The organism is Qipengyuania sp. JB2-7 (genome assembly GCF_055693485.1).
In genome coordinates, this window is the sequence record NZ_CM146335.1 from 1,009,368 (window position 1) to 1,067,038 (window position 57,671).

At 55.9% G+C, this 57,671-nt stretch carries 49 protein-coding genes, 1 tRNA gene and 2 pseudogenes (2 of these 52 cut by a window edge); 36 read left to right on the top strand and 16 right to left on the bottom strand.

Features of this window, described 5'->3' with window-relative positions; translation table 11 throughout:
• Window positions 1-350: the beginning of a hypothetical protein gene (locus ACZ1GM_RS04955; protein ID WP_472678032.1), read on the bottom strand. 1,606 nt of this gene lie to the left of the window's left edge; the window shows 350 of its 1,956 coding nt (coding positions 1-350); the start codon lies at window positions 348-350; its stop codon lies off the left edge, out of view.
• Window positions 351-506: 156 nt separating this feature from the next.
• On the opposite strand from ACZ1GM_RS04955, the gene ACZ1GM_RS04960 reads away from it, so the two are divergent.
• Window positions 507-2,783, top strand: coding sequence for a trypsin-like serine protease (locus ACZ1GM_RS04960; protein ID WP_472678033.1), 2,277 nt, complete (start codon window positions 507-509; stop codon window positions 2,781-2,783).
• Between the two features lie 65 nt (window positions 2,784-2,848).
• On the opposite strand, the gene ACZ1GM_RS04965 is transcribed toward ACZ1GM_RS04960, so the two are convergent.
• Together ACZ1GM_RS04965 and ACZ1GM_RS04970 are read right to left on the bottom strand one after the other, a co-directional pair.
• Window positions 2,849-3,097, bottom strand: coding sequence for a hypothetical protein (locus ACZ1GM_RS04965; RefSeq protein WP_472678034.1), 249 nt, complete (start codon window positions 3,095-3,097; stop codon window positions 2,849-2,851).
• A gap of 57 nt (window positions 3,098-3,154) precedes the next feature.
• The gene (locus tag ACZ1GM_RS04970) at window positions 3,155-5,116 is read right to left on the bottom strand and encodes a TIR domain-containing protein (protein ID WP_472678035.1); all 1,962 of its coding nucleotides are present in this window, start codon (window positions 5,114-5,116) and stop codon (window positions 3,155-3,157) included.
• A gap of 296 nt (window positions 5,117-5,412) precedes the next feature.
• Here ACZ1GM_RS04970 and ACZ1GM_RS04975 point away from each other — a divergent pair, with 296 nt between their 5' ends.
• From ACZ1GM_RS04975 to ACZ1GM_RS05015, 9 genes are all read left to right on the top strand, one after another.
• Window positions 5,413-8,451 carry a TonB-dependent receptor gene (locus ACZ1GM_RS04975; RefSeq protein WP_472678036.1) on the top strand — a complete coding sequence of 1,013 codons (3,039 nt, stop codon included), beginning with the start codon at window positions 5,413-5,415 and terminating at the stop codon, window positions 8,449-8,451.
• Window positions 8,452-8,649: 198 nt separating this feature from the next.
• Entirely contained in the window at window positions 8,650-11,778 is a 3,129-nt protein-coding gene (locus ACZ1GM_RS04980) for a TonB-dependent receptor (RefSeq protein ID WP_472678037.1), read from the top strand.
• Between the two features lie 134 nt (window positions 11,779-11,912).
• Window positions 11,913-12,653: a FadR/GntR family transcriptional regulator gene (locus ACZ1GM_RS04985; protein ID WP_472678038.1), complete on the top strand. Its 741-nt coding sequence runs from the start codon at window positions 11,913-11,915 to the stop codon at window positions 12,651-12,653.
• A gap of 106 nt (window positions 12,654-12,759) precedes the next feature.
• Window positions 12,760-15,030 carry a polysaccharide lyase 6 family protein gene (locus ACZ1GM_RS04990; RefSeq protein WP_472678039.1) on the top strand — a complete coding sequence of 757 codons (2,271 nt, stop codon included), beginning with the start codon at window positions 12,760-12,762 and terminating at the stop codon, window positions 15,028-15,030.
• Complete coding sequence (locus ACZ1GM_RS04995; protein ID WP_472678040.1) at window positions 15,027-17,225, top strand: alginate lyase family protein; 2,199 nt, start codon at window positions 15,027-15,029, stop codon at window positions 17,223-17,225. The genes ACZ1GM_RS04990 and ACZ1GM_RS04995 overlap by 4 nt, the downstream gene beginning before the upstream one ends.
• 2 nt (window positions 17,226-17,227) lie before the next feature.
• Complete coding sequence (locus ACZ1GM_RS05000; RefSeq protein WP_472678041.1) at window positions 17,228-17,590, top strand: cupin domain-containing protein; 363 nt, start codon at window positions 17,228-17,230, stop codon at window positions 17,588-17,590.
• 2 nt (window positions 17,591-17,592) lie between these two features.
• Complete coding sequence (locus ACZ1GM_RS05005; protein WP_472678042.1) at window positions 17,593-18,867, top strand: MFS transporter; 1,275 nt, start codon at window positions 17,593-17,595, stop codon at window positions 18,865-18,867.
• 34 nt (window positions 18,868-18,901) lie between these two features.
• Window positions 18,902-19,654, top strand: a complete 753-nt coding sequence (locus ACZ1GM_RS05010) for an SDR family NAD(P)-dependent oxidoreductase (RefSeq protein ID WP_472678043.1) — start codon at window positions 18,902-18,904, stop codon at window positions 19,652-19,654.
• A gap of 40 nt (window positions 19,655-19,694) precedes the next feature.
• The gene (locus ACZ1GM_RS05015) at window positions 19,695-20,726 is read left to right on the top strand and encodes a PfkB family carbohydrate kinase (protein ID WP_472678044.1); all 1,032 of its coding nucleotides are present in this window, start codon (window positions 19,695-19,697) and stop codon (window positions 20,724-20,726) included.
• 8 nt (window positions 20,727-20,734) lie between these two features.
• Here the strand turns inward: ACZ1GM_RS05015 and ACZ1GM_RS05020 are convergent, their stop codons facing one another.
• The 6 genes and pseudogenes from ACZ1GM_RS05020 to metX all read right to left on the bottom strand — a co-directional run bounded on the left by ACZ1GM_RS05020 (window position 20,735) and on the right by metX (window position 28,305).
• Window positions 20,735-22,768 (bottom strand): oxidoreductase, encoded by a 2,034-nt coding sequence (locus ACZ1GM_RS05020; RefSeq protein ID WP_472678045.1) that lies wholly within the window; start codon window positions 22,766-22,768, stop codon window positions 20,735-20,737.
• Window positions 22,769-22,794: 26 nt separating this feature from the next.
• Window positions 22,795-24,943, bottom strand: a pseudogene (locus ACZ1GM_RS05025) (S46 family peptidase).
• A gap of 175 nt (window positions 24,944-25,118) precedes the next feature.
• Window positions 25,119-25,505, bottom strand: a complete 387-nt coding sequence (locus tag ACZ1GM_RS05030) for an alkaline phosphatase PhoX (protein ID WP_472678046.1) — start codon at window positions 25,503-25,505, stop codon at window positions 25,119-25,121.
• Between the two features lie 131 nt (window positions 25,506-25,636).
• Window positions 25,637-26,386 (bottom strand): annotated as a pseudogene (locus ACZ1GM_RS05035) (alkaline phosphatase PhoX); the annotation flags it as partial.
• A gap of 226 nt (window positions 26,387-26,612) precedes the next feature.
• Window positions 26,613-27,212, bottom strand: a complete 600-nt coding sequence (gene metW / locus ACZ1GM_RS05040) for a methionine biosynthesis protein MetW (RefSeq protein ID WP_472678047.1) — start codon at window positions 27,210-27,212, stop codon at window positions 26,613-26,615.
• Entirely contained in the window at window positions 27,205-28,305 is a 1,101-nt protein-coding gene (metX, locus tag ACZ1GM_RS05045; RefSeq protein WP_472678503.1) for a homoserine O-acetyltransferase MetX, read from the bottom strand. Before metX ends, metW begins: the two co-directional genes overlap by 8 nt.
• A gap of 106 nt (window positions 28,306-28,411) precedes the next feature.
• Here metX and ACZ1GM_RS05050 point away from each other — a divergent pair, with 106 nt between their 5' ends.
• Both ACZ1GM_RS05050 and ACZ1GM_RS05055 read left to right on the top strand, forming a co-directional pair.
• The gene (locus tag ACZ1GM_RS05050; RefSeq protein WP_472678048.1) at window positions 28,412-29,512 is read left to right on the top strand and encodes a pyridoxal phosphate-dependent aminotransferase; all 1,101 of its coding nucleotides are present in this window, start codon (window positions 28,412-28,414) and stop codon (window positions 29,510-29,512) included.
• Window positions 29,509-30,408, top strand: coding sequence for a prephenate/arogenate dehydrogenase family protein (locus ACZ1GM_RS05055; protein WP_472678049.1), 900 nt, complete (start codon window positions 29,509-29,511; stop codon window positions 30,406-30,408). Before ACZ1GM_RS05050 ends, ACZ1GM_RS05055 begins: the two co-directional genes overlap by 4 nt.
• 117 nt (window positions 30,409-30,525) lie before the next feature.
• Here ACZ1GM_RS05055 and ACZ1GM_RS05060 read toward each other — a convergent pair whose 3' ends face one another.
• The 4 genes from ACZ1GM_RS05060 to ftsE form a co-directional block, all read right to left on the bottom strand.
• Window positions 30,526-31,206, bottom strand: coding sequence for a lysophospholipid acyltransferase family protein (locus ACZ1GM_RS05060; protein WP_472678050.1), 681 nt, complete (start codon window positions 31,204-31,206; stop codon window positions 30,526-30,528).
• An 8-nt stretch (window positions 31,207-31,214) separates the two neighbouring features.
• Entirely contained in the window at window positions 31,215-31,745 is a 531-nt protein-coding gene (locus ACZ1GM_RS05065; RefSeq protein WP_472678051.1) for a YdcF family protein, read from the bottom strand.
• Window positions 31,742-32,512 (bottom strand): cell division protein FtsX, encoded by a 771-nt coding sequence (locus ACZ1GM_RS05070; RefSeq protein WP_472678052.1) that lies wholly within the window; start codon window positions 32,510-32,512, stop codon window positions 31,742-31,744. The genes ACZ1GM_RS05065 and ACZ1GM_RS05070 overlap by 4 nt, the downstream gene beginning before the upstream one ends.
• Before the next feature lie 159 nt (window positions 32,513-32,671).
• On the bottom strand, window positions 32,672-33,406 hold the full coding sequence (gene ftsE / locus ACZ1GM_RS05075) for a cell division ATP-binding protein FtsE (protein WP_472678053.1): 735 nt from the start codon (window positions 33,404-33,406) through the stop codon (window positions 32,672-32,674).
• Between the two features lie 165 nt (window positions 33,407-33,571).
• On the opposite strand from ftsE, the gene ACZ1GM_RS05080 reads away from it, so the two are divergent.
• From ACZ1GM_RS05080 to ACZ1GM_RS05150, 15 genes are all read left to right on the top strand, one after another.
• Window positions 33,572-34,486, top strand: coding sequence for an MJ0042-type zinc finger domain-containing protein (locus ACZ1GM_RS05080; RefSeq protein WP_472678054.1), 915 nt, complete (start codon window positions 33,572-33,574; stop codon window positions 34,484-34,486).
• 117 nt (window positions 34,487-34,603) lie between these two features.
• Window positions 34,604-34,690: transfer RNA gene (locus ACZ1GM_RS05085), tRNA-Leu, on the top strand.
• Between the two features lie 217 nt (window positions 34,691-34,907).
• Window positions 34,908-35,108, top strand: coding sequence for a helix-turn-helix transcriptional regulator (locus tag ACZ1GM_RS05090; protein WP_472678055.1), 201 nt, complete (start codon window positions 34,908-34,910; stop codon window positions 35,106-35,108).
• A 106-nt stretch (window positions 35,109-35,214) separates the two neighbouring features.
• A complete protein-coding gene (locus ACZ1GM_RS05095) occupies window positions 35,215-35,901 on the top strand; it encodes a hypothetical protein (RefSeq protein WP_472678056.1) in 687 nt (228 codons plus the stop codon).
• 49 nt (window positions 35,902-35,950) lie between these two features.
• A complete protein-coding gene (locus ACZ1GM_RS05100) occupies window positions 35,951-36,076 on the top strand; it encodes a hypothetical protein (protein WP_472678057.1) in 126 nt (41 codons plus the stop codon).
• Window positions 36,045-36,428, top strand: a complete 384-nt coding sequence (locus tag ACZ1GM_RS05105; RefSeq protein ID WP_472678058.1) for a TIR domain-containing protein — start codon at window positions 36,045-36,047, stop codon at window positions 36,426-36,428. The genes ACZ1GM_RS05100 and ACZ1GM_RS05105 overlap by 32 nt, the downstream gene beginning before the upstream one ends.
• Before the next feature lie 8 nt (window positions 36,429-36,436).
• Complete coding sequence (locus ACZ1GM_RS05110) at window positions 36,437-37,063, top strand: Nmad2 family putative nucleotide modification protein (RefSeq protein WP_472678059.1); 627 nt, start codon at window positions 36,437-36,439, stop codon at window positions 37,061-37,063.
• A complete protein-coding gene (locus tag ACZ1GM_RS05115) occupies window positions 37,056-38,189 on the top strand; it encodes a hypothetical protein (protein WP_472678060.1) in 1,134 nt (377 codons plus the stop codon). The genes ACZ1GM_RS05110 and ACZ1GM_RS05115 overlap by 8 nt, the downstream gene beginning before the upstream one ends.
• A 142-nt stretch (window positions 38,190-38,331) precedes the next feature.
• Window positions 38,332-38,850: a uracil-DNA glycosylase gene (locus ACZ1GM_RS05120; RefSeq protein WP_472678061.1), complete on the top strand. Its 519-nt coding sequence runs from the start codon at window positions 38,332-38,334 to the stop codon at window positions 38,848-38,850.
• Between the two features lie 245 nt (window positions 38,851-39,095).
• Window positions 39,096-39,614: a hypothetical protein gene (locus ACZ1GM_RS05125; protein ID WP_472678062.1), complete on the top strand. Its 519-nt coding sequence runs from the start codon at window positions 39,096-39,098 to the stop codon at window positions 39,612-39,614.
• A 1-nt stretch (window position 39,615) separates the two neighbouring features.
• Complete coding sequence (locus ACZ1GM_RS05130) at window positions 39,616-41,772, top strand: type IV secretory system conjugative DNA transfer family protein (protein WP_472678063.1); 2,157 nt, start codon at window positions 39,616-39,618, stop codon at window positions 41,770-41,772.
• Between the two features lie 17 nt (window positions 41,773-41,789).
• Window positions 41,790-42,830, top strand: a complete 1,041-nt coding sequence (locus ACZ1GM_RS05135; protein WP_472678064.1) for a hypothetical protein — start codon at window positions 41,790-41,792, stop codon at window positions 42,828-42,830.
• An 82-nt stretch (window positions 42,831-42,912) separates the two neighbouring features.
• A complete protein-coding gene (locus tag ACZ1GM_RS05140) occupies window positions 42,913-43,902 on the top strand; it encodes a replication-relaxation family protein (protein WP_472678065.1) in 990 nt (329 codons plus the stop codon).
• Between the two features lie 89 nt (window positions 43,903-43,991).
• The gene (locus ACZ1GM_RS05145) at window positions 43,992-45,131 is read left to right on the top strand and encodes a DNA cytosine methyltransferase (RefSeq protein ID WP_472678066.1); all 1,140 of its coding nucleotides are present in this window, start codon (window positions 43,992-43,994) and stop codon (window positions 45,129-45,131) included.
• Between the two features lie 6 nt (window positions 45,132-45,137).
• Window positions 45,138-45,953, top strand: a complete 816-nt coding sequence (locus tag ACZ1GM_RS05150) for a NotI family restriction endonuclease (protein WP_472678067.1) — start codon at window positions 45,138-45,140, stop codon at window positions 45,951-45,953.
• 49 nt (window positions 45,954-46,002) lie between these two features.
• Here the strand turns inward: ACZ1GM_RS05150 and ACZ1GM_RS05155 are convergent, their stop codons facing one another.
• The 3 genes from ACZ1GM_RS05155 to ACZ1GM_RS05165 all read right to left on the bottom strand — a co-directional run bounded on the left by ACZ1GM_RS05155 (window position 46,003) and on the right by ACZ1GM_RS05165 (window position 48,307).
• Entirely contained in the window at window positions 46,003-46,443 is a 441-nt protein-coding gene (locus tag ACZ1GM_RS05155; protein ID WP_472678068.1) for a hypothetical protein, read from the bottom strand.
• Between the two features lies 1 nt (window position 46,444).
• Complete coding sequence (locus ACZ1GM_RS05160; protein ID WP_472678069.1) at window positions 46,445-46,795, bottom strand: helix-turn-helix transcriptional regulator; 351 nt, start codon at window positions 46,793-46,795, stop codon at window positions 46,445-46,447.
• Between the two features lie 160 nt (window positions 46,796-46,955).
• A protein-coding gene (locus ACZ1GM_RS05165) for an IS3 family transposase (RefSeq protein WP_472676197.1) occupies window positions 46,956-48,307 on the bottom strand; the annotation gives its coding sequence in 2 pieces (ribosomal slippage) (window positions 46,956-47,971 and window positions 47,971-48,307; 1,353 coding nt in all).
• Window positions 48,308-48,645: 338 nt separating this feature from the next.
• Between ACZ1GM_RS05165 and ACZ1GM_RS05170 the strand changes: the two genes are divergently transcribed.
• The 9 genes from ACZ1GM_RS05170 to ACZ1GM_RS05210 all read left to right on the top strand — a co-directional run.
• On the top strand, window positions 48,646-51,183 hold the full coding sequence (locus ACZ1GM_RS05170) for a cellulose binding domain-containing protein (RefSeq protein WP_472678070.1): 2,538 nt from the start codon (window positions 48,646-48,648) through the stop codon (window positions 51,181-51,183).
• A gap of 484 nt (window positions 51,184-51,667) precedes the next feature.
• Window positions 51,668-52,882 carry a class I SAM-dependent methyltransferase gene (locus ACZ1GM_RS05175; protein WP_472678071.1) on the top strand — a complete coding sequence of 405 codons (1,215 nt, stop codon included), beginning with the start codon at window positions 51,668-51,670 and terminating at the stop codon, window positions 52,880-52,882.
• A complete protein-coding gene (locus ACZ1GM_RS05180; protein WP_472678072.1) occupies window positions 52,882-53,250 on the top strand; it encodes a hypothetical protein in 369 nt (122 codons plus the stop codon). Before ACZ1GM_RS05175 ends, ACZ1GM_RS05180 begins: the two co-directional genes overlap by 1 nt.
• 35 nt (window positions 53,251-53,285) lie before the next feature.
• Window positions 53,286-53,978 (top strand): hypothetical protein, encoded by a 693-nt coding sequence (locus ACZ1GM_RS05185; RefSeq protein ID WP_472678073.1) that lies wholly within the window; start codon window positions 53,286-53,288, stop codon window positions 53,976-53,978.
• A gap of 41 nt (window positions 53,979-54,019) precedes the next feature.
• Entirely contained in the window at window positions 54,020-54,337 is a 318-nt protein-coding gene (locus ACZ1GM_RS05190) for a DUF1330 domain-containing protein (protein ID WP_472678074.1), read from the top strand.
• Window positions 54,330-54,821, top strand: a complete 492-nt coding sequence (locus ACZ1GM_RS05195; RefSeq protein WP_472678075.1) for a VOC family protein — start codon at window positions 54,330-54,332, stop codon at window positions 54,819-54,821. Before ACZ1GM_RS05190 ends, ACZ1GM_RS05195 begins: the two co-directional genes overlap by 8 nt.
• Window positions 54,821-55,909, top strand: a complete 1,089-nt coding sequence (locus ACZ1GM_RS05200; RefSeq protein WP_472678076.1) for an NADP-dependent oxidoreductase — start codon at window positions 54,821-54,823, stop codon at window positions 55,907-55,909. The genes ACZ1GM_RS05195 and ACZ1GM_RS05200 overlap by 1 nt, the downstream gene beginning before the upstream one ends.
• A complete protein-coding gene (locus ACZ1GM_RS05205; RefSeq protein WP_472678077.1) occupies window positions 55,906-56,361 on the top strand; it encodes a VOC family protein in 456 nt (151 codons plus the stop codon). The genes ACZ1GM_RS05200 and ACZ1GM_RS05205 overlap by 4 nt, the downstream gene beginning before the upstream one ends.
• Window positions 56,358-57,671, top strand: the 5' portion of a protein-coding gene (locus tag ACZ1GM_RS05210; RefSeq protein WP_472678078.1) for an MFS transporter. The gene runs 51 nt beyond the window's last position; 1,314 of the gene's 1,365 nt are visible here — the first part of the coding sequence; it begins with the start codon at window positions 56,358-56,360; its stop codon lies beyond the right edge, outside the window. The genes ACZ1GM_RS05205 and ACZ1GM_RS05210 overlap by 4 nt, the downstream gene beginning before the upstream one ends.

The window sequence follows — 57,671 nt, forward strand, 5'->3', positions numbered from 1 at the left end:
TCTGTCGGCGGCTGGCCTTCGCTAATCCGCTTCGCCTTGGCCCAATCAACGCGTAGCATATTTATCGCACAATTGAGATTGGCGCCGAAAGGTAGGGGTGCGAGGACGTCGACCTCCAGACCTTGAGCGATCTGCGCGGCCAGCAGGTCAGATCCATTGGCGAGATTCGTTACCACTCTGACCGAAGGTTGCGACTGCGCAGTTGCCATCCGCTCAATAATTGACGCAAGCAGTTTCTTGATCGCTTGCTCAATTGCGCTGCGATTGGTGTCAAATGCCGTATTGCCCTCGCGGTGCCCGGTTACACCAATTGAGAGCGTGCGTGCCGGCGCTGCAAACGCATGATCCACTGAAGGCTCCCCATCCATGACGCTAGCTCTAGCACGGTCTGGCTGGCGAGCAATCTGCGGCTTACCTGCTCTTGACCAGCGCTTGGAACTCTGCTGCACCCGCCAAAACTACAACACATGGTCGCTGCGTTTTAATAACCGTTGGGGGGATGAGCGATGGTGGCCGTGAAGTTGATCGCGAACTGGACGCTGAACTGCGCCGTTAGATTGCTCGCCTTGCTGATGTTGTTAAGCGCGCCCCAGATCGTGCATGCGAATGAATCGGAAGCGCAGACGCAGCAGCGAACCAGCGCCCTCATCAGGAATAACTTCAGCGACGAAGAGTTGCGATTTGCCAAGCGAGCCGCACGCAAGAACCGCAAGGCTTGCGATCGCGGCGATGCTGAGGCCTGCGTTGCTGCAGGCTATGCTTACCTTCGCGGAGAGGGCGTTGGCCAGATTGGTGACATTGCCGCGATCCTGTTTGGTGATGCCTGCGATGCCGGTTTGGCAAAGGGTTGCGGGGCGCTGGGCAGGTTTCACCTTGGTGAGGGCGGCAGCCCGACCAATGCCCCGCTAGCCAGTGTGGCTTTTGAGCGGGGCTGCGATCTGGGTGATCTCGCCGCATGCAAGGATTTGGCTGAGCTTTTGCGGACTGATCGTCTGGGAGAGCCTGATCCGGCGCGTTCAGATGCCGTCGCACAAGCGGCGTGCGATGCAGGTGGCAGCGATGCCTGCCTGTACGTGGCGGATACCATTTTTCTCCAAGAGCAGTGGAGTGACAACCACATACGAGCGATGGCCATCCTTGATGCGCAGTGCCGCCTGAACGTTCTTGGCGCGTGCACACGCGCGGTGACTGAGCTTAGCAAGCAACCTTACCGTGATGAGTGGCAGATCGGCGAGTACCAGCATCTGGCCTGCTATTTGGGGGATGTTTGGTCATGCCGCGAGGCAAGTCGGCGAGTGTTACAGGGGATCGGCGTGTCACCAGATCGTGATCGCGCGGTTGCGTATTATGATTATGTGTGCACCACCAAGGGCTCCTATTGCGAAGTCGCGGAAGCTCTCCGTGTTTCACCTGCGCTGCGGGTATCATGTGGGCCTGATGAGGTTCAGGCCTGTGCAGATTTGGGGCGGGCACTCGCAGTTTATTCCTCACCAGAGACCGATATGGATGCCGCCATTCAATACTTGGAATGGAGCTGTCTCAATGGCGCTGTGAATGCTTGCGGTGATGCGGCGAATGCAATGCGAGAGCGATTGAGCAGAGACGATGTCAATGACGCAGCGCGAGTGGTCAATATGCTGGAAAAGGCTTGCAGCACAGAGGATTTGGCCAGTTGCTTTACGCTCGCCGAGATATACGAAAAAGGCAGTTGGGCGGTCGTGGACACAAAGCGTGCTGGGCGTCTGTTCAACCAGCTTTGCACCGCCGGCATGGAGGCGGCATGTGTTCGCGAAGTGGGTTTTAGCGGCATCGTCCCAGAGGCGCGGATCGCGATTGCAGATGAGCAATTTATTCCGCCTGAGAATGCAGACGAGCCAACGCAAGTGCCACAGGAGCGCTTTGTTGTCGATGACATACCAGAGGAGCTGGGCAAGTGCGTGGAATCGCGTGAACGCTTTCGCGGCAAGGTCTACGCTCAAGAAAATTGCCCCACTGAGGCCGCTAGCGTCGGCAGCTATCGCCTGCGTCCGGGGCAGGCACCTTGGCAAGCTTTGCTGTGGCGCCCCAAGCGCCTCAATGGGCAAACTCTGAGTGAGGCAGACCGCGTGCTATGCGGGGGCTCGCTCATCGCCAAGGGATGGGTGCTGACCGCTGCGCACTGTCTGACGGACAATGGTACCAGAGTGCGAACCGGTGGCCATCGGATCAGGTTGGGGGTTTATAATCCGCGCAATGCAGAAGGGATCAGCTATCCTATCATAAGGGCAATCCCGCACCCGCGATATAATCGGAACAATCGGTACGTCTACGATATCGCTTTGGTGCAGTATGATCACCGCGCAGGCACTGCGCCGGGTAAGACCAATAAGATTTCCGCAATCAAACTCGACCCCCTTAAGGTTGGCAAGCGGCGCATCGCCAACGGGATGCCCGCATATTCCTATGGCTGGGGATGGACCGAGGCCCAAAACAGCCAATCGACTGATTATCTGCAAGGTGTGAAAATGCAGCTGCGCAGCGAAGGTGCCTGCACGCGCCGGACGAAGTTTCGTGGAAACCTACTCCACGCAGCCTTGTGCGCGGGCGGGCGAAACTATCAGCAGACTTGTTTTGGAGATAGCGGTGGTCCGCTGGTCTATTACGGAGATCAGAGCCGCAGGCCCACGCTGATCGGCGTAGTCAGTGCCGGGAAGAAATGTGGTTCAACCGGCATCCCAAGCCAATATACCCGTGTCGCAAAGGTTAAAAACTGGATTACGTCTTATGTTCCAGGTGTGAGATAGGCTGCCAGCTGCGAAAGCAAACGCCCGCCCAGCCTAAGCCGAGCGGGCGCGTAATGTACGTAAAATCAACCTTCTGAGCGGCTGGGGCCAATCGGGTTGCCGGTTGGATCCAAGTCGTCTTCGCTGGATGTCTCCACGGCACCGTCTTCCGAAGCCTCTACAGAAGCGTCAGCGTCCATGCTTTCCATCGCCTCTTCCGCTTCGTCGGTTGCGGCCTCTTCCACTGTTTCGGTCTCAGCCTCGGCTTCGCCGCCCGCGCAAGCAGTGAGCGCCATAGCCGCCGCAACGCCAATAATTCCCATAGTATTTTTCATATTCTTCCCCGTGTTTCGCATTTGAAGGTTTTCAACCTGCGCCCGTATCTGAGGCTATCATGCAGTGAGCGTTTTTTGCAAACGTGAAAACGCTGGGATCTTGCGAAGCGGATCGAGCATTGGGTCGTTAGGCAAAAAGAGCAGGCCGGAATCCTCAGCTGCAACGGCACTTTCCAACAAGGTGAGGGCTTCGTCCAAATTTCCCCACTGCGCCTGAATCTGAGCCTGCTGATAGAGGCTCGCATCGCCATACGTCTCAATCAGTTTGGCATTGGCGGCGAGTGCTGCCTGCTCATTCCCTAACTTATGATGCGCGAGTGCTGCGCCGGTCTGAGCGAATATTTGCACCGGTTCCTGACCATAACTCTTCAATGCAGCGTCAAATGATCCCTGAAGATATTGAGCGCTGCCAATGGCGTAGTACGCACTGGCAAGCTCGTGATTGAGCTTCAATGCCCGCTCTATCTGGGCTATTGTACCGGGGTAATCGCGCGAAAGCAGCGCGATGTATCCCGCCGTTCTAAAGGCCCGCGCATTCAGCGGATCAAGCGCCAGAACATTTGAAATGATTTCCTGCGCTTCTGCCTGCTGGTCGCCATAAGCCATAAATGTCGCGACTGACCGCTGGACATCTGCATCGCCGGGAGCAAGCTCTCTCGCGCGTTCATAGTGGGGGCTCGCCGCAGCCCGATCAAGGCGGCCATTGTTCAGAACAAACGCCTTGGCCAGATGGGCTGTAGCCAGATCGGGTGCTAGGTCAATCGCTCGCTGAGCGGAGGCAATCGCATCATCATAAAGCCGCCTAACCTCGTCCGCCTGCGGCGTCGCATTGGCAACTGCCGCGAGCATTGTGGAGCGCATTGCATGTGCCTTTGCGAAATCTGGATCAGCCGCGATTGCAGCATCAAACTGAGCCAATGCAGTACGGTCATTTTCCTCTCCTGACGACAAATCATAGAATGCCTTGCCCCGCAGATACGCCTCATAGGCGGTGACACTTTCAGTACCGCCGACGCCAGCTTGCTCTGCGAGGGTTTCCTCTAACTCGGCTTCGCCGACCATCTCTGCGACCAGAGCAACCGTAACTGTCGAGGCAATTTCTGACTGGAGCGTCAGGACATCCTCAAACTTTCTGTCAAAGCTCTCTGCCCAGCGTACCAGGCCGTCTTTGACTTGTACTAGTTCAGCAGAAATGCGGATCACACCATCCGCCATTTGCACGCTACCGCGCAGCAGGTTTGCCACGCCCAGCCTGCGGCCCAGCGTGAATTCATCATCGGATTGTTCTTCAGCCGCAGCTGATGACGCTGGGGCGGACACACGCAGTCGCGGGTTTCGTACTAACGCTGCGCGCAGTTCGTTCGACAAGCCCCCTGAGAACCACACCTGCTCCGGATTACCAGAGAGATTCGCAAAGGGTATCACCGCTAAGGAGATCAACCCGCCGCCGCCACCTTCGCGCAGATTCAAGCCGATTGCCGCCAGTGCCGAGACCCCGACCAAGGCAGCGCCGCCAGTGGCTAGCTGACGCCTGCTGAGTAAAGGTTTCGCTGTGGTGTCTGGCTTACGCGCGCCATGTTCGTTCGGTCTTCCGCATTGCGCCATGACCGCAGCCAATATCTGCTCAGCCTCAGCAGTGCCCGCCTTGCCTGACCATCGTCCGGCATCAAGGGTTTGAAATTGGCGAAATCCCAAAGGTGGTTGAGTGCCGTCAATCGATATGGGGACCAGGCAATTGCGCTCGCGCCCTCTTTGTGCCTCATCGCGAACCCAGTGGGATTCTGTCGAGATTTTCGACCACAAGACAACCACGCAATCCGCGCCCTCAAGCGCGGCCTCTGTTGTGGGAAGGAAGTTTTCTCCACCCTCCAATAGGCCATCCCACCAAACGTCCAGGCCTACACTCTCTAACAGAGCGATGACCTTTAGCGCCTCATTGCGGTCGTCTCGGGAATAACTCAGGAAAACACGTCCAGCGGCATCACGCTCGACAATTCTCTCGTTCGAGTCAGCTCCCATTTGCAATTACCCCCATGGACCGATGAGAGATTAACGCGAAATGTGGCAGCATGCCAGCAATGAGATTGCCACACTTACTCAGAACGCGCGCGTTCGCACCTGATGATCTAGCGTGAATGGCCGCCGAGCCATCTGGTACCACGTTGCCTGCCTTCTTGCAGAGGCGTCATGCTTTGGAGTTTATGCTGGATAAATTGGTATGACAGAAATTTCCACAGAGGTATGTAATTTCGGTTGACAAATGTGGACTGCGATTTATCCCATGCGAAACAAACAATACTCCGTGGGAGGGAGCAATGTCGAATACCAATGGAAGCAGCCGCACGGCTGCTCGCACTTCTCTTGTAGCTATGAGGCTTCTTGCCAGCACCGCTCTTGCGGCTGTTGCGCTGCCCAATGTTGCGCATGCGCAGGATCAAGCTCCTGCTGCTGAAGGCGCTGAAGACAACACGATCATCGTGACCGGCATTCGCAGCTCACTGCAGAGCGCTCTCAATGAGAAGCGCAACGCAGACAGTATTGTCGAGGTCATTCAGGCGGAGGATATTGGTAAGTTGCCTGATCAAAACCTTGCTGAGGTTTTGGAGAATGTTACCGGCGTTCAAATCACGCGTACTGCAGGTGTTGGTACCGGGGTTCAGATCCGCGGCACGAATGACAACCAGGTTCTTATCAACGGCGTGAAAACAGTTTCTGCTGGAACGGGCCGTGGCGGCATCAGCTTTGAAGATATCAATCCGGCCATCATTGGCTCTGTTGAGGTTATCAAGGCGCCGACAGCAGCAACGATTGAGGGTTCCGTGGGTGGTACCGTCAATTTGCGGACCATCCGTCCGCTCGACATTAGCGACCGGATCCTTTCGGTCCGTGCCCAGGGCGAATATAGCGAATTGTCCGACAGCGTTACGCCGCGCATTTCAGGTAGCTTCGGCAATGTCTGGTCGACTGGTGGTGGCGAGATTGGCTTAGTGCTAAGCGCAAGCTATTCTGAGCAAGAGGCAACTTCGTTCCGCCCACGGGTTGACCGCGATAACTTGATCAACGCTGGCCAGGCAGTAACTGCGGCTGGCGCGCCGGGCCCAGACTTCCCATTTTTGAACATCCAGTTCCTTAACCAGGAGCGTGAGAATTTCGAATATGAGACGATCAACTTCGCGGGTTCGCTCGAATGGGCGCCCAGCGACGATCTGATGTTCTTCTTCGACATGATTTATAACGATCAGGAGCGTCGCCAGGACAGTTCGCGTATTCAAGGCTCTGGCGTGAGCGCGGTTGACACCGTGAACGTTCCGGATGGATTTGAAACGATCAACTTTGGTTCGCTCGACGGCGTTGCTCTAGGCGGCATCGAGGCGGCATTGTTCGGCACTATTCAGCCAAATCTTGCCCAGGACGACGATGATCCGAACCTGCGCTTTTCCAGCGATACGGGCGCACGGGTAACCACTAGCGAAGTCTATAGACTGGGCACGGAATTCGAGACTGGGCGTCTGACGACGCGGGTTGAACTTTCACGCTCAACATCAGATTCGTCCAACCCGAACCTCAGCACGACGCTTAACTTCATCAACCCGAACCCGCTGACGCCGCTTGACGGCTCCAGCAACGATAACAGTGTCCCGTTCATTTATGATTTGCGTGGCGGCGCGCTGACATTTGGGATTGATTTCGCATCGCCGTTCGCGCCGACGGTTGAGCAATTGCTCGATCCTAACAACACGGTGCTGGATGCGGTTACGAACAGCAATAACTCAACCGAGAACAAGGAAGACGCGTTCCGGATCGATACGACACTCGACCTGGATGGTGTTCTTGGGTTCTTCACATCATTCGATGCTGGCTATCGATTCAACGATAGCTCAACAGAGTTTAACCAGCTTCGCTCGACCTTCGGCACCGGCGCTATTGCAAATAGCCCCGGCGGTTCAGCGCTTGGCGATTTGATTGTTCCAGGCCCTGACAATTTCGGGGCATTTGATGGTCGCGAACTGGCCTTCCGCAACTTTGTGGTGATCGATCCAAACCGGGCATTCTCTGATCGTGATGCGGTGTTCGCTGCCTTGCAGGCTGCGTTGGATGCAACACCAGGTGGACAGGCGCGCATCGCTGATGGTGGTCGGTTGCTCGCTGATCTTGATCCAAATGCCTCTGGCAATCTGGGCGCTTCGTTCCGGGTCGAAGAGCAAACTCACGCGCTTTACGGTCAGCTGAATTTCGAAACTGGACCGGTGCGCGGCAATATCGGCCTTCGCTGGGTTAGCACAGATATTGACTCGTTTGGTAATGCGATTGCCAATGGCGTGGCCTCACCAGTCACCTCAAGTGGTAGCTACAGCGAATTCATGCCGCGCGTGAACTTCATCGCCGATCTTACCGAAGATCTTGTGTTCCGTGCGAGCTACACCGAGGACATCAATCGGCCTGACTTTAATGACTTGTCGCTCTCAGTGTCGTTCCCAACCGGACCGAACAACGCGGTTGCGCTGGGTAATCCCAATCTAGCGCCAGAAACGGTGCAGTCATATGATGCGTCACTATCATGGTACTTCGCACCATCATCAGTGCTTAGTGTTGGGTTCTTCCACAAGGATCGGACCAATCTGTTCGTGACTCAGGTTGAGGATGCGGTTGAAGACGCGAATGGCTTCCGTGATATCACTGCGCCTTGCGAGGGCGGTGGTATCTTCAACCCGGTCCCTGACCGTAACGTTCTGTCGCCCACGCCGGGTAATGGTCTATGCGTACCGCTTCAGACAATCATCAACGATACCGCGAACACAACGCAGACCGGTATTGAGATCGCGTTCCAGTATGACCTCTCTCAATTTGAGGATACTCTGGGCTTTGCCTCTGGTTTCGGTATCCTTGCAAACTACACTTACCAAGACTTCGGTGGTGGCGAGGCGACCAACGAAAATTCGGGTCGTGGCGAGGACATATTCCAGGCTATCAATCCGGGCATTGCCGTGCCGGTTGAGGCGGTTCAAGGTCTGCTCGATTTCTCAGAAAACGCGTACAACGTGACGCTCTATTACGAGAAGTACGGGTTATCTGCGCGTGCTCGTTACACATGGCGTGATGAGTTCCGTACACTCGATACGGCGGCTGGCGCATCGCTTAACTCGACACTGGGCTTCCCGGTCGTAACGGATGCGCGCGGCCAATTGAATGGCAGCATTGTGTACGATGTGACTGACTATCTGAGCATTGGCGTGGAAGGGGTAAACCTGACCAAATCAAAGATCAGTCAGTACTGTGTGAACAACGATGCGCTGCTCTGCTTCCAGGGTTTGCCTGATCGTCGGATCACGTTCGGTGCGACGCTGAGCTTCTAAAACAAGGAATATTTCCGCCGATAATATCGGTTAGAAATATCGCAGGCGTCACCGATCTCCCCGGTGGCGCCTGTTCCTTTTTTACAATCTAATTCAATTGGTATGACATATATGGTAAATAGGTATGCCAATCGGCTTGACACAATTGGTCAGGCCTGCGAAGTCCAGCCTAACAGATAATCTCTGGGGAGGGATATAATGGCGTTTAAGCGTACCCGTGCCGGTAAGGCCTCGCGCACTTCACTTTTAATGATCGGTTTGATGAGCGGTACCGCGATAGTGGCTGTTCCAGCCGCGGCGCAGGATGCCGAAGTCGCACAGGATAGTGCCGACCAGGCAGAGGGTGACATTGTGGTCACTGGAATACGCGCGACCATTCAGAGCTCCATTGATGAGAAGCGCAATGCGGTCGAAGTCTTCGATGCACTGTCATCGGACGAAATTGGCGACCTGCCGGCTCTATCAATCGGTGAGGCGCTGGAAACGCTGACCGGTGCGGGTTCGCACCGTGAGCAAGGCGGCGCGACGGAGATTTCCATTCGCGGGCTTGGCCCATTCCTCAGCTCCACCGTGATCAATGGCCGCATCGCGTCCAATGGTAGCGGCGACAGGTCGGTCAATTTCAGCCAGTTCCCATCTGAGCTGTTTAACAAGATCGGTATCTACAAGACGCAGGCTGCAAGCTACATCGAAGGCGGTGTTGCTGGTCAAATTGCCTTGGAAACCGTCAAGCCGCTCGATTTTGGCAAGCAACGGATTCAAGGCGATTTCAAGCTCAACATCAATCCGGATAACCTCGATATTGACGCTGATCAGCGGTTCCAAAAGTTCGGTTATCGCGGAACTCTGAGCTATGTCGATCAGTTCAACGTTGGCGATGGCGAGCTGGGCATTTCGCTTGGGTATCAGCGCAACGAGACGACTAATCCAGAGCAGGAAGCTAATGTTTCCAACACCATCCGCGCGTGTGTGCTTGATCCCGGCACGACCAGCGATGGCGTGTTTGACGATGGCAATTGTGACACCAGCAGTGGGACGATCAATGGCTTACGTGACGGCAGCGTAGATCTGCCTTTCGTCATTGCGCGCAACAGTTACTCGTTCCGTACGAACATTACCGACGACACGCGCCAGTCATTCTTTGGTGCCGTGCAATACAAGCCTAGCCCAGATGTAGATATCAATCTGGATCTGCAATACTCAGATCGACTGTTTCGTGAACAACGCAGCGATTTGAACTTTGCAGAAGGTCGCCGGATTGATGGTCCGGGTGATCCCAACCGCATCGACCTGCCGCTGATTTTCACCGAGAGTGGGGCTCTGCGCCAATTCACCAACGAGCAGCGTGTTGAGGCAGTGAGTGAGTATCTTGAGCGTGATGAGCAGTATTTCGGCGGTGGCCTGTCGTTGGATTTCCGCCCTGTAGATCGGCTGACCGTTTCGCTCGACGCTTCTTACTCCCGCACAGAGAGGATCGAGGAGGCGGTTCAAATTCGCTTCCGCACCGAAGATGGTGAGAGTATTTTTGGCAACACCGATGCCGATGGCAATCCTTTCTTCCCCGAAGCATTTGAGAGTGATCAGACCCCGAATGCTGGCCGGACGAACGGTACCGATGACCGCATCGAGACAGCGGTTTTGATCCGCCAGAATGGTTCTGAAGGTCTGAATTTCTTCACACAGAACTTCGACGTGACTGACTACACTCTGTTTGCGAATGACCCGCGTTTGCGAGCCGACCTGGAGCAGGATCGCTTCAATGAAATCTGGGCGTTTCGCGGTGATTTCAATTACGAACTGGATGGCTTCATTTCATCGATCCAGGCGGGCGCTCGCTTCCAGGAGCTCGTCTATCGCGATGTACCCGGTGCAAACGGGCCGAACCGCAATCAGATCAATTACAACGATACAGATGGTTCCGGCGCGCTCTTTGTCGCTAACCAGGAATGTCGGACAACTTTCCCGGAAACCGATTTTCTTTCCTCAGTTTCTGGTGGCAACCCACTCGTCACCAATGTTGATCTTGACGGTAATGTGATCGGAACGTCGAATACGTTCGCGACGTTCGACGCACTTTGCATCGCGCGCGTACTTGAGCGTGAAGATCCATCGGGACTTGAATTCGATGCCGATGGAATCCCGATTTATCCCGACGGCAGCATTCGAACGACGCAGGACAGCGATGTGAATGAGGCCTCCTTCGCTGCGTATGTACAGGCCAACTTCGACGGCGATCTTGGCTCAACGCCGATCCGTGGCAATGCCGGTGTACGTCTGGTCAAAACCGACGTGAGATCGCTAGGCTATCGCTCGCAGTTCACCACGGCGCCTGGTGAGGATCCGGGCACTGTGTTTCTAATCGAAGACACCGACAATCTGTCGACTATCACCGTGAACAACTCCTACACCGAAGTGCTCCCGAGCCTTAACCTCGTGGCTGAATTCACACCGACTCTGCTCGGTCGGCTCGGCCTCTATCGCTCTATGTCACGGGCTGATCCTTCAGAACTTGGCCTTGGTCGTTCGTTCAATACCGCGAATGAGGAAGATGAAGGCGAAGGTACTGTTCAGGAGGCGCTCAACGTCGTCACTTCGGTCGGCAATCCATTCACTGATCCGTTGATGTCGTGGAATATCGATGCGGGCCTGGAATGGTATCCCAATGACGACACGATCCTCGCCTTCAATGCTTACTATAAAAGCTTCAACGGTGGCTTTGAGGCCTTCGCAACGGAAGAGGAGTTCCTGGTCGACGGTGTTCCAGTTGTCGCGGCGGTAAGTAATACCCGCACGACCGATGAAACCAGCACCATTTACGGGATTGAGATCACAGCCGCACATCGTCTCAGCTATCTGCCAGCGCCACTTGATGGCTTAGGCTTCAAACTGAGCTACAATTATGCAGACTCAAACTTCGAGTTTGATGATGACACGTTGGGTGCGCTAACGCTCATCAACCTTGATGGCTCGATCACCACCCGGGAAGGGCTCATTCCGCCCTCCAACCTGTTCGGCTTCTCGAAACACGTGCTGTCTGCACAGGCATACTATGAAATCGGCCCGTTCGATTTCCAAGGCGTGTACAAGTATCGCAGTAACTACTTCCAGCAGTTTGTGTCGACGCCAGGCCGGGTGCGCTATGTTGATGATGTAGGTGTGTTTGAAGCGCGTGTTTCGTTCAAACTGAACGACAATGTTCGCTTCACATTGGAAGGCATCAATCTGTTCAACGAGCCACGGACAAACTTCCGCGGCGCGCCGGACGATTTTGGGGCGATCCAAGTGTATGGACCGCGCTACTTCGCTGGGGTTCGGTTCAAATTCTAGGGGGAGGGGTATTGCACGTACAATATGATTGGATTGCGCAAGCACTTATCCCCACTCTGGCCATGCGCGCATGAATCAATTAGGAAAATTGGTATAGAACTCAACGAAACAACTCTCACGGAGCGTTTTGGACAATGGCAACGAAGAGACTTTTCCAATCTGTAGCTGAACAGATTGCCAATCTCATCGATGAAGGTGCGTATGCACCAGGCACTCGTTTGCCAGGAGAGCGCGAGCTCGCTGAGAAGCTTGGGGTAAGTCGTGTCACAATTCGCGAGGCAGAGATCGCCTTGCAGGCAGTTGGGCGTTTGGAGATCAAGACCGGCTCTGGTGTTTATGTGAGTGAGAATCGTCCGATGTCTGGCGGTGCGCTGCCAAAGGCGAGTGCGTTTGAGGTTACCGAGGCCCGCTTGTTGGTCGAATCAGAGGCGGCAGCATTGGCGGCTCACAATATCTCCGACGAAGGTATCGCAAAACTTGCGGCACTTATCGACCAGATGGCGTCTGGCGACGAAGCTTTGGCAAATGAAGCGGACCAGCAATTTCACCTGACGATCGCAGAGGCGTCAAACAATACGGCCATGGTGCATACCGTGAAGTCACTGTGGCGTATGCGTGAGGAGATCCCGCAGGTTAAGGCGACTTACGAGGCTGTCTGCGTGCACGATGCGGAATCGCGCACTGAGGAGCATCGCGCAGTTTTCCTTGCGTTGAAGGATCGTGACCCGAGCGGCGCACGCAATGCGATGCGAGAGCACTTCCACCGGCTCCTCGAAGCAATGCTGGAAGCAACCGAGAGACTGGCTTTGGCTGAAGTGCAGGAGAAGGCCTCGCAAAGCCGCGAACGCTTTCTTGCAGCGGCCAAAATCGGTTAACCTAACTGGTATTACAAAAAAAGTTCATTCTATCAGTCCAGATTGATTGACAATGGGGCCGTGCTCCGTATTGTCTTTGCTCAAGAGGATGAGAAGGGGTGAGGTTATGTGGACAAGGCTGAGCCTTGTGATGCTGATGGCGTGGTTTGCGTCCGCGCCCGCCTTTGCGGAACAGTTCTTTGTTCGCGATCAAAACGAATATGCGCATGCTCTAAAGCAAGTCGAAGCGGGTGATATCATCATTCTCGCTAACGGCGAGTGGCGCGATTTCGATTTGGTCATCACTGGCAAAGGTACGGCTGCCGCCCCAATCACGGTGATTTCGGAAGAGGCTGGCAAGGTCTTTCTGACCGGCCAGTCGAGCCTTCGTATTGGCGGTGAGCACATTCTTGTCACTGGGCTGGTGTTCAAGGATGGATATAGCCCGCGCGGAGAGGTGGTATCGTTTCGCCGTTCAAAGCAGGATGTTGCTCGCAACAGCCGAGTAACCGAAGTCGTCATCGACAATTTCAGCAAGCCGGATCGATATGAGTCCGACTATTGGGTTGGCATTTACGGCAAAAACAATCGCTTTGATCGTAATCATATGGTCGGCAAGACTAATAAGGGTGTGACGCTGGCAGTCAGGCTGGACACCACCGAGAGCCAGGAAAACAATCATCGGATCGAGTATAATTACTTTGGTCCGCGCCCCGTGCTCGGGTCAAACGGTGGCGAAACTCTCCGCATAGGCACCAGCAAATATTCGATGTTCAACTCGAACACGATGGTCGCCTACAACATCTTTGATCGCACGGACGGCGAAGTGGAGATCATCTCGTCGAAGTCGGGCGGCAATACATTTTACGGCAATGTTTTCCTGAGATCTCGTGGCACGCTGACGCTGCGTCATGGCGATAATGCGGTGGTCGAGCGCAACATATTCATGGGTCATGGCAAGGATTACACAGGCGGCATTCGCGTCATCAATCGCGGCCAGACAGTGCGGGGCAACTATATGGAGGGGCTGCGTGGTTCAGCGTTTTCGAGCGCGCTGGCGGTTATGAATGGTGTGCCAAATTCGCCGGTCAATCGCTATGTCGAGGTGGATGGCGCGCAGATAGAAAACAACACAATTGTCGATAGCCGCCGTGTCGCATTCAATGTTGGTGCTGATGAGGAGCGCTCTGCTCCGCCAATTAACAGCACCTTTGCGAACAACCTCCTGAGCGGCCTTGCAGACGAGTCTTTTCTTGAGGTCTATGATGATATTTCAGGGATCAGTTTTGCCAATAACCGCGCTGCGCAGGGTGGTGTCGCGGCTGAGCTAAGCACTATTGTTCAGGCTCCGGTCGAGATGGAGCGGGCCGCGAATGGGCTGCTTTATCCGGTTGATCCGGCGCTGGTGGGCCTTGGTGCGCCGCGGGATCTCGTTGTGGTGTCGCTCGATCAAGTCGGTGTTGCTTGGTATCCCAAGCCCGGCGATGACTTAGCGTTCGGCGCATCGGGGCGCGTTATCGATGTTGCGCCAGGAGAGGGCACGTTGGTCGATGCCGCGATGGCCGCAGGTGATGGCGATGTCCTTCAACTCAGTTCTGGCGAGTACATCGTCAATCGATCTATCCCGCTTAGCAAGACGCTCTCTTTTCGAGGCGCTTTCGATGAGGGTTCTGATCCGCCGACAATTCTGTTCACACGGCCTTCGCTGATCGAGTTACGCGAGGGCGGAAGCCTTCAACTGACCAATCTCAAAATTGATGGTGCGCTCGCGCCAGATTCAGTCGGCAATTCGGTCATTCGCACCACGACCTTTCCCATCCAATCGAACATGCGGATTGAGCTGGATGGCGTTTCGGTGACCGGTCTCGTAGTGAACAAGTCGTTCAACGTGCTGACCTTGGGGAAGAGCGCGCTGGCGGATAATGTGACCATTCGGAACAGCAGCTTTGCCGATATTACCGGCACGGTCATTTCGGCGGCAGCGGAGACCGAAGATTTTGGTCAATACAATGTCGAGTATCTCGATATTGTAGACAGCAGCTTCGCAAATATCGGCGGGCCAATCGCCGACATCTATCGGGGTGGCCGCGATGAGAGCACGTTCGGTCCATTCGTGAAAGTTAGTGGCAATACGCTTGCCAATGTTGGCCTCGCAGCAACGAATGGTTCTGGCGCATCGGTCAATCTGCACGGGGTGCAGATAGCGGAAGTGTCGAACAATCAGGTCGCTGGTTCTGCGCCCTTACGCGTGGTCCACACCGTTGGGACTCCCAAGACTAAAATTACTGATAATCAGTTCGCGAACACGCCAAACTTTGTTCTCGAAGAATTGAACTTTGACGGCGAACACAGGGCGCAGCTTTCTGACAACCTTTTCGTGGGGGATGAGGTCGAATGAAATATGCAGCGCTCTTCGCAGCGGCGGTGGCACTCTCTGGATTGTCACAATCCGCCACCGCTGCTGCCTCTCACCATGCAGGCTCAGAGCAAGCTGATGTCGCTCGTGATGCGCTGCCGCCGCTCTATTCTGCCGAGCTGGAGCGAGCGAAGACATTCGTCGATGGGATGATGGAGCAGGGCCTCATCCTGCCTCAGCCCAGGGATCCCGGTGGCGGATATACGCACGAGCAGCATAAGCGAAACTACAAAGCGATTTACCTAGCGGGCCAATTGTTCCGCATTACGGGCGAGCAGTCGTATGCCGACTACGCCCGCGATATGCTGCTTGGCTATGCGGATATGTATCCTACCCTTACAGACCATCCTGCGCGCAAGAACCAGAATCCGGGGCGGATTTTCTGGCAGGTTCTCAACGACGCGGTCTGGTTGGTCCATGCCGTCCAGGGCTATGGCGACATTCGTGACACTTTGAGCGCGGCTGACCGACAGCGGATCGATGATCAGGTGTTTCGCCGCGCGGCCTATTTTCTCTCTGTGGAATCGCAGGCAACATTCGACCGCATTCACAACCATGCGACCTGGGCGACTGCCGGTGTTGGCATGACCGGATATCTGCTTGGCGATCAGGATATGGTCGACCGCGCGCTTAAGGGCTCCGACAAGAGCGGCAAAGTCGGCTTCCTGCGTCAGACCGAACTGCTGTTTTCACCGCAGGGTTATTACAATGAAGGGCCATACTATCAGCGTTATGCGCTGATGCCGTTCATGGTGTTTGCCGATGCGATTGAGCGAAACGACCCGGAGCAGAAAATCTGGGAGCATCGCGACGGCATTCTGCTCAAAGCGCTGCGCACGACAGTGCAGCTGAGCTACCGTGGGTTCTTCTTCCCGTTCAACGACGCGATCCGCGACAAAAGCCTGAAGACTGATGAGTTGTATCACGGAATCGCGATTGCTTATGCGCAGACCGGTGATCCCTCACTGCTGTCGATTGCGGAGTTTCAGGACCGCACGATTCTGAGCAAAAACGGGCTATTGGTCGCGCGCGATCTTGCGGCGGGCAAGGCTGAGCCGTTCCCCTTCCGGTCGATGCTGTTCGGCGATGGCCCGGACGGCGATGAAGGCGCGCTCGCAATTCTGCGCCAAGGCCCGATGAATAGCAATGGCGAGCCGGCTACCGTGCTGATCGCGAAGAATACCTCGCAAGGCCTCGGGCATGGTCACTTCGACAAGCTTGGCTGGCAGCTTTACGATAATGGCAACGAGATTATCCGCGATTACGGTGCTGCGCGCTTCCTCAATATAGAGGCAAAGGAGGGTGGCCGGTACCTGCCTGAAAACACGACCTGGGCAAAATCAACCGTTGCGCACAACACGTTGGTTGTTGATCAGACCAGCCATTTTGGTGGCGAAGTAAAGATCGCGAACCAGCATGCACCAACGCAGCTCTATTTCGCGGACACACCCGGCCTACAAGTCAGCAGCGCCAGTATCGATACCGCCTATCCGGGCGTAAAGCTTAGCCGCACTATCGTGATGCCGGATATTCCCGGTCTTGAGGCGCCGATCGTACTTGATCTGACACGTGGGGAAAGCGCCCAGAAGCACGTCTATGATCTACCGCTGCATTTCAGCGGTCACGTTATGGAGTTCGACTTCGATCTAGAAGGCTTCACGACGGCGCGACCCGTTCTTGGCGAAGCCAATGGCTATCAGCATATCTGGGTCGATGGGGCGGCCACTCTGGAAGAGGGCAAGGGCGCTCTGACCTGGCTGCTTGATGGCCGGTTCTATACCTATCGCTTCGCTGGCAACGGCGCGGTTGAGGCGATTATGGGCGAAAGCGGGGCTAATGATCCCGGCTTCAATCTTCGCCGCGAGCCGCTCATCATGTTGCGGGCTAAGCGTCCAGACGGCACGGCGAGTTTTGCGGCTCTGTTGGAAAGCCACGGCAGATATGACGGCGCGGCTGAGCAGACAGTCGCTAGCCGGAGCCGCATTGCAGATATGCACCACGCTCATATCGATGGCAAAGATGTGGTCAGCCTAACACTCAAAAACGGGAAGCGTTTCGCGATCGCTGTCTCGCACAACAAAAGCGCGGAGCAGACCCATTCGGTCGTGCTGGATGGAGAGACGATCGAATGGAGCGGGTTCGCCGCCGTGATTGCTCTTGCAGGAGAGGGAAACTAGACATGGCAACTTTGGTAGGTGCGGCAAGCCAGCCCTTTGTCGTCGCAAAGGAAACGCCAAAAGAAGATCTTGGTAACGGGATTTCCCGCCAGATCCTTGGCTATGGCCCGGAAATCATGATCGTGAAGGTCTGGTTTGACGAAGGCGCTGTGGGCGAGGTGCACGCGCACCGCCACAGCCAATCGAGCTATATCGAAAGCGGCAAATTTGAAGTGTTTGTCGATGGTGAGAAACGCGTCTTGGATGCGGGCGATTGCTTCTACATCGCGCCGCATCTTGATCATGGCGCGGTATGCCTCGAGCCGGGTGTTTTGATCGACACATTCAGCCCAGCCCGCGAAGACTTTTTGAGCGAGGGGGCTTGATCATGTTCAAGGGTAACCTGCGTTACGTTATCGTCGTGCTGGTCGCGATTGCCACGATCATCAACTATATTGATCGCGGTGCGCTCGGCTTTCTCTGGCCAGAAATTTCAGAAGATCTCGGCCTGACGAAAGCCGATTATGCGATCATCCTTAACGTCTTCACCTTTGCCTATGCCTTTGGCCAGACGCTATTCGGCAAGATATTTGACTGGATCGGCGTTCGGCTCGGCTTTGTTTTGTCGATCGTCGTGTGGTCGACCGCCACAATGTTGCATGCGGTCGCAACTGGCCTTGCTTCATTCGCGGTATTCCGGGCGATTTTGGGTGTATCGGAAGCGGGCAACTGGCCCGGTGCAACAAAGGCCAATGCGGAATGGTTCCCCATTGATGAGCGAGCACTGGCACAGGGCATCTTCAATTCGGGCGCAGCGATTGGCGGCATCGTATCTGCCCCCATCATCGGTGCGCTCTTTGTGTTCCTCGGCAGCTGGCAGGCGACCTTCATCGCGATTGGTGCGCTGGGCTTCCTTTGGCTAATCCCTTGGCTCATCGTATACAAATCCGGTCCGGAGGCGCACCCCTGGATCAGCGAAGAAGAGCGGCAGTTTATCCTGACCGGACAGCGCAATGCAGATGTCGGCGATGTCGCTGACTACGCACCGGGCTCGGGCGAGATCCTCTCCCGCAAAGAAAGCTGGGGTGTTATTGCTGCATCGTTCTTCCTTGATCCAATCTGGTGGCTGTTCGTTGGCTGGCTGCCACTCTACCTCAATGAGACATACGGTTTCGGAGTTGAAGAAATCGCGATCTATGCGTGGATTCCCTATGTCGGTGCCATGCTGGGCGCCTGGTTTGGCGGATTGTTGGCAGGCAACCGGATCAAGTCAGGTTGGAGTGTAAATCGCACCCGCAAAAGCGTGATCGCCCTTGGCGGCGTCATCATGCTCATCTCGCTACTGGCGACGACGCAAGCGGCGACACCCCTTATTGCGGTATTGCTGATGGCGGCGATCCTGTTTGGGTTCCAGACTGCAGTTGGAAACATCCAGACCCTGCCGAGTGACTTCTATAGCGGAAAATCAGTGGGAACGCTCGCTGGCTATGCTGGTACGGCTGCGAAACTGGCCGTGGTCGGGCTTAACTTCCTGATCCCGATCATCACGGTGAATAGCTACGCGCCAGCGTTTATTGTCGGCGCAGGGCTAGCGATCATGACGGTGTTGTCTGTGTTCATTTTCTGCCCAGACATCAAACCACTCAAACCAAAATCAAACTAAATCCTCCCCATTATAGCAAACAGGACTTCGACACATGAAATTTTCAGGCAAGACGGCAATTGTCACCGGGGGTAGCCGAGATATTGGCCGCGCTATCTGCGTGAAGCTCGCCAGCGAAGGCGCGAATGTTGTCATCAATTATAACAGCAATGAGAAAGATGCCGCCGCAACGCTTGCAGAAGTCGAAACAGCGGGTGGCAAGGGCATCACCGTTAAAGCTGATGTCACAAAGGCGGCGGATGTAGACGCCCTCATCGCAGCCGCACGTGAAGCTTTCGGCGATACGATCCATATCCTTGTCAACAACGCGGGCGGTATGGTTGCACGCAAGACGCTGGAAGAGATGGACGAGGAGTTTTTCAACTTCGTTATGCAATTGAACGCGACTTCCACCTTGCTGGCTTGCAAGGCTGCAGTGCCTCTTATGTCGGAAGGCGCGGCTATCGTGAACCTCGCCTCTCTCGCGGGCAGAGATGGCGGCGGCGGCGGCGCGATTGCCTATGCGACTTCCAAAGGCGCAGTGATGACCATGACGCGCGGTCTCGCCAAAGAGCTTGGCCCCAAGGGGATCCGGGTGAACGCGCTGTGCCCGGGTATGATCGCGACAACGTTCCATGACACTTTCACGCCTGATGCCGCGCGCGAGAATGTCGCCAATTCGACCCCGCTGAAGCGCCAAGGCCGCGCGGAAGAAATAGCTGATGCGGTGGCTTATCTCGTATCTGAAGAGGCGTCTTTTATCACCGGCGCAAACATTGATATCAATGGCGGTTTGGCTTTTTCATAGTTAGATGATTGGTCACCTGTAACTCTGGATTCCCTCCCCAATGACTCAATTTCTTTCTTTCGGTGAAATCATGCTGCGTCTCAAAACGCCGGGGCATGAGCGGTTCTTTCAGTCGCCTGGATTCGAGGCCACATTTGGTGGTGGCGAGGCGAATGTCGCGGTCGCCCTGTCTAATTATGGGCTTGATGCGGGCTTCGTGAGCGCACTGCCAGATAACGATATTGGCGAAAATGCGATTATGGAGCTGCGCAAGTTTGGCGTGGATACGGCCCACATCAGTCGCTCGGGCGATCGAGTGGGAATCTACTTTCTCGAGACCGGCTCGAACCAGCGTCCGTCCAAGGTGGTTTATGATCGGGCAAACTCATCGATCTGCAATGCTGGGATGGATGAGTTTGACTGGCCGACCATATTCAAGGGCGCAAAGTGGCTGCACATCACCGGGATAACGCCTGCGCTGAGCCAATCGGCTGCGGATCTGTCGATGGCTTGCGTCAAAGCAGCCAAGGTAGCAGGTGTCACAGTGTCGTGTGACTTCAACTTCCGCGGCAAGCTGTGGAAGTATGGCAAGAGCGCGCCTGAGGTGATGCGCGAGCTCGTAAAGTATGTCGATGTTGGCATTGCTAATGAAGAAGACTGCCAGAAGTCGCTCGATATCAGCGTCGATGTCGATGTCGAAAGCGGTGAGCTCGATACCAAGAAGTACGAAGCACTGGGCCAGAAGGTGCTCGACATCTATCCCGGCATGCACACGATTGCGATTACCCTGCGCGAGAGCCTCTCTGCAGATCGCAACAACTGGTCGGCGTGTCTACGCACTCGCGAGGATGGCTTTATGCTGTCGAAGAAGTACGAACTAACCGACATTGTTGATCGTGTCGGCGGGGGCGACAGCTTCGCTTCAGCGCTGATTTATGGTCTCAACGCCTACGAAGACCGTCAGCAGAGTCTGGAGTTTGCCGTGGCCGCATCAGCGCTCAAGCATACCATCTCTGGCGACTTCAACCGCGTCACCGTGCCCGAAGTGGAAAAACTCATGTCAGGCGATGGATCAGGAAGAGTGCAGCGGTAAAGATAGTCTCACACCGCCAGCGCAATTTCGGTCGCTTGCTTGATTGCGGCCTTGGCGTCTAACTCCGCAGCTTCATACGCGCCCCCGATCAAATGCGTGACTACATCGCTTTTTTGCAGTTCGTCATAAAGCGTTCGCAGTGGCTCTTGTCCCGCACAGACGATCACGGTGTCCACATCAAGTGTCTGCGGTTCGCCATTGATGAACATGTGTAGTCCATCATCGTCGATCCGGACATATTCGACGCCGGGGATCATGTTCACACCGCGCCGCTGCAATGTGATGCGGTGAGTCCAGCCGGTCGTTTTCCCTAGGCCTTTCCCGACCGAGCTTGTCTTGCGTTGGAGCAATGTGACTTCTCGATCATTGCGCGCAACCTTTGGCGCAACCCCGGTCACGCCACCGCGAGGGTGATTTTTGAAGTCGATGCCCCATTCCTTGGCAAAGACGTCAATGTTGAGGGCGCCGCTTTCGCCTTCGTGCGTGATGAGTTCGGCCACATCAAACCCGATGCCGCCTGCCCCCATGATTGCGACACTTTTGCCAACTTCGCAATTGCCGCGAATAACATCGATATAGGAGACGACCTTCTGATGATTGATGCCTGGCAATTGCGGCACACGCGGTGTGATGCCCGTTGCGATGACGACTTCGTCGAAGCGATCGCTGTTCAATTTAGCGGCCTCTACGCGCTCACCCAGCCGCAACGTTACACCATGTAGCTCAATCATCTTGGCATAGTAGCGCAGCGTTTCGTGAAACTCTTCTTTGCCCGGAACCCGTTTCGCCAGATTGAACTGACCGCCAATCTCCGACGCTGCGTCGTACAGTGTCACGTCGTGACCGCGTTCTGCTGCGGTGCAGGCAAAGGCCAATCCAGCGGGGCCAGCGCCCACCACGGCAATGCGTTTCGCGCTTTGCGCCGGCTCGACCGCCAGCTCAGTCTCCCGGCAAGCCCGTGGATTGACCAGACAGCTGGTAAGCTTGCCTTGAAATGTGTGATCGAGACACGCCTGATTACAGGCGATGCAGGTGTTTATCTCGTCTTCCCTGCCGTTGCGTGCCTTGATCGCGAATTGTGCGTCGGAGAGCATCGGGCGAGCAAGCGAAACAATATCGGCATCGCCAGCGCTCAGGACATCCTCCGCCACATCAGGCATGTTGATACGATTGCTTGTGATCAGCGGAATAGAGAGTTCTTTGCGCAAACGCCCTGTAACTTGGGTGAAGGCCGCGCGTGGGACCATGGTGGCGATGGTCGGCACGAGGCTTTCATGCCAGCAGAAATGCGTTGAAATCACATCGACCTTCTCGGCCGCAAGCGCCTTGGCGAGGCTAACGACTTCCTCCCAAGCGAGCCCTTCCTGCAGCATATCCATGGCTGAGATGCGGAAGATGAGCAGGAAGTCTGGCGAAACCTTGGCGCGCACCCGCCGGACGACCTCGATGGGAAAGCGCACGCGGTTTTCCCAGCTGCCGCCCCAGTTATCCTCGCGCAGATTTGTCTTCTGAACAAGGAAGGTGGAGATCAAGTAGCCTGCCGAACCGATGATCTCGGCGCCATGGTATCCAGCGTCCTCTGCCAGTTTGGCGCAATGTGCAAATGCCTCAATCTGTTCCTCAATCCCTGCCTCGTCGAGCTCGTTCGGGACATGCTGAGCAATCCGCGATTTGACCGGAGAGGGGGCGACGCAATCGGGCGTGCGCGCAAGCGGGCCGCTATGCAGTATCTGCATGCAAATCTTTACGTCAGGGTCGGCATCGTGCACCGCTTGAGTTACGGTTTTGTGCATGGCGACATCGTCTGCGTTCAGCATCTTGGCGCCCATACCCGCAGACGGATGAGGGCCAATTCCGCCCGTTATGATCATTCCCACGCCGCCAGCTGCGCGTTCTGCGAAGAAGGCGGCCATACGCTCACCGTCATCGCCCAGATCCTCAAGGCCGGTATGCATTGAACCCATCAAGATGCGGTTCTTGATCGTTATCCTGCCTATCTCAAGCGGTGAGAAGAGCTTTGGGAATTTCGGATGCAGATCCATTCAGATCAGGGCTGGCGTGCGGTTTCTCATTCAACAATGTCCATTTCGTCGATTAGCCCCTGAGCGCCGTCAACCTTGTCCATCACCCATAGCATGTAGCGCGTGTCGACATGGATCGTGCGGGTGGTACGCGGATCAAAATCCCAGTCGGAATTGACGCTTTCGAATGTACCGTCAAACAACAGCCCAACGAGTTCAGCCCGGGCATTCAGCGTCGCCGACCCACTATTTCCGCCGGTTGAGTCAAGATCGGACAGGAAGTTTACTGGAACCGACCCAATGCTATCGAGCGCATAGGGCCCGTAATCCTTGGCCTCGATCCGCTGGAGCAGCTTCTCGGGCGAGTTGAAGGGCTCCTCACCCGTATCCTTGTCAGTGATGCCTTCGAGTGTAGTGAAGGGCAGATAGGTCATGCCATCGCGCGGGCTGCCGCCCAGAACATTGCCGAATGTCACGCGCAGTGTGCTGTTGGCATCTGGATAGGTCAGTTTGCCTTGTTCACGCTGCCATCCAGTGATCGCTTTCATATATGCCGGGCGTAGGGCCAGCGCGCGCCCTGATCGGGTTTTGCGTTCGGTTTCAAGTTTGAAGCCGTATTCATACATCGCAACGGCGAGCTGCATGAAGGGGTCGTCGCTCGCCTCAAGCTGTGCCGGTGATGCCTCCATCAAAGCGAGCCGGGTTTCGGATCTCGTCAAGCGCGGTATTGGCGTAGAAACGCTCAACAAGTGCTGGCAGTTCGTCCGCAGTTGTTTCCGAAGTCAGGCCCACCGCTTGGTCAAACTCAGCTACCCGCTCGCCCATGGGCTGTGCGATATAGCCCGTGAGGAACAGCACCCACTCCTCCTTGTCGACCGCAGAGTCATAGCGTCGATCGAGCGCTTGTAGACCCTGCTGGAAGAAGGTCATATCACGTTCCTGAAATCCCGGTTCCCGCTCGGCATTGGGCTTTTGCCGTTCTTTGGCGAGACGATAGAGCCGCCGGGCGGTCGAGAACAGCTGAGCCCGGCTCACATTGCCATACCAGAAGTTGGTTCGGGCCGCAGCTGCGCTGTCCTCTGAAAGCTGCGAGAGTTCGGCAATAGCTTCACCATAGGCAGCGCGGCTTTCATCGGCATTGATCCACTCGGCAAGTGCTGCCTCACGCTCACTGCGTCGCTCAACTAGTCCGACGCGTTTGGCGCCATCAATCTGTCCGCGCAAATTCTTCTCAAAATTGTTCAGGCCCGCGAGATCAGATTCGTATTTGACGCGCGCGTCAGACCCTTCGGGTGCGGCCCCTTCAATCGTGCTAATCCAATCGGTCAGCAGCGTCTGGAATGTGGGATAAGTCCAGTTAAATGTGTTCTCCACCTCAGCCATCAAGGTGTAACGGCTGGTCGATCCTGGATAGCCTGCAGCCATAACGAAATCGCCATCGTCAAGGCCAGACGCACTGACTTTTAAGTGATGCTCTGGTTCGTAAGGAACGTTGGCTTCATCGAAGTCCGCTGCTGAGCCATCTGGCCCGACGTAAGCACGATAGAAGGCGAAATCGCCGGTGTGGCGCGGCCACTGCCAATTATCGATGTCGCCGCCATATTTGCCGATCGAGTCTGCGGGCGCATAGACGAGGCGCACGTCACGCACTTCGAGGCGCTTCACCAGCTTATATTGCGAACCCCCATAAAAGCTTGCGACCTGACAGCGAAAGCCGGCGTCTTCTTCGCACCCAGCGATGATGTCTTTGCGCCGTTGCTGTACCAGCTCATACCGCTTTAGCGGGGCAAGCCCCTCTGTCCCTGCGCGAACTTGGTCAGTGACATCGGTCACGTCTGTCGTGACATAAATACGGGATCCTGGTGTTGCTGGCAGTTCGTCAGTTTTAGCTGCGGCAAGAAATCCGTTTTCCAGATAATTGTTCTCTGCGGTCGAATTGAACTGCACTGATCCGCGCGCGCAGTGGTGGTTGGTGACAACGAGACCCTCTGGGGAAACAAAGCTGGCGGAACACCCGCCGAGCGAAACAACCGCACCCATGGGAAAGCCAGTGAGGTCGGCGAGCTGCTCGGCATCAATCTCAAGACCAGCCTCTTCCAACTGTCCGCTAATCTCTTGCAACTGATCCGGTGTAAACATGCCTTCCTTCGCGGAAAGTGGCCCGGCGGCAGACATTGCTAGCGAGGATGCCAGCATGAGATTGAGGGCGAACAGTCGGTTATGCTTCATAAGTGAGTTCCAGAGATTGTCAGTCAGTGTGATATAATATTACGCGCCTATACGCTTTTGCAGGTGAACTGCAAACGTCGCTCGCGCGCGTAACTGGTCCCCATTTTGCCGGTGATCGGTCGGGGTGTAACCGTCGTCCTGATTAGGCTGCCCAAGGTCCAGTGATCGCGACGGTGCGGGTCGGTGCATAGGCATTCACAAAGAACCATTTGCCGTCGGGAGAGAAGCACCCGCCAGCCAGCTCTGTCTGCATGCCTAGCCGCGCAAATGCATACGCCTCGCCTTCTGGAGTGATGCCGCGCAGGTGATTGTCCACCACGTCCGTATATTGGTCTTCGCACACAATCAGATGGCCGTTGGGGGACACACATAAATTGTCGCCATAGTCGAACTGTTCTTTGCTCTCACTTTCAAAAAACAGCTCGACGCGATCGGGGCTATTTCCGCGACCGGGAACCAGTCTGAAAATCTGACCCAATTTCTTGGCGCCGCCACTTGTTGAGCAGAAATAAAGTTCGCCATCCCCCATGTGAATGCCTTCTCCACGTGCGATGAGGGAAGCCCCTGAGCAGCGGCACGCAGACGTAAATCGTCCTTAGGTGCCTCTACATCGTCGAGATCAATCCAGCGTATGGTATAGCTTTGGCCGACAGGCATCGCCGCCGCATCCCAATTGCGCGTGTCGGACAGACCCTCAATCACCGCGGCTTGCAATTTGCCGCCATCGGCGAGCTTGCCGGGCGTGCTGGGGAGGAAACGATAGAGGACGCCGTCATTGCGATCCTCCGTCTCGTAGACATAGCCGGTTTCAGGATCGACGCAGGCAGCTTCGTGATTGAACCTGCCCATTGCGCGCAATGGCACGGCGTCAACAAGACCAGTTGCATCGCCGGGAATCTCAAATACCCAGCCATGATTGACGGCAAGTCCGTCTCCATAACGCTGACCGGGGCCGGTTGGGGCTTCCTCACAGGTCAGCCAGCTACCCCAAGGAGTGACCCCGCCAGAACAATTGCGGATTGTCCCGCCAAGCGTGCGGAACTCTCGTTTCACTTCCAGAGTTTCTGCATCCAGAACGATATTCGTCGTGCCGCCCGGTACAATCTCGCCATTGCGCGTGCCAAATCCATGCGCGATTGGCCCACCAGCATCATCGCTGGGGATCAGCTCGTGATTGCGCACGAGAACGATTTCACCGTTGCCCAAATCAAGGCAGCCCATGCCATCAGCCTTGTCTGGAACAGTGCCCCCATCGCTCATCGCGTCGCCAAGGCTTGATAACACGCGATATGAAAAGCCCTCTGGCAGATCGAGCATGCCCTGCGGATCGGGCGTAAGGGGACCGTAGCCTGCCAGCGATGGCCTATCAGACAACCCCGGCGCAGCGCGCGTCATACATCCACTCGCCATCAGCGCGGCAAATGCGCTTCCGGTGGCGGCGAGGAACTGGCGGCGGTTCGGCTTGGGCAGGGGCACGTTCTAAAACTCCGAATTAAGATACGTCAGATGTAACGTTGTTTAACGACTGTCTTGTGACTTCGTCCACGAAATCTCGTCTGCCTGATATACTAGCTCGCAATTTTTCGCAGCTCCGTTTGCGGCGACGGGATCGCCATGCTCTTCCTGACTAGATGACCTATTTCTGTACCTCGAAAAGTGCATATTCCGCACGCCAATTTGCGCCACTCGCCCCAACTTTTCGCTCGCGCGTAAAAAACCAGCTACGCGCAATTTCCAGGCCCAATTCTTCTATAAGCAGCTCAAAATCTTTGACCGTCACGTGGTGAATGTTCTCGGTCGCATACCAACTAACCGGTAAGTGGCGCGTAACCGGCATCTGTCCGCGACTCAGCAAGGCCCAGCGCATCCGCCAATAGGCAAAGTTAGGAAAGCTGACATAGGCGCGCTCGCTAATCCTCAATAGTTCCTTCAAAATTTGATCGGGGCGTGCCGCAGTCTGCAAGGTTTGGCTAAGGATAGCGATGTCAAATGCACCATCTGGGTAAAAGCCCAAGTCGCTATCGGCATCGCCCTGAACCACACTGAGACCCTGCGCGACACAACGTTCCACACATTCTCCGTCAATTTCTATACCACGCGCATCGACGTCGCGTTGATCGCGCAAGACTGCCATCAAGGTGCCGTCTCCGCATCCGACGTCAAGCACGCGTGAACCGCGAGGAACCTGATCGGCGATCACGGCGAGGTCTGGGCGAAGGGTTGACGCGTCAACCATCGAGAAAGCCTTTGATCACGCGGTCTAGCGCGGGCACATCCAACAGAAAGCTGTCATGGCCGTAAGGTGCGGACAGCTCGACAAAGCTGACCGGTGCGCCCGCCGCATTCAGGGCGTGCACGATATGGCGACTCTCCGCGGTGGGATAGAGCCAGTCGGTATCAAAGCTGACCAGACAGAAACGGGCCGGTGTACCCGCGAACGCCTCAGCCAGCGTTCCGCCATGCTCCTCCGCCAAATCGAAATAGTCCATGGCGCGCGTGATATAGAGGTAGGAATTGGCATCGAAGCGTTTGGTGAAGCCACTGCCTTGATAGCGCAGATAGCTTTCGACCTGAAAATCGGCATCAAAGCCAAACCCTTTTGCGTCTCTGTTTTGCAGTCTCCGGCCAAACTTTTCGGTTAGTCCGTCTTCAGACAAATAGGTGATATGCGCTGCCATCCGTGCCACGGCGAGACCGGCATCGGGCGCTTTGTCAGCCGCATAGTAGTCGCCATTGCGCCAAGCCGGATCTGCCATGATCGCCTGACGCCCGACCTCATGAAACGCGATGTTTTGCGCTGAATGCCGCGCAGTTGTAGCGATAGCCAGCACCCTGTCCGCGCGCTCAGGCCAGTTCGCGGCGAGGCTCAGCGCCTGCATGCCCCCCATTGATCCGCCGACGACGGTGTGCAGCTTCTCAATCCCAACTTCGTCCAGCAAACCGATAAGCCCGCGCACCATGTCGCGAATGGTAATGACCGGGAAGCGCATCGCATATGGCTGCCCATCTTTAGCTACACTGGCTGGGCCGGTGGAACCAATGCAACTGCCGATCACATTCGCGCAGATGACATGGAATCTGTCGGTGTCGATAGGTTTGCCGGGGCCGACCATTCGTTCCCACCAACCTGGTTTTCCCGTGATCGGGTGTTTGCTTGCCACGAACTGATCGCCAGTCAGGGCATGGCAAATCAGGATCGCATTGCTCCTGTCGGCAGCCAGCTCGCCATAGCTTTCATAAGCTATTTGCGCACCCGATAGGCTTTCCCCGCCATCCAGCGGCAGAGGGGGCGTGAGCGTAACGCTCTGATATTCCGGGCGCGTCGTCATGGCTGGGCGACGCTTGAGCGAGTGGGCTTGAGGTGTCAATCGCGCTCTTGTTCGACTTGTTATTGATGCTGTTATTATTCGGTGAATGCGGTATCGCCGCGCCGTTATGGCGATACAACCTCAACTCAAACCATGGATCGATCAGATCAAGGCGTATGTGCCCGGCAAGTCAAAGAGCGATGATGGGCGCGCATTGATCAAACTGTCGGCAAATGAGAACCCGCTTGGATGCAGCCCAGCGGCGCTCGCCGTGTTGAACGAAACTGGCAATCCCGCGTATTATCCCGATCCGGGGGCTTTGCCGCTGGCTGAGGAAATCGCGGCACTACATCGGATTGATCCTGCACGGATTGTGTGCGGTACAGGTTCGGGAGAGCTTCTGCATTGTGCAGTTCAGGCGTTCGCCGGGCCAGGCGACGAAGTGCTGTTCACCCGTTACTCCTTTGCGCTGTATCCCTTGCTGGCTCGCAAGGTTGGTGCAACTCCGGTAACCGTGGCAGATGATGATTACGCGTCATCGGTTGACAATCTGCTGGCAGGAGTGACCGCGAAGACCAAGGTTGTCTTGCTGGATAATCCCAACAATCCCTGCGGCACCATGCTATCGGCTGACGAGGTCCGCCGCCTGCATGGTGGGCTGCCACCCGATGTGCTGCTGGTGCTTGATCAGGCCTATGCTGAATATGTTGACGCCGATCATGATGATGGCGGGTTGCAGCTCGCCGGAGAGGCTGAAAACGTGCTGGTCACTCGCACGCTGTCCAAAGCCTATGGGCTAGCGGGCTTGAGAGTCGGCTGGGCGATGGGCGCCTCCAATTTGATTGATGCGCTCAACCGGCTACGTGGGGCCTTCAATGTTTCAAGCCATGCACAGGCGGCAGGTGTTGCGGCCATCAAGGATCAGGGTTTTGTCGCGCGCTCGCGAGAAAGTAATGCGGTCGCTCGCAAGCAGTTTGTCGAAGCTATCGAGGCGCTCGGCAATCACGGACTGCGGGCAATTCCAAGCAAAGCAAATTTTCTTTTGGTTCTGTTCGAGGGGGCGGTGACCGCAGAGATGGCTTTGCAAGAATTGGCAGAGACGGGATATGCGGTCCGCCATCTGCCGGGGCAGGGACTGCCGCAGGCGTTGCGCATAACTATTGGAAAGCGAGCTGATATGGACGCGATTGCGGCCACCTTGCGAAATCTGGTCGAGACTGCGCAATGATTGAACGGGTTGCGATAATCGGCCTTGGGTTGCTCGGCGGTTCTCTGGGACTGGCGCTGGCAAAGCGTGCGCCGGGAATTGCCACCACTGGTTACGATGGCGATGCGCAAGTGCGGGATCGCGCCCGCGAACGAGCCTTGGTCGGTCAAGTTTTCGATACAGCCGAAGATGCAGTTGCCGACGCTGACCTTGTGATCCTGTGCGTGCCAGTGGGTGCGATGGAGGCCGCGGCGCAAAGCATCGCACCGGCATTGAAGTCCGATGCGATTATCAGCGATGTTGGCTCATCCAAGCAAAGCGTTGTGGAGGCGCTCAAAGCCGTACTGCCCGATCATCCGATCATTCCCGCGCACCCGGTGGCCGGTACCGAGCAAAGCGGCCCCGATGCCGGTTTTGCCGAGCTATTCAACAATCGATGGTGTATTTTGACGCCCACCGAAGGTGCGCCGGACGCTGCGATTGCCGCAGTGCGATCCTTGTGGGAGCAACTGGGCTCGAAAGTTGAACTGATGGATCCTGAGCATCACGATGTGGTGCTCGCTGTAACCAGTCACATCCCGCATCTGATCGCCTATACCATTGTAGGGACAGCGTCTGATCTTGAGGAGGTTACACGCGGCGAAGTCATCAAATATTCGGCTGGCGGTTTTCGAGACTTCACGCGGATTGCGGCGTCTAACCCTGTGATGTGGCGCGATGTATTCCTCAACAATAAGTCTGCTGTGCTGGAGGTTCTAGGGCGTTTCAGCGAGGATTTGTCCGTGATGCAGCGCGCCATCCGATCAGGTGATGGTGAGGCGCTGCATGAGCTGTTTAGCCGAACACGTGATATTCGCCGCCGCATTATCGAGCAGGGTCAGGACGATGATCGGCCTGACTTTGGCCGGGATCACTGAGGTATTTGCAGATTAGCCTAGCCGCCTGCGCCCTCCACCCAGAGGATATTCAGAAAAGCCCCGGGTGGAAGGGTGGAGGGCGCAGGCGGCTAGGGCAGAAGCTACAAAACTATGCACTCACCCATTCAGCGCATTGATTGCGTCCAAAACGCGTTCCTCAACTTCCTCGCGCGGCAGGCCGGGCGGGATTGCCTCGCCAAAACGGTAAGTGATCGTCCCTTTGCGCTTTAACGTGGGTTGGTACAGCGGGCCTGCATTCACGGCCACCGGGACGACTTGCAGCCCCAGCATTTTGTACAGCCCAGCAAACCCAGCCTGCAACTTGCGACGTTCGCCATGCGGTACGCGCGTCCCTTCTGGAAAGATAACCAGCGGGCGGCCATCCTTTGCCATGGCGCGCGCTTCGCGGATCATGGTCATCAGCGCTCTCGCCCCAGCATCGCGAGCGACAGGTACAAGACCATAGGCTTTGCCAGCATGGCCCCAACCCCAGATCTTGAACAATTCCTGTTTGGCAAAGACAGCCGGAATATTAAGCAGTTGCGTTGTGTCAATCGCCTCAAAAAAACTCTCATGCTTGATCGCGTAGAGCGCCGGTTCGTCAAGCGGTTCGCCCTCGATCACTATCTTGCAGCCAAGCAGATTTTCGACGCCCCAACGGTGCATCCCGCTCCACATGTGAACGCAGCGGCGGAAGGCGTTGTGACTGAAAGGCAAGGCAATCAGCGCAGCACCCGTTGTCACGATTGAACCCGCGTAAAACCAGATGAAAAATGCCAGATTTCGAAGAATGAGCATGATCGAGACTAGCTGGGCCATCCATGTAGAATAACGGCGGCGATCAGCTTGTTATATTCGAGGAAATAGGTGCTGATATTGGGCTGAGATGCAACCGCATCCTGCACCAGTCTGAAATTTTCCGGCAGGACATCACGAAATTCCGATGCCGTTCGTCGCATGTGCCAATCGGTGGTGACGAGCCTCACCGATTTGAACTCGTTTTCGGATACCCATTGCGCCGCCTCATCCGCATTGCTTCGCGTATCGACCGCGAGATAGCCCAGTGTAACGCAGCAGCGCATTTCGCTGCGTTTTACATCAAACTGCACGGCGAATTCGTTGTTGGTGACTTCTGGATCCACGCCTGACACGAACATTTGCGACGCATCGCCTGAACGAAGAACCTCCAGTCCGCGCTGAATTCTGCCCGCGCCGCCGGTCGGTATGATGACAGCGTCCGTTTGCACACCCGCCAGCTTGCCTGGCAAAGTGATGGCAAATGCCAGAAATCCCAGCGCGTAAATGAGCACAATCGAGGCAAGAAAACGGAGAATCACAGCATTTTTCCCAGCGATCGCATTACCGTCAATCGCGCCGTGAGCAAGGCAATCGCGATCGCCGCCAGTGGGACGAGGAAAAGCAGAATCCAGTCGAACCCATTCAAACCACCGCCGGAAATCATGCCAGACTCCAAAGCCGCAAATTGTGTGCCCAAAACCGACAGCATGATCGCGCCCAGCACCAGGCCTGAAAATCCACCAAGCGCAGCATCAATCAGGATGGAGCGTTGGAATATGCTGGCGATTTGGGAATCGGTTCCGCCCAAGAGGTGCACAATCTCGATCGTGTCGCGGTTGGCATTCAGGGCATTGCGCGATGCGAGATACACTGCTGCTGCGCTGGTCGCCGCGAGCAAAATGATTAGCCCCCATGACAGCCAGCGTAACGTGGAAATCGCACTGAAAACCGGACCAAGCCAGCCTGCCTGAGCATCAACCCGGGCATCTGGCGCCGCGCTCTCCAAAGCGTTGCGTAATGCGTCAAGGCGCGCTTCGCTCGCGTTTTCATCAAGCCGTAAATCAATGAGAGCCGGTACTGGCACAACCTCGTTGCCTGCACCTTCGCCCAGCCACGGTTCGACAAGCGCTGCGATCTCTTCGTCCGGAACAAGGCGCATTTCCAGAATGCCATCGAAATCGTTGAGCGCTTCTAAGGCGCGCTGCGCCTGTGCGTCGCGCTCTTCCACGTCCGCCTCGATGATCTGGATGGTAACGCCTCCCTCCAAGTCGTTGCGAGCCGCTTCGCCCAAATTCGCTACTGCCAATCCAGCGCCGTACCGCAAGTACAGTGAGCGCGACCATAATCGCGATGACCCACAACATCGGCCCGCCCATACGTGCTTTGGGCAGCAATTGCGCTGCCTGCCGTCCAGCGAGCGGTGCAAGACCGCGTTCCACCGCGCGAGCAAGAACCGGAGGGCGGCTCAATTCTCGTCCTCGAGAATTTCTCGTTTCGGGGGATATCGCAACGCGCCGGTCGGGTCGGCGAGGCGGCCTTTGTCGAGACGCATGATCAGCGAATCAGGCACTTTCTTGATCAACTGAAAATCGTGCGTTGCGACAACAACGGTAGTCCCGAGGCGATTGAGAGCTTCGAACAATCCGATGAGCTTTTGGGCCAATTCCGGGTCGACATTGCCGGTGGGTTCGTCGGCCACCAGCAATTCGGGGCGCGCAATGACGGCTCTGGCAATCGCAACGCGTTGCTGCTCACCGCCAGAAAGCGTTGCAGGGCGAGCGTCAGCACGATGACCCAGGCCAACCCATTCAAGCATTTCTGCCACGGGTTGCTGCAAATCGACTTCGCGGACGCCCGAAACGCGCAGAGGCAGGGCAACATTATCGAAAGCGCTCAAGTGATCGACAAGGCGGAAATCCTGAAACACCGTTCCCAATCGGCGCCGGAATGCGGGCAGTTCTTCGCGCGGCATGGTGATGACATCGCGCCCAAACATGTTCACCGCCCCGCGTGATGGGCGCTGCGCCAGATAAAGCAGTTTGAGCAGCGAAGTCTTGCCCGCGCCGCTCGCGCCAGTCAGAAAATAGAATCGACCCGGATAGAGCGTGAAAGAGACGTTGCTCAACACCTCGCTATCGGTGCCATAACGCAAACCGACATTGTCGAACCGGACGATCTCGTTTTCGCCGCTGCTCACCATGTGCCACCTCTTGGTGAGCTCTGTTCGTTGGAATTTTGGTTGAGACAGGTCATCTGTCACTGCCCATACATAAGCTTCGATGTGGAAAAAAGCCGTTCCTTTGGCTTGCCGACAGCGGCGTGCACTTGTTGCAACTGATCTGGTAACCTAAGGCCTTCATCCAAGATGATTATCTCCTGCCCCGCCTGCAATACCCGGTATGTCGTGCCCGACAGCGCAGTCGGCGTGGATGGCCGCACGGTTCGCTGCGCCAAATGCAAGCATAGCTGGTTTCAGGATGGTCCGGAAATTGAGGTACCTGAAGGTAGGGCAGAACCTGCAGTTTCTCCGCCTCCACCTCCTCCTCCTCCTCCGCCACCACCTCCTCCTCCGCCGCCTTTAGAGGAGAAGGTTGAGTCAGATAAGTCAGATAGAGAGGAGCATGCTCAGGAAGATCTGCCCGAAGATCGCACCGATGCGGAACCAGATGCCGTGCCAGAGCCGGGTTGGTCGCGCGATACAGAGCAATCATTTAATGCTCAGCGAGAGCCAGAACCTGAACCCGATTTCAGCTATGCGGAACCCGACGAGTCAGCGAGTACCATTGCTGAAGAGCCTGTTTTTGACGAGCAGGAAGTTTCGCAATTTGATTACGAGCCACCATTCCGCCCGCGTCGCAATATCCTCAAATACTGGACATGGGCCGCAGGGATCTTTGCCGCTGTCGCTTTGGGTATAGTGGTCGCTTTCCAGTTTTTCGGAGTTCCCAGTTGGGTGCCGTTCGAGCGGCCCTTGTTCGGCGCTGTGCAGCCGGACCTGGAAATACAGTTCCCGGTTGATCAGCAGGAATTGCGGACCCTTGAGGATGGAACCACGTATTTTAGCGCTCGGATCATTGTCACAAATACAGCGCGCGAAACCCGGCCGCTGCCTAATATGCTGATTGTTTTGCGCGATGGGCGCGAGCGTAAGGTTTTCGACTGGGTCGTCGTTCCGCCGCAGAGCGAATTGGCCCCTGGTGAAGTGCTCACCATCAATGAGGCAATCACTGAGATTCCCCGCGCAGCGGTGTTCGCTGATATCGGCTGGGCGATGAACTAGAGTAACTGCTCAAGACTCCTCAAAATTTGGTGCGTAAACGGCTTGCGGGGTGGCAAAGGCCCTGCTAGTGGCGCGCTCCTACCAGCGAGGAGATGCAGCGCATCTCGCTTGCGATGTGCGGTCGTGGCGGAACTGGTAGACGCGCAACGTTGAGGTCGTTGTGGGCTAACGCCCGTGGAAGTTCGAGTCTTCTCGACCGCACCATTTTCTTGAAAATACTCAATAAATTCAAAAGCTTGTGGCAGATTGCGAAATTTGGCCCACCCTCTAGCCCACCTGAATTCATGCGTCACAGCGGCTAAATATGTGCCGTCATGTTCAGCTCGTTTGGCGACTCCGCCTGATCCTGATAGCGTCAATCCTGCCTGGGTATTGTCGTAAACCGGGGCATCGCGATGCTCTCTTCACAGGGAATATCGTGATGAGGATACTATCAAAGCGTCAGCTTAAGGAGCTTGTTCTGTACTCACCGCAGCACATCGCACGACTGGAGAAAGCCGGGCAATTCCCCAAGCGGGTAAACCTAGGCCCATGCAGAGTGGGGTGGGTTGAGGACGAAGTGCTCGACTGGCTCCAACAACGACTGGACCGCCGAGAAGCGCCTAGCCGACACTCCTATTGAAGGAGCGGGTGATCGGGTTTGCAAACCCGGTCACCCATTTTTTGATAACATCCAACCGTGACCCTCATCACGTGACTTTACGCCGAACCGCCCTTAAACGGTTCGCATGAGCACGTCAGTCCCAGAACCAACTAGTGAAACGGTTAAGTCGCTGGTCAATATTGGTTGGGATAACAAAGACTGGGCTTTCACTCTTTCGATCAGCGTTTGGGCATTAGTAACGATTGCTGTAGTCGCCATCGCCTTGCTCGTATGGCGCTATCTCGCCGGAGGATTTACTTTCAAGTCTTTTGAAATCGATCAAGCCGATATCGGTATTGGCAATCAGAAATTCAGCTTTAAGCCAAACTTGATGGACAAGCAGGTTGCCTACGCAATCTGGGTCGAATTAAGTACGCGGAAAATCGGACTTCCGATAGACTTTGAAAATGATGTTCTGAGCGAAGTCTATGATTCATGGCATGGCTTTTTCAGCGTCACTAGGGAACTTGTGAAAGGCGTTCCGGCGCAAAAGGTAAGCCGAGATAGCACCCAGAAGATCATCCGTCTTTCCATTGAAGTGCTGAACGAAGGCTTGCGTCCACATTTGACAAAATGGCAGGCTCGGTTCCGTCATTGGTATGATCGCGAACTAAGAAAATATGATGAGAGCGATGGTACTGAAGTGCTAGACCCTCAAATGATCCAAGCTAAATTCCCTCAATATGACGACCTCAAAGCAGACATGCAGCGGGTTAATGTGTCGCTTATGAAATACCGGGCAAAAATGCATGCGCTTGTCTTGAAAGATTAAAGCCTGCCACCATATCACCGGAACATATCATGAAAATGAGGGGTTTGAGATGGCCGAGCGGACAAAAAACGTATTCATCAGCCATATTCATGAAGATGATGATGGACTGGCCAAGGTGAAAGGGCTTTTTGGCGAGCAATGGTATGAATATACGCGATTCTTCGATCAATTCTAGCAATCCAAATAATGCGAAATCGGAGGATTACATAAAATCCAACATCCTTGCCCCTCAGATTAAATGGGCGGGAACCTTGGTAGTTTATGTCTCGCCTGACACGAAAGATAGCAAATGGGTCAATTGGGAAATTGAATACGCGCATAAGCTCGGCAAGCGTATTGTCGGTGTTTGGGAACAAGGGGCCAACGAATGTGAGCTTCCCGAAGCACTCAACAACTACGCAGATGCAGTAGTCGGATGGAACGGTAGTTCTATTGTTGATGCAATCAATGGCGATTGCGATGTGTGGGAAAAACCGGATGGTTCGCCCTGTGATGTACAGTCGATCACTCGGCACCGCTGCGGCTGAGCAAACCAGTGGGTCGCTTGTTCTCTTACGTGGTGAGATACGACAGCGGGTTCGCTCCCAACCCCTTCTATGGCCGTTGCACTCTAGCGACCTGCAAACCTGATATTCGTAAGAGTGCTCAAGCCGGAGATTGGGTTGTTGGGACCGGCAGTGCGGACAAGAGGGTCAACAGGGGGACTCTTCTCGTCCATGTCATGAAGGTCGAAGAGACCATCGATTTTCGATCCTATTGGAATGACCCGCGCTTTGCGGCGAAAAAACCGCAACGGCGTGGAAGCCGAAAGCAGAGTTGCGGCGACAACATCTACCACCGTTCTCCTGACGATGCTGAATGGCTTCAATTGGACTCATTCCATTCAGACGAGAACGGCCAGCGCCGAGATGACCATGTCAGGCGCGATACGGGCGTTGACCGCGTGTTAATCGCCTCAGACTACTACTATTTTGGTGGTGAAGGGCCGGAAATCCCGGCCATGTTTCGTGATCCAGAACGATACGATGTCTGTCGTAAGATTAGGCGACGATCCATTCTGCAGGACGATCAGTGGATAGCAGAGTTTGCTGCTTGGCTACGGACCTTCGGTGAACCAGGTTTTCATGGGCGACCGCTCGATTGGGTGCTTGAAGATGGCTGACCAGAATACTCACGCAACAATTCTGCTTGCGGACTACGTTCGTGAAGTCGCGACCACTGACAAGATGAAACCGGACATTCCACCGGTCCTGTTCGGCCTTTTTGGTGAGGTCGGTGGCATCATGACCGCTGCCAAGAAGCATCATCGCGAAGGTGCAGTTTTCGTTGGCTATCGTCGTGCGGTAGAAGAGGAATTTGGTGATACCCTTTGGTACTTGGCGGCCCTTTGCCGCCGTCTGGAAATTTCCCTCGAAGATTTGTTCAGTCGTGCCATCGATAGCGACGACTACCATTCAGTGCTTGCCGCTAGCGACGTTGAGAACGGCGCGCTGGCACGAATCACTTTGCCACGCCACAGCACCAAGCTGGATGACGCACTTTTGGTCCTCGGTGAAGCAGCCTCCAGCCTTCTAGGTGTTAGCCATAACTCAGAGAATGTCGAAGAGTTGCTCGTCTCTTTCATAGATAGCTATCTGAAAGCAGTCCAAGTTTCGGAGGTCTCATTCGGCGAAGTTGCTAGAAGCAATCTTGCTAAAACGACAGGGCGTTTTGTTCCCCCAGTTCTCGCGACGCTGCCTACATTTAACGGTGACTTCAAGGCGGAAGAGCGCCTGCCGGACAAGTTCGAAATAGAGATCACACAGCGTGCTAGTGGGCAAAGCTATCTACGCTGGCATGACGTTTTCATCGGTGACCCGCTAACCGATAACATTCATGACCCTGATGGTTACCGCTTCCACGACGTTTTCCATTTCACACATGCTGCAATTTTGCATTGGTCGCCAGTTATGCGTGCACTCATCAAGCAGAAGCGGAAAAGCAACAAGGCAGTTGACGAAGCACAAGACGGAGGTCGCGCGATTGTGGTTGAGGAAGGGCTCACAGCATGGATCTTTTCCCGAGCCAAAGAACTCGATTTCTTCGCAACCAAAACATCCGTTTCCTTTGATATGCTCAAGACAATCCGTGATTTTGTGAAGGGGTATGAAGTCGAAGCTTGTCCTCTCTATCTCTGGGAGCGGGCCATTCTCGATGGTTACGCCGTCTTCCGACAAGTTCGAGACAATCAGGGTGGTGTCGTAATTGGGGATCGCACTGAGCGAACAATTGGATATAGACCCCTCTAATGAGGGACAGATGACACCAAACCAATTTGTATCACAGCTCGGAACTCTACGATTTCCAGCCACGTTCAATCCTTACGCAGATAGCTGCCCCGTCCATGACTTGAAGGGCGCTCCGGCCATCCGAGCGGAGCTTCTTGAACACATGCTCGATTCTGCAATCTCGGTTCAAGTTGATGCAATTTGGGTTGGGCGCGATCTCGGTTTTCGAGGAGGGCGCCGAACTGGCATGGCCCTCACCGACGATGTGCATTTTCACGATCACCTTGGGCGTTGGGGAATTGAACGGGCAAAGCCCACTATTGGGCAAGCAGTTTCCGAACGGACGGCTACAGTTGTGTGGGACATTCTGGAACGCATACAGGCTTCAGTTTTTCTCTGGAATGTGTTTCCGCTCCATCCACACGATCCGTCAGACCCTTTCACTAACCGAGCGCACAACGCGAAGGAGCGACGGGCGGGGATTGAGGTCTTGGAACAGCTGATCGGCCTCTTGCATCCAAAACGTCTTATTGCTGTTGGTAACGATGCCGAGGCGGTTCTTCACAAAATTGCGCGCGAACAATCGGTCGTGAAGGTCCGGCACCCAAGCTATGGTGGGCAGACGGAGTTCGCCGAGCAAATGCAGGAGCTGTATGAACTAAATGGCGGCACCTTGCTTTGACACTTAGATCATAGGGATACCACGTCGGTTTCCTGTATCCCCATCCTGTACAATTCCCAATCCCCATACATAGCTGAACACAACCCCGCATAGCTCCGCACGACTCACACTAACCTGCCTGTGACTTCATAATCATTTCTTCCAATCATCATGAATTCACTATCGACGGCAAGAACAAGATTGAATATCCTTGACCATCTGAACTTCCGTTGCATGATCACTTCCGAACAACTCAGGGGGCTGAAATGGAACTGCTTTTCAAACGTGAACAGACTACCGGAAAGATGAGTCGAGTTAACTTCAGGCTGTGGGGAAAGCTTGAGGTAACTGAAGACGAACAAGCCCTCATTGATCGCTACCGTTTCGATGAGTCCATTCTAATCGGCTCCGATGATTCCGAGCTACTGCGCAAGGCCGTCAAGCTAGGTGCCATCGTGTTCGTTGTTGCAGCTTTGCTGCTCGCATACCTTTCTTCGAGCGGCATGATGGGCTTTCTAGGTGGTGCGGCAGCAGGTGTTGGCGCTGGCTATTGGCTTATGAATGAGAAGCGCGAAACTATCTTCGTCAAAGACCTGCTGCATGGCCGCAACTTCACCTGCGACAGCGTGGTCGAGCTTGCCCAAAAGGAAGCGTGGCTTGAGGGAGCATGCGGCGTGTTCCGGCAGGTAATGGAAAGCGCCAAGCACTGGGACGGCGTGGAGCGACACGCTATCGAACCGTTGCCGAAAGACGAGGCCAAGGAACTGATCCTCAGGGCCGCCTGACATGGTCTGGCGCGTTGGTGCCCGCGTCCATGCCCTTGTGCATGGCATGTTCAAGCCTAGTGAAGCAGAGCTGGTGCGCCAGCAATGGGGCGAGGTTGAGAACCTGTTCCAGCAAAAGGGCGTTGCCGATCTAGCGGGACGCTCCCAGCTCATTGAAGTGATAGCCTGCGCGGTGACCGACCGTCTCGGTATCCCGGCCACTCACGATCAGGCCAGTCTGATCGTGGCACTGGTTGGCGAGGTGTTTTCATACGAAGGTCTGTTCGTCCTGCCCCATGTGGATTGGACAGCAGACCGCACGATTGCCGAGTTGTGGGACATCAGGGAGGAGCTGACCCGCCAGTGCAGCTTTGTGACTGACTTCGAGGTGAACTGCGAGCTGCTGGAGTTGGCTTTCGCCTCGATGCTTGGTCCGCTCTATGAAGCCTGCCCGGCTTTGCTGGAGCAATCCGAAGATAGTGACGGCATTACCGTCCCCACCCATTTGCTCCGCAATATCGGCGATCTTGGCGGCGTAACCCAGTCGATGCTTGGCGTAGCTTTTGCCGAAGATCTGTCTGAGCAGGGATTGCTGGCTCGGCTATCGAACCGCCTTGAGCGCAATCTTATCGTGGCCTCCGGTGGCAATCCCGACGATCCGCGAGGCTTCAATCGCGCTCCCAAGCTCCCGGAGCAATTCGATGCGAAGTCGCCAGAGCAACTTGTCTCCACCTATCTGGGTGGCACACCGCTGTTGTCGCTGTTCGATCAGACGCTCGACTTCACGATCCCGACCAAGACCCGCTTCGAGCATCACCACATCGTCGCGGGGTCAGGGCACGGTAAAACTCAGACCCTGCAATACCTGATTGCCAGTGATTTTGAGGCTGTGGCCAATGGGGACCGCACCGTCATTGTGCTCGATAGCCAGGGCGACCTGATCCGCACCATTGCCAGTCTGAAAGAACTTGCACCCGGTGAGCCACTGCATGAGCGCGTAGTTATCATCGACCCCAGCGATGTGGAATGGCCGGTTTCGCTCAATCTGTTCGATGTAGGCATGGAGCGTCTGTCTGGCTATGCGCCACTGGAGCGCGAGCGCCTTACAAATTCCATTCTGGAGCTATATGATTTTGTGCTCGGCACGCTGCTCGATGCGCAGATGACGCAGAAGCAAAATGTGATATTTCGCTACGTCACGCGGTTGATGCTCCACATCCCTAACGCGACCATCCACACTTTGCGCGAGCTGATGGAACCGGGCAGCGAAAAGAAGTTTGCACCGCACATCCGCAAGCTCTCTGGCACGGCCCGCCATTTCTTCGATACAGAATTTACCTCACGGGAGTTCGACCAAACCAAGAAGCAGGTGTTGCGTCGCCTCTGGGGTATTCTCGAAAACCAGACATTTGAGCGCATGTTCTCGCACCCTCGTTCCCGGCTCGATCTCTTCAAGGAGATGAATGCGGGCAAGGTCATCCTCATCAATACCGCGAAGGATTTGCTGAAAGAGCAGGGCACCGAAATTTTCGGACGATTCTTCATCGCTATGATCGCGCAGGCTGCGCAGGAACGCGCTACTTTGGAAGAGCACAAACGCACACCGACCATCGTCTACGTCGATGAGGCGCAGGACTACTTCGACCGCAACATCGGCCTGATCCTAGCGCAGGCCCGCAAATACAACGTGGGGATGGTGCTCGCACACCAGTATCTCGGCCAGCTCGAACCGAAGTTGCAGGAAGCCTTTTCTGCCAACACGGCCATCAAGTTTGCGGGCGGCGTGTCCGCCAAGGATGCCCGCGCTCTTGCGCCGATGATGTATTGCAGCCCTGAACTGATCGAGGCGCAACCCAAGGGCAGTTTTGCCGCCCATGTGCGTGGGCAGACCAAGGGAGCGGTGCCGCTATCCTTTCCGTTCGGGTATATGGAAGCTTTGCCGAAGATGGAGAAGGCTGAGCGCCATGGGCTGCGCCAGCGAATGCGCGAACTGTATGCCAATCACTACTCTGCCTTGAATGACACCGAAGAGCAGGACGGTGATAAAACAGAGGCAGAAGATGCCGCCACGTCGCCGGAAGCTTCGCCTGAAAGCAGTCACAGCAAGAAGACCGACGACAGCACTCAGCCCAAAGAACCTCCCGGCCACATCGACACTGATGCCGGGGACAAATGGTAGGCGAAGGAGGCGCAATTATGGCCACCCTGTTTTGCAACATAGCTTGGATGGAGAAATATGCCGGTCGCGACAAACGCGACCCACCTCTTGGAGGCGGCGGATTTCCGCGCAAAGAAGGCTACTGCGGAGAGGAGTGCAACTTCGTCGCAGCCGACGATGGCTATGTCTACGGCCATTTTGAGACCATCAAAGGCCAGATTGATCGAAAGGTTCAGATCGAACGGCTTGGGGCTGGCAAGTCAGACGGCTTCGTCGATGGCGTAACAGTCGTATGGACCGCACCGAAACATGGTCATGACCCAAGGACCGTTGTCGGTTGGTTCAAGAATGCTCGTGTCTATCGCCACCGGCAGCACTTCAATGACGAATACCCTTCAGCTCAGCATGAGACTGATGAGATCGATTCTTACCGTGTTCGTGCTCGTGTCGAAGACACAGTTCTCCTCAAACCCAAGCAGCGCACGATGGATTTGCAACGGGGGCTTGGGTGGAGTGGGCAAGCGAGTTGGTGGTATGCTGACGACACGACAAATACAGATGCTCGCCAGTTCGTCCGAGAGGTTCAAAATGCTATCGGCTGCAGGAAATTCAACGCGATTCAAGGGAAGCTCAAGCAGAAGTCGCGCAAGGGAAGACGTGCAGGCGCAGCAACAGCCGATGCGTATGTCCGATACATCAAACAACACGAGATTGCCGTTAGCCCGCTCCATGATCGGCTCCAAAGTCGGTTCAAAGCATATATTCGAAGCCGATTTCCGACAGCGACATTCCCTGATTGTTATCGGGATGACCTTCGCTACATAGTGCCAGATGGCACTGCCGTTATGGTCGAAGTGAAGCCAACCGAACAAGCAACTGTCCGCTTTGCGATCAGGACGGCGATTGGTCAGCTCATCGACTACCAGCAGCAGCAACAGTGGTCAGGAAAGCAGCTCATTGTTGTGTCCAACGAGGTCGAGAGTGCCGAAGATCGCGCTCTTGCGCTGGAGAATGGATTTGGACTGGCATGGCCTGCTGGACAAAGCAGTTTCAAAATTATCTGGTCCACTTCCCGCTAGCCATAATTGCACATGACTTGCCGCGCCGGAACACTCCTGAAAATGCTGCACGGAGACAAGCAGCCTTTCTCTGCATAGGTGAATGACCCTCACAACTGGAGGGTCATTCATGCCAGAGAATATCGACACGCTTGGGCGCAGGACACGACTATCGCCCAGTCCAACGGGCAAGCGGGTTTCACCGACCAAACGCGACTTGCGTTGGTTCGCGGCACTGGCCGAGCATGGGCCGCTACCCAGTTCGTTTCTCCTCGCGTTCAGCGGAAACAGCCATCGCAGCGAGAAGCGCGCCCGCGAGCGTCTGACCGACCTCTTCCATGAAGACAATACGTCGCACGGCGGAGCATACGTGACGCGGCCACCGCAGCAGTTCCGCACTATCGACAGCCGATACAATCAGCTTGTCTATGATCTCACCCCAGCCTCAATTGCCGCACTAAAGAAAGCTGGCATGACCAACCATCGGCAGCGGTCAGGGCCGTGGCTCCACAATCATATGGTGGCCTGCATCACTGCCAGCATTGAATTGGCCTGCCTTGCGCATCCTGACATCAGCTACATTCCGAAAAGTGCAATTCTTGTGCGGGCCAATACCGAGCTGCGCTGGACAACGAACATCGCCGATCCGGCGACCGGGAAGACCTATCCCAAAGACCTACTGCCTGACGCCGTGTTCGGCCTGGAGTATCAAACGCCCTGCGGCAGCCGCTTTCGGTTTTTCGCCGTCGAAGCTGACAGAGCCACCGAGCCGCTCACATCCCGCAATTTCAATCGCAAGAGCTTCGAGCGGCATCTGCTGCAATATGCTGAATACGTGGAGCATGGCGGATACCGCGAACACCTTGGCCTTTCTGCACCGTTTTTGGTACTCAATGTGACCAGCGATCCAAACCGCATGGATCGAATGCGCGTCGTATGCAGCGAGCATTTTCCACAAGGAAACAACTACCAACTGTTCCATTGCTGGAAGGATTTTGGTCCTGTCTATCGGCCTCCCGTGCTCAATCCTGCCTTATTGATTGGCGATTGGGCACGGTCGGCCTTGCCGCCCACTCGAATAGAGCAGCCCTGAATGATGCGACCCGATCATGTAGCCATTGCCAAGACCTGCCAAGTCAGGCATATGATTCATGGTTTGTTCTCGTTTGTTGGAGGGGTTCCATGTCGCCACGCCTAACCGTCATCGACCTGTTCTGTGGCGCAGGTGGCTTGTCTGAAGGCTTCCGGCAGGCAGGCTTTTCGGTTCTGGCTGGCAACGACTTCTTTGCAGCAGCAGGCAAGACATTCGAAGCAACCCATCCCGAAGCGAAGTTTTTTGCTGAGCCGATTCAGGAGCTGTCGGCAGAAAGGCTGCTCACAGAAACAGGCCTCCGGCGCAGCGAGTTGACCTGCCTTGTAGGCGGTCCGCCGTGCCAAGCGTTCTCAGTCTATAACCATCAGCGCGGTATGCACGACGACCGCGCAACCCTGTTCCGCGAGTATCTGCGGATGGTTGAAGGCCTCAATCCCGAATGGGTGGTAATGGAGAACGTCACCGGCATTCTCTCCGCTGGTGGGGGCGAAGCGGTGGAGGCCATCATTGAGAGCCTCAATGAGCTTGGCTATGCCGTCGAGCACCGAACGCTCAAGGCCGAAGAGTATGGTGTGCCGCAGGAGCGCCGCCGTGTGGTCTTTGTGGGCAACCGGATTGGCGCACCGATTGTCTGGCCGGAGCCGACCCACGGTGAAGGCCGCTTGCCGTTCGTGACCGTATGGGATGCTATTGGCGATCTTCCAAAGCTTGAAAATGGTGAAGCACCGAGCGAGCGTTTGAAGTATCGCTCAGCGCCATTCTCCGATTTTCAGAGGGTGCTTCGCGGCAATGCGGTATCGGTCGCCAATCATCAAGCGCCACGTCTTGCACCAATCAATGAGCAGCGTATGCAGCACATTCCTCAGGGAGGAAGTTGGCGGGATATACCACGCGAACTCTTGCCCGCAGGAATGCAGAAGGCACGCCGCTGCGATCATACAAAACGCTATGGCCGACTGCGCCGCGAGGGGCTTTCCTCTACAGTGCTGACCAAGTGCGACATCCATTGGGGGGCCTACATCCACCCCGACCAGAACCGTTCGCTCACCGTCCGCGAAGCAGCCCGTCTGCAATCCTTCCCTGACTGGTTCGAGTTCGCTGGACCGCGCACCGAGCAATATGTGCAGGTGGGCAATGCGGTGCCGCCACTTCTCAGCCGAAAGATTGCCGAGGCCGTGCTAGAAGCATTTGAACGGATGAACGAAAACGCGCTGGTAGCTGCCGAGTGAGGATGAATGAGTTTTGACCCGACCGATGCAATTGAGGAAGTTCTCGGAAGGCGAGCACAGCTAGGATTCCAACCAGCAGACACCGAATACCTTTGTCCGTTCATCGACAAGACCTGCATCAAGCGCAGCACAGCCGACAAAGAAAACCCTTATCCGATCTGCTCGCTTCGGAAGAAGAATGGCGACGTGGTCGCCGTGTGTCCCAAGCGCTTCTACGAGCGGGACTTCCTGCAAGATGTAATCGACAACGCTTGGGTGGGGCCGAAGCCCGCCAATCCAATCATCACCAGCGAGGTGAAGATGGAGGGGTTCGGCAATGTCGATTTTGTCATTTCCGACGTCGCTGACGATGGCAGCATCAATCAATTTATGTCGGTTGAGTTGCAGGCAATCGATATCACCGGCAGCGCCCGCCCAGCGTATGATGCGCTCCTTGCCGGTGAGCTGTTGCCCAAGCGCCCGACATACAACTTCAACTGGAAGAACGTCGCCAAGCGATACATGAATCAGCTCATCTCCAAGGGCTACTACCACCACCATTGGGGCACCAAGATCGTCGCGTCGATTCAGGACGAAGTTTATGACTATTTCCGCAAGGATGCGGATTTCATGACCAAAACCGACATCGCTGATCCGCAGGTCAACATCATCTTCATGGTCTATGGCTTTGAACCGGGTGGCACCGATGGTCGAGAGCAAACGCTGGTTCTGAAGCGGGTCGAAGGCACCCACCACTCGCTCTTGCAGCAAGCCGTCCTATACAAGAGCGCGCCGAGCCGTGATGTGTTCATCAAGCGCATCAAGAAGGCCATGGAACGCTAACGAAAAGAGCCAAGCCCTCACTTGGCTCTTTCCAAATAGGCAAACTGGCTCAATCTTGTTCTTGCATCAGCAACGCGAGCGATAGCGCCTCAAACAAGACGGTGTTGCGCGGTTCGTTATCATAGAATCGCCGTTTCGCTGGCTTCCAGGGCGCAAGCTCCGGGTATTCCTCCACCAGCGCGTCTGCCTCGGCATACTTGTTCGCGTATCGATGCTTTCGCGGCACCGATACATCGAGCAAGCCATTATGCGCAGCCGTTCGCGCTATGGCAGACAGCAGGGAAAGCGTGTGCTCGCCCTTACTGCTCGCTGCTTCAAGATCCTCGGTCAACACCACATCAGGCACGAAACGGTTGATGAGGGTCTGGGCATGACCCGCTGCTTCCACGTTATTCTCGGCAGCCTTGTTTGAGATATGCCAATCGACCAGCCTATTACCTATTAGGAAGACCGATCCAACGCGCCCGGTCGCAGCAGCGAACGCCAGCACCCTAGGCCCCTCCATAGGCATCGTATTCATCTGCTAATCGACGAGCGAGCCGTTCAATCGAAGCATCACGGTTGAACGTACCAACATAGCTGCGTACCCCATCAGGCATGTGCAAGATACGCTCTTGCAACTCGAAGCGAGCGGTTTCCATCAACTGCGAGAACAGGCTTTCAAACGACCGCCCGTATATCAGCGACAGGCAGACGATCTGCTCCAAGGTCGGTTGTTGGTGACCCTGTTCCAGCTTTGAGACGAGCGTTTGGCTGGCATCGAGCAAGTGCGCGATATCGCGCTGGGTATACCCGGCCTTCCGCCTTGCGAGGCGCAGGTCGAGAGCGAATTCGGTAGACATATGATTGTTTTGTTATGGTTTCTAATGCCACACAGCTTAGAATTCCAACGGCCTCAATCACTAGGAGGCCCAATATGCGCATCATTGTCCGTCGTCATGACATTTGGCACAGACTGAGAGTTGATCGTTTGGAGGACTGGCCTCGTCTGTTGGTTTCAGTTTAGGCGGCTAGCTTGCGGTGAAGCAAGCGGCGATGTTTTAGCGTCTTTTGTTTGATCCTTTCTCTTCGCTTGATGATGGCTGCGGCTCTACCGAAGTAGACGTCGGCAGGTGTGACGTTGTCGAGGCTCTCGTGATAGCGCTGATGGTTGTAATGCTCGACGAACGCTTTGATTTGGTTTTCTAGATCGCCTGGCAGGAAGTAGTTCTCCAGCAGAACACGGTTCTTGAGCGTCTGATGCCAGCGCTCGATCTTGCCTTGGGTCTGCGGATGGAAGGGCGCGCTTCGCACGTGATCCATCTTCTTGGCGCTGATGTAATCAGCCAGCTCTCCAGCGATGTAACAGGGACCGTTGTCCGATAGCAGGCGCGGCTTATGCAGCACATTGGCATGGCTACAGTCTGAAGCAGTAAGAGCCATATCGAGGGTCTCAGTGACGTCTTCGGCTCGCATGGTGGTGCACAGCTTCCAGCTGATGATGTAGCGCGAGTAATCATCGAGCACGGTGGAGAGGTACATCCAGCCCCACCCGATGATCTTGAAGTAGGTGAAGTCCGTCTGCCACATCTCGTTCGGTCGCATGGTTTGCGTGTGGAACTGGTCTGCCGCCTTGATCACCGTGTAAGCAGGACTGGTGATCAGATCATGAGCCCTCAGAAGTCGGTAAACGGTCGCTTCAGAGACGAAGTAGCGCTTCTCATCAGTGAAGCGCACCGCAAGTTCACGCGGACTGAGCTCGCTATGCTCCAGCGCCATATCAACGATCTGGTCCTGCACTTCGGGCGCAATGCGGTTCCATACCCTGCTTGGCGTTGAGGGACGATCCTTGAGCGCCTCAGGCCCGCCTTCTAGGTAGCGGTCATACCAGCGGTAGAAGGTCCGCCGCGCCACGCCGAGCTGATCCAGCGTGCGCTTGGCAGGCAGATGTGACTGCTCGACCAGCTTGATGATCTCCAGCTTCTCAGATGCAGGGTATCTCATGCGTCGTCTCCCCCAAGCCCGGTCATGCTTTTTTTGAGCAACCGGTTCTCCAGGGTCAGATCAGCAACACACTCCTTCAGATCACGCGCCTCATTACGCAGATCCTTCACCTCATCCGTGGTCGCAGCACGGGCTGTATCGCCAGCAAGACGGCGTTTACCCGCTTCCATGAATTCCTTCGACCAGGTGTAATACAGGCTTTGCGCGATCCCTTCACGGCGGCACAGCTCAGCAATGCTATCATCGCCGCGCAGACCTTCCAATACGATCCTGATCTTGTCTTCGGCTGAGAAGTGCCGCCGCGTCCGACGGCGGATGTCCTTCACAACCTGCTCCGCAGGTTGCTTCGACTTCGACTTTTTGGTTCTCATCTTCGTTCCTTCGTCACTACGACGAGAACCAAAACTCTCCTAAACTTCAACCGCTAATCTGTGCCATAGGTGCTGACGGGGAACACACTGGTCCCGGCACGATTACCGGCGGTTGGGTCAGTGGCTTCCCTGGCCCGGCCTCGTTCGAGGTTACGGCAGAGGGTGCCAAGTTCTCCACCGATGGGCAAAGCTATCAGCCAGAGCTGGCCGAGGGGCAGACGTTCCAGATCACCGTCTCGGTCGATGGTGCACCGTACACTGCGGGTGACTTTGGTTTTGCGATCTTTGACCGCGATCCCGAGTTCAACCTGGCCGATGAGGACGATACAACGCTGACCGTGAACCCCACCAATGACTGGGGCAGCGGGCTGAGTCAGGCTGTCTCGTTCACCAACACCAGCGATACGCGCATCGATAACTGGCAGCTCGTGCTGACTGTGCCTGACGGTGTCGATCTGTCGATCACCCAGGTCTCTGGCGCGACTGTTCGCCAGCTGGCCGATGGCAACCTGCTGTTTGAGGCGGTGAGCTATAATGAAGAGCTGGCACCAGGTGGACAAGCGAACTTCAGCTTCAACGCCAACTATTCCGGCGCGAGCGGCGTGAGCTTTAGCGAGGCTGACTTCGCCTTCGCCGATGCCGATGCGCGTCAGTTTGACGTCGTGCTCGATAGCCTCAGTGTTGCGGGCGCAGCCAATGGCTGGACCTATGGCACAGCTGCAAACGATACGCTCACAGGCGACGGCGCAGCCGCAAACCGTATCTTCGGTGCGCTGGGCGATGATACGCTTACCGGCGGTGCCCAAGGCGATTGGCTCGCGGGCGGATCGGGCGATGATGCGCTGTACGGTCTCGAAGGCGATGACCGTCTCTGGGGCGGCTCTGGCAATGATCTGCTCTACGGCGGGCTCGGCTTTGACACCGTTCAGCTGCTGGGCGAGCGCGACAGCTATTCGGTCGTCACGCAAGGTGGTAATCTGGGCGTTCAGATCAATGATCTTGCCGCAATTGCGCATGGTGATGATGGCATGGACATGCTGTCTTCGATTGAACAACTGGCGTTCCGCGGCGGTGAGACGCTGAACATCACCTCTCCGATCATTCTTGATCTTGATGGTGATGGCGTTGAGACAGTTAGCGCAGCGGACAGCAACGCGCTGTTTGACCTCGATGGCGATGGCCTGGCCGATGATACGAGCTGGATCGGTGCAGACGATGCATTTCTTTATCTGGATCGCGATGGCAATGGCACGATGTCTGGCATGCAAGAGATCAGCTTTGTCGACGATGTGCCCAACGCGGCCTCTGACCTGGCTGGCCTTTCCGCGTTTGACAGCAATGGCGATGGCGTTCTCAATGCTGACGATGAGCGCTATGCCGACTTTGGCGTGTGGCGTGATGCCGACGGCGACGGCGCGGTGGATGCAGGTGAGACCGCTGGTCTTGCGCAAATTGGTATTACTGCGATCGATCTCACCGGCACACCAGTCAATGGCGCGGTTGAGTTTGGCGAGGTAGCTGTGGTCAATACGGGCACGTTCACACTGGCGAACGGTGCACGCGGTACATTTGCTGATGCGGCGCTGACCTACTTCTCCGCTGCCGACAATGTGCCTGAGCTTGGCGTTACTGAGTACGACTTTGATCGCAAGGCCAAGAAATACCGTATCGCGATTTCTGGCGGTGTGGTTTCCGTCGGGACCAAGAAAGCAGGCCGGGCCATTGATCCGCGCGCGGGGCAGCTGGGCGCCAACACCATACTGACCTTCTCCAACCGCACATATGGCATGTTTGCGCCGGTGGCGCTCGATCTGGATGGTGATGGTGTTGAACTGGTCAAGTCGAAGAAATCGCGCGCAGCCTTTGATTATAATGGTGATGGTCTGGGCGATGATACTGGTTGGCTGAAGGGTGATGATGGCTTCCTCGTCATTGATCGCAATAATGACGGCTTGATCACTGAAGCCTCTGAGCTGACGCTTGCCTCCGAACGCGAGGGTGCCCGCGCCGGCCTGCAAGGTCTCGCCGCTCTCGACAGCAACCGTGATGGCATCGTCGATACCAGTGATGCGCGCTTTGGCGAGCTTAAGGTGTGGCAGGACGCGAACGCCAATGGCCGCACCGATGCGGGCGAGCTGCGTAGTCTGGAAGAGGCAGGGATCGTCTCGATCCGCCTTACTGACATCAACGCGCGGGACGCACGTGTTAAGCTGGGTCGCAATGCGATTGTGTCGACCGTTAGCTTTATGAGAAGCGATGGCACAACCAGCACGGCGGCTGATGTCTCGCTGGCCTATCGCCCCTCAACCGCTCCAGCGCAGGCAGATACTGGCCTCGCTCCGTCGAGCTTTGCGTCACTTGGACTAGAGGGCGCGTTTAGTTCGCCTTGGCTGCGCGATGCGCTTGGCTTCCAGCATGATTTGCCTGGCCGCGAAGAGCTGTTCGATATGCTTCGCTATGACAATGCCGAAGCCTTGGCGGATTTGTTCGATGCGTTTGGTACGCCGTCATCCGCACCAGCTTCCAATGGGAATGCTGCGACAGGGTCAGCCTTTGCGAGCGCCGGCACAATCACCGCTCGTGCAACGCAGGATCAGCCTGTCGAACGCGAGTATTTGGCACACGCAATCGCAACTCCGGTCAATGACCCCACAGACGGTCAGGGCACGCAGGATATGCCGCTCGCGCGGATATATGCTGGTGATGAGGAATGGCTCAGTGACGTTGATCCAGAGGTAAGCGCCGACCAGGCTGAACTCGCCCGCCGCATGATGATGATCCATCAGGACATGGCAACCTTCGGCGCGCCAACAGGTGTCGAGGCTCTGCGCCAAAACCGCCTGATGCTCCAACCCATGGAACTGTATGTGGCGTGATGGAGGTATTGTCGAAGCACCAAGTGACGGAGCTGGCTCTATATTACAGCCACATCCAATGTGCGTAATTCCCGACTAGCCAAGGGACGCATATAATTCGCTCTCTTAGCGAAGGAGATGCGATCTGTGCGTGTAAGCGTGAGGTAGGGGCCTTCGACCCGACCTCGCAATGATTCAAGCTTTCCGACGGCGGATATGCCGGGGGCGCAATGCGTCACAATTCTGCCGACGTCCCTCTGCCAAGCGAGTCGTCACGACGCGCTCTGCAATTTGCACAAAATGCAGCCGCAAGCTGGTACTTCGAGTTTCGATCAGTGGAATACGGATTGGGGACAGGCTCCAAGTGCTCTTACGTTCTTTGCATTTTTGGCGCAGGGTGAACCATTCTGTGGTCCGGGCGTTCTACCGTTGACAGTCCGAGACACTTGCGGCAAATTTGTCCGGACAAATTATTTTGACCCGATAAGTTAGCTAGGATCGCGAAATGTCCTCAGACCTACCCCCACCCTATACCGCTCTAACGCGCCATCCGATGATGCCAGAGGCATCGCATGATGAAGCGGCGCGATTTAACTTTCTGACGCATTTCAACCGCTATGTGTCCGGTGGAATAGGGGCAGGCAACAAGCTTGCTTATGAAAAGCAGGCGCTGCCCGCTTTCCGCGCCGAACATGGCCGCGAGCCGGAGCATCGCTATGAGGTTCGTGACGCTATGAACAAGACTGCATGGCACCGCATGTGGTCCGCGCTCAAGCGCAATTCTATGGAAATGCGTCAGCACAATGGGCGCCAGATCGTGCTGCGCCAGATTGAAGAGCTCAACGCCAAGGCTGCGCGATACATCAAAGAATCTGGCATGCTAGAACTGGATCCTGCTGTTGAGCAGCCGCATTATCAGACAGCCGTCGATATTCACTGTCAGCCGGGCGGTTATCACAGTGAAGAGCTGCCTGATGACGTAACAATGGGCGCAAACTACGATGTCGGTCTGTTTGCGACCACGGGCGGCGCCTTGGGTGGGCTCAATGATGGCGGCGGACAAGCTGTCGTCGAATGGGCCAAGAAAGAGCGGCCAGATTGGTCGCCGAAGCGTATCCTCGATATTGGGTGCACGGTCGGGCACAACGCCGTCCCGATCGCACAAGCTTATCCCGACGCAGAGGTCATTGCGATCGATACGGCTGGGGCCTCCCTGCGCTATGCAGCGGCACGTGCAGCATCGATGGGTGTCAAAAATATCCGGTTTATTCAGGCCTCAGGCGAGGATTTGTCACGCTGGGCCGATGGCACGTTCGACTGGGTGCAGACGACGATGTTCCTGCACGAGCTGTCAGCCAAGGCCATGCCGAAATTGCTGGCAGAGGCGCACCGCGTGCTCGCGCCTGGCGGGCTGATTTTTCACATAGAGCAGCCGCAATATTCTGATGAGATGCCTCTGTTCGAGCAATTCATGCGCGACTGGGATGCGTTCAATAATAACGAGCCTTTCTGGACCGCTATGCACGCACAGGATCTCAAGCAGGTCATGGCAAATGCCGGGTTTGATCGCGAGAACCAGTTTACCGTGGGCGTTCGCGCCGTGGTCGATCCGGAGATTTTCCCACCCGCCGCAGACGGTGATGAGGAGGACTTTGGCCGCGCAGCTATCTGGAATGCGTATGGCGCCTGGAAGGGCGAAGCCACGGCGGTGGCAGCGTAATGGCCGGGAACTCAGAAGATTTTGACTGGGTCGCCGCGTCGGGTCGCCGCGCAAAGGGCAAGCGCCCGGAATATTTCGAAGATCCTGCGCTGGACCGGCTATATTCGGTGGTTTTTGCGCTCGCGGCAGAAGTCTCTGCATTGCGCGAGCGACAGGATACCGTCGAGCGCCTGCTCGACAAGAATGGTTCGCTGACCCGCGAAGACATTGACGCATTCGTGCCAACCCGGGAAGAGGGTGATGAGCGCGCTCTTGCGACAAAGGCATATGTCTCGCGCATCATGCGTGGTTTTCAGCAACAGGTTGAAGCGATGGAGGCGGAAGACCCGCCGATCATGGAGATTGTCGACCGGTTGTCGAAAAGCTGAATCACGCGGCGGTGGGTCGCAAGTGGGGAGGGAAAATGGAATTCTTGGAAATGCACGAGCTCAGCATTTTACGCTGGGTGCATATTCTGGCTATGGTCTATTGGCTTGGCGGTGAATGGGGCGTCTTTCAGACGAGCTATCACGTCACCAATTCTGCGCTGTCTCTCGAAGAGCGCAAACGGCACATGGAAACCGCCTATCGCATTGATATCCTCGCGCGGACCGGGATTGTGCTTCTTCTGCCGCTGGGTCTGCATATGGGCAAACTCTACGGCTTTGTGCCAATGCTGGAGGGGGCGGGCATCTGGTGGATGTGGCTGTTTTTCGCGGTTTGGCTGGGCATGACATGGGCGGCCTTTGTCAAGCGCGAGACCGACATTGGCGTGACGATAACCCGCATAGAAGAATTGCTGCGCTATCCGTTAATCGCGGCTTTGCTGATTGTGGGTTTCCTCGCGCTAGGCGGTAGCGGACCGATTGACACGCCAGAGGGCAATCACTGGTATCCGTGGAAGATGATTCTATACGCTTTTGCGCTGTGCATCGGGTTGTTCCTGCGTCTGGTTATGCGCCGTTGGACAGAGCGGTTTCGTATTCTGGCCATGGGTCCGAACGCAGAGCAGGAGGCAGCATTGGCTAAGGAAATTGGCCAAGCGCGTTTCGCTGCGTACATTTACTGGATCACCATTGCCGGGGTGTGCTTCCTCGGCGCGGTGAAGCCGTTCTGATGGCGGGTTCTTCGAGCGTGCCGAAATAGGAGATACCTAACGTGCCAGCCTACATGATCGTCACTGCCAAGATCGCGGACCGCGATGCGTTTATTCAGGGATACGGCGCTGCGGCGGGCGCTCTGGTCGCCAAACATGGCGGGCGATACATCCTGCGCGGCCCCGGTGCGGAATTGCTCGAGGGTGATTTCGGCGACGGCGCGTCGATGGTCATTTCGGAATGGCCCGACAAGGAAACCGCCAAAGCGTTTTGGGACAGCCCGGAATATGGCGAAGCCAAGAAGCTGCGCGAAGGCATTGCCGACTGTCAGGTGTTGCTGATCGAAGCCCCTAGCATTGCGGAGGCGCTCAATGCCTGAGGATATTGGCTCTGACATCGTCAAACGCACCACTTTGATGGTCCGCGACGCTGAGAAAGCTGCGCAGTGGTATGAGAACGTACTGGGTATGAAGCGGTGGATGGATGTGCCCTTCACATTGTCCGGCAATCAGCTCGCGTCAGGCAGGAAGGGCGATCAGACCCGTCTCGTCATTATGCAGGCAGAGCATGACACCATCGGTATGATTGGCCTGCTCGAATGGATAGATCCGAAGCGTGCGGACATACCTGATGAGCTGCCGACAGAGATAGGCTTTGGCACACCGGTGTTCGTGGTAGCCGCCAAAGATTGCCGCGAGACTGTTGAGAGGGCACGCGCACGAGGATCGCGTATTCATGCCGAGCCCAATGACTGGTCCGTCACCGGCGCGGACGGCAAGGTCAAGGATATGGTCGGCGCAAGTTTCTGGGACCTCGATGGTTATTTCTTCGAGGTAAATCAAGTGGTTCGGGTCCACGATTGATGAGCCAGACAGCGGCTCTTGATGCGTTTGCCGCTCATGCTTCACGCGCAATTGACGACGATGCAAATTATCAATGGCGGATTGCGCGAAGGCCGGATGGCAATGTGCGCCCCGACGACTTTGCCTGGCACGCCGAAGACATTCCCGAGCCGGAAGAGGGCGAGGTGCTGCTGCGCACGCATTACCTCGGGCTGGCACCGGTCATGCGGTTCTACATGCAGGGCACGGCCAATACGGGCGACCGAAAGCTGGACATTGGCGATGTCATTCACGGACGCGGCGTTGCCCAAGTGGTCACATCGCGCCATCCCGATTGGCGCGAGGGCGAAATGGTGCAGGGCCAGATGGGCTGGCAGACTTACAAGGTCAGCGCGATGACCCCTCAGGAAAAGTTCTTCCGCATGCCGAATAATGGCCTGCCAGCGGCGCTTGGTGCAGGGGTTTTGGGGATGACGGGGCTGTCCGCACATGCCGGGTTGTTCGCCTGTGGCGATCCGCGAGCAGGCGACCGTATGGTCCTTTCCGGCGCGGCGGGCGGCGTGGGTTCCATGGTCAGCCAGATGGCCGCGAATGTGGTCGGTTGCGATGTCGTTGGTATGGCAGGCGGGGCGCAGAAATGCGCGTTTATCCGCGAGCATGGCTGCTCTGCGTCGATTGACTACAAGGCGGATGACATCGAGGCCAAACTCGATGAGCTGCGCTCCGACGGTATAGATCTCTATTTCGACAATGTCGGTGGTGAAACGTTGGAGGCGTGCCTCGAACGGCTGCGTATGAATGCGCGTATAGTGCTATGTGGTTCGATCAGCGAATACACCCGTGACGTCCCCTTCAAGCTGTCGAACTATACCCGCTTGCGGGCGACCGATAGCGTCATGCGCGGTTTTTTTGTCTACAATCATATGGATCGCTGGGACGCGGTGATGGAAGACATCGCTGGCTGGATTTCTGATGGCCAATTAAAACCTGTGCAAGATATCGAAGAGGGGTTTGGCGCAATGCCGCGTGCCCTGGCAAACCTATATTATGGCGCGAATGTTGGCGTCCAATGCTGCAGCGTACGCGGCGAACCCAAGGAATGGTTATGAGCGAGAAGGCAGCTGTCCGGTTTCAACGCGCGAACTTTGTTGTGGCGGATTTAGACCGTGCATTGACGTTTTACGAGGGAGTGCTGGGCTTTGAAGTAGAGTATCGGCTGGGTGACAATCCTGACAGCTATTCTCGGCCTGTTTTCGACATTCCGACAGAGGCAAAACTGGGCTTTGCTACGCTCAACCTCCCAAACCAACGCCGGGTCATGGCTCTGACCGAGATCACAGGCATCGCATTGGAGGCTGCGCCGCACCCGCGCCGCAATGCGATTGTGCTGGAAACGCAAGACCCGGATGCGGTTATGGCGGGCGCACGCGCACTGGGCCTCACGGTTTATGAGGAAGAGGTGCTCAAGACCCCTGACGGGCGCATCGGACGCGAGATCGGGATTGTTGATTTCGACGATAATCTGGTGGTCATTTACAAGTTTCCAGGAGAGGGTGAATGAGCGCCGAAGCGGCCGTCCCGGCCGAGGTTGATGCGGTCGCAAAGGTCGCCGAAAAACCCTATCCCAGTGCAACTGCGGGCTGGTTCCTCGTAGTCATGCTAACCATCGCATATATCTTCAGCTTCGTTGATCGGTACATCCTCGGCCTGCTGGTCGAACCGATCAAGGCCGAGTTTGCGCTCACTGACATCGAGATCGGCTGGCTGCTCAGCGCCTTCACTATCATTTATGGCTTCGTCGGCATTTTCATGGGTTGGCTGATTGATCGCGGCAAACGCATCTGGATTGTGTCGGTTGGTATCGCGTTGTGGTCTGCGGCCACTGTGGCGACCGGCATGGCCAAGAATTTCGTGCAGCTGTTTATTGCGCGTATGAGTGTGGGCGTGGGCGAGGCTACCTTGAGCCCGGCGACATTCTCTATGATCGGCGATAGCTTTCCGCCGGAAAAGCGCGGCAAGCCGATTGCGTTTTACTCCTCTGCCTTGCCGATTGGGGCGGGCCTCGCGTCATTGCTGAGCGCGGGCATCATCGCATGGGCAGCGTCGGGCGGATCACAATCTCTGCCGTTCTTCGGTGAGCTTTCGCCATGGCGATTTACCCTGATCGTTGTCGGCCTGCCGGGCATTCTGCTGGCCGTGTTCTTTCTGTTTATGAAAGAACCAGCGCGTCGTCCTGCGCCCGCATCTGAAGAAGTGATCAGCGGCAGCGGATTTGGCGATGCGCTGAAGTATCTGTTCAAGAATTTCGCGCTCTATGCGGGTGTGATCCTGATCGTGTGCTGCATGACGGCCATCGCCTACAGTCAGGGCCTATTGCCCTCCACATTCGAGCGCACATGGGGCTGGAGCCCGCAGAAATACGCGTTGATCAACGGCATCGCGCTGCTGATCATCGGTCCGATCAATATGCTGATATTTGGCAGTCTGTCCGACCGGATGACGGGCAAGGGCATCGCCGATGCGCCGCTCAAAATCCTCTATCTCGGTTTTTTCATCATGGTTCCCAGCGGGGTGTTGCCATTCTTCATGCCAACGCCAGAGATCGCTTTTGTGGTGCTGTGTATCAACACGGTGGGCATCGGGATTGTGTCGGCCATCGGTGTGACAGTGCTGCTCGCCATCACCCCGTCGCAGATTCGCGGCCAGATCATCGCGCTGTACTATCTCGGGATCAGCTGGTTCGGTTCGCTTGGTCCAATTGCCACGGGATATCTCTCCAACCTTGTTTATGGTGAAGAGAACATTCGCTATGCGGTGGCCACTGTGCCCGTAATCTTTGCCATTTTACCGCTGATCCTGATGCCGCTGACC

Bases quoted from the DNA above. Each gene is read 5' to 3' on its own strand.
- ACZ1GM_RS04960 (WP_472678033.1), top strand. From the start codon at position 507: ATGGTGGCCGTGAAGTTGATCGCGAACTGGACGCTGAACTGCGCCGTT.
- ACZ1GM_RS04965 (WP_472678034.1), bottom strand. From the start codon at position 3,097: ATGAAAAATACTATGGGAATTATTGGCGTTGCGGCGGCTATGGCGCTC.
- ACZ1GM_RS04970 (WP_472678035.1), bottom strand. From the start codon at position 5,116: ATGGGAGCTGACTCGAACGAGAGAATTGTCGAGCGTGATGCCGCTGGA.
- ACZ1GM_RS04975 (WP_472678036.1), top strand. From the start codon at position 5,413: ATGTCGAATACCAATGGAAGCAGCCGCACGGCTGCTCGCACTTCTCTT.
- ACZ1GM_RS04980 (WP_472678037.1), top strand. From the start codon at position 8,650: ATGGCGTTTAAGCGTACCCGTGCCGGTAAGGCCTCGCGCACTTCACTT.
- ACZ1GM_RS04985 (WP_472678038.1), top strand. From the start codon at position 11,913: ATGGCAACGAAGAGACTTTTCCAATCTGTAGCTGAACAGATTGCCAAT.
- ACZ1GM_RS04990 (WP_472678039.1), top strand. From the start codon at position 12,760: ATGTGGACAAGGCTGAGCCTTGTGATGCTGATGGCGTGGTTTGCGTCC.
- ACZ1GM_RS04995 (WP_472678040.1), top strand. From the start codon at position 15,027: ATGAAATATGCAGCGCTCTTCGCAGCGGCGGTGGCACTCTCTGGATTG.
- ACZ1GM_RS05000 (WP_472678041.1), top strand. From the start codon at position 17,228: ATGGCAACTTTGGTAGGTGCGGCAAGCCAGCCCTTTGTCGTCGCAAAG.
- ACZ1GM_RS05005 (WP_472678042.1), top strand. From the start codon at position 17,593: ATGTTCAAGGGTAACCTGCGTTACGTTATCGTCGTGCTGGTCGCGATT.
- ACZ1GM_RS05010 (WP_472678043.1), top strand. From the start codon at position 18,902: ATGAAATTTTCAGGCAAGACGGCAATTGTCACCGGGGGTAGCCGAGAT.
- ACZ1GM_RS05015 (WP_472678044.1), top strand. From the start codon at position 19,695: ATGACTCAATTTCTTTCTTTCGGTGAAATCATGCTGCGTCTCAAAACG.
- ACZ1GM_RS05020 (WP_472678045.1), bottom strand. From the start codon at position 22,768: ATGGATCTGCATCCGAAATTCCCAAAGCTCTTCTCACCGCTTGAGATA.
- ACZ1GM_RS05030 (WP_472678046.1), bottom strand. From the start codon at position 25,505: ATGGGGGATGGCGAACTTTATTTCTGCTCAACAAGTGGCGGCGCCAAG.
- metW (WP_472678047.1), bottom strand. From the start codon at position 27,212: ATGGTTGACGCGTCAACCCTTCGCCCAGACCTCGCCGTGATCGCCGAT.
- metX (WP_472678503.1), bottom strand. From the start codon at position 28,305: ATGACGACGCGCCCGGAATATCAGAGCGTTACGCTCACGCCCCCTCTG.
- ACZ1GM_RS05050 (WP_472678048.1), top strand. From the start codon at position 28,412: ATGGCGATACAACCTCAACTCAAACCATGGATCGATCAGATCAAGGCG.
- ACZ1GM_RS05055 (WP_472678049.1), top strand. From the start codon at position 29,509: ATGATTGAACGGGTTGCGATAATCGGCCTTGGGTTGCTCGGCGGTTCT.
- ACZ1GM_RS05060 (WP_472678050.1), bottom strand. From the start codon at position 31,206: ATGCTCATTCTTCGAAATCTGGCATTTTTCATCTGGTTTTACGCGGGT.
- ftsE (WP_472678053.1), bottom strand. From the start codon at position 33,406: ATGGTGAGCAGCGGCGAAAACGAGATCGTCCGGTTCGACAATGTCGGT.
- ACZ1GM_RS05080 (WP_472678054.1), top strand. From the start codon at position 33,572: ATGATTATCTCCTGCCCCGCCTGCAATACCCGGTATGTCGTGCCCGAC.
- ACZ1GM_RS05090 (WP_472678055.1), top strand. From the start codon at position 34,908: ATGAGGATACTATCAAAGCGTCAGCTTAAGGAGCTTGTTCTGTACTCA.
- ACZ1GM_RS05095 (WP_472678056.1), top strand. From the start codon at position 35,215: ATGAGCACGTCAGTCCCAGAACCAACTAGTGAAACGGTTAAGTCGCTG.
- ACZ1GM_RS05100 (WP_472678057.1), top strand. From the start codon at position 35,951: ATGGCCGAGCGGACAAAAAACGTATTCATCAGCCATATTCATGAAGAT.
- ACZ1GM_RS05105 (WP_472678058.1), top strand. From the start codon at position 36,045: ATGAATATACGCGATTCTTCGATCAATTCTAGCAATCCAAATAATGCG.
- ACZ1GM_RS05115 (WP_472678060.1), top strand. From the start codon at position 37,056: ATGGCTGACCAGAATACTCACGCAACAATTCTGCTTGCGGACTACGTT.
- ACZ1GM_RS05120 (WP_472678061.1), top strand. From the start codon at position 38,332: ATGCTCGATTCTGCAATCTCGGTTCAAGTTGATGCAATTTGGGTTGGG.
- ACZ1GM_RS05125 (WP_472678062.1), top strand. From the start codon at position 39,096: ATGGAACTGCTTTTCAAACGTGAACAGACTACCGGAAAGATGAGTCGA.
- ACZ1GM_RS05130 (WP_472678063.1), top strand. From the start codon at position 39,616: ATGGTCTGGCGCGTTGGTGCCCGCGTCCATGCCCTTGTGCATGGCATG.
- ACZ1GM_RS05135 (WP_472678064.1), top strand. From the start codon at position 41,790: ATGGCCACCCTGTTTTGCAACATAGCTTGGATGGAGAAATATGCCGGT.
- ACZ1GM_RS05140 (WP_472678065.1), top strand. From the start codon at position 42,913: ATGACCCTCACAACTGGAGGGTCATTCATGCCAGAGAATATCGACACG.
- ACZ1GM_RS05145 (WP_472678066.1), top strand. From the start codon at position 43,992: ATGTCGCCACGCCTAACCGTCATCGACCTGTTCTGTGGCGCAGGTGGC.
- ACZ1GM_RS05150 (WP_472678067.1), top strand. From the start codon at position 45,138: ATGAGTTTTGACCCGACCGATGCAATTGAGGAAGTTCTCGGAAGGCGA.
- ACZ1GM_RS05160 (WP_472678069.1), bottom strand. From the start codon at position 46,795: ATGTCTACCGAATTCGCTCTCGACCTGCGCCTCGCAAGGCGGAAGGCC.
- ACZ1GM_RS05175 (WP_472678071.1), top strand. From the start codon at position 51,668: ATGTCCTCAGACCTACCCCCACCCTATACCGCTCTAACGCGCCATCCG.
- ACZ1GM_RS05180 (WP_472678072.1), top strand. From the start codon at position 52,882: ATGGCCGGGAACTCAGAAGATTTTGACTGGGTCGCCGCGTCGGGTCGC.
- ACZ1GM_RS05185 (WP_472678073.1), top strand. From the start codon at position 53,286: ATGGAATTCTTGGAAATGCACGAGCTCAGCATTTTACGCTGGGTGCAT.
- ACZ1GM_RS05195 (WP_472678075.1), top strand. From the start codon at position 54,330: ATGCCTGAGGATATTGGCTCTGACATCGTCAAACGCACCACTTTGATG.
- ACZ1GM_RS05200 (WP_472678076.1), top strand. From the start codon at position 54,821: ATGAGCCAGACAGCGGCTCTTGATGCGTTTGCCGCTCATGCTTCACGC.
- ACZ1GM_RS05205 (WP_472678077.1), top strand. From the start codon at position 55,906: ATGAGCGAGAAGGCAGCTGTCCGGTTTCAACGCGCGAACTTTGTTGTG.